The organism is Actinoplanes sp. NPDC051513, assembly GCF_044454685.1.
In the GTDB taxonomy this organism is placed as follows: domain Bacteria; phylum Actinomycetota; class Actinomycetes; order Mycobacteriales; family Micromonosporaceae; genus Actinoplanes.
Genome location: NZ_JBITDW010000001.1, coordinates 520,456 through 577,569, shown reverse-complemented (window position 1 = coordinate 577,569; position 57,114 = coordinate 520,456). Strand labels below are relative to the sequence as shown.

The window sequence follows — 57,114 nt, the reverse complement described above, 5'->3', positions numbered from 1 at the left end:
CGAGTCCGCGTACGGACATGGCGAAGAGGAACCCGACGACCAGCGCAAGCGCGCCCACCAGCGGAAGCAGCGCCGATGCCGATGGCCACCCGCCGGCCGTGCCGGAATCGCCGGAGGTCGAGTCGGCGATCAGGCCCGCGAGGCCGGCCGCCAGCAGCAGCGAGACGAGCGCGTCGAGCCGGTCGCCCCAGCGGCCGCCCGCCTGCGCGGCCAGCGCGACCAGCAGCAACGCGATGCCGATCAAGCCGGCGCCGGCGGCCAGCAACGCCACGGCGGAACCGGCCTCGGTGCGCGGCGCGGCGTGACCGACGATCGCGATGCCGGCCAGCGCGCCCACGATGGCCGCGCCGATCGCGGTGAGTCGCAACGACGGCAGCAACAGGCGGCGACGGCTCACCGGCGCGGGCAGCAGCCAGGAAGCGGCCGGACGGCTCAGCGCCAGCGGGCCGAAACGGCGCAGGGCCAGGTAGAGCAGGCCGAACAGGATCGGCACCAGCGACGCCGCGGCCAGGCGGGAGGCGTTCGGTGCGGTCGGCCAGAAGACGACGGCGAGTTGCTTGTGCACCATGCCGCCGACCACGGCCACGAAGAGCAACGCGAAGTAGATGTTGCCGGCGGTGGCGCCGCGCTCGCGGTGAGCCGACTGGCGGCGGCTGATCCAGCGGCGGACGGGGGCGAGCGGGACGGCGGCCGAGGTCATGCGCTCAGCGACTCCATCGTGGTGACTTCCGCGCCCGAGTCGGCCGCGAACGCCTCGTCGTGGCTGGCCATCAGCAGGGAGCCGCCGTCGGCCACGTACTCGGCCAGCAGCGCCGCCACCTCCTTGCGGCCGTCGGGATCGAGGCGCTGCTCGGGCTCGTCGAGAATCAGCAGCGAGCTGGGGCGGATCAGCGCGATCGCCAGCGTGAGCCGCTGCTTCTGGCCCGAGGAGAGCGAGGGCGGGATGGCGTCGGCATGACCGGCCAGGCCGAAGCGCTCGAGCGCCTCGTCGATGCCGGCCTCCTCGGGGTCCTGCCCGTTGGCGCGGCAGACCAGCTCGGCGTGCTCGCGCACGGTGAGCCCGGGATACCAGGTCGGGGGCTCGACGGTGGTGACCACCGCCCGCCAGAACTCGGGGGTCGCGCCGGGCGATGCGCCGAAGACCCGGATCTCGCCGGAGTCGGGCAGCTGGAGGCTGCTCACGCAGCGCAGCAGCGTGGACTTGCCGATGCCGTTCTCGCCGGTGACGCAGACACCGGCGGCGGCCGGCACGGTCAGCGAGACGCCGACGAGGACCGGCGTGGAGCCGTAGCTGACGTGCAGGTCTTCGACCTCGACGGCGGGGTGATCTACTACCACCCCGCCAGCTTACGAGCGGCGTCCGTAGAGCAACCGCACGGCCTTCACGATCTGGCGGACCTGGGCCGGCGTGCGCTCGAAGGTCGTCGACGGCAGCAGCGACCTGGCCCGCCGGACGGTGATGGACTTGGCACGGGCGAACTCGCGCAGGCCGTCCTCGCCGTGGATGCGGCCGAAGCCGGAGTCGCCGACGCCGCCGAAGGGCAGGTTGCCCATGCCGACGAAGGTGAGCGTCGAGTTGACCGAGACCATGCCCGAGCGCAGCCGGCGGGCGATGCGGACCGCGTTGCGCTTGCCGAAGACGGCGCCGCCGAGGCCGTACGGGGTGTCGTTGGCCAGCCGGATCGCCTCGTCGGCGTCGGCGACCTTGGTGATGGTCAGCGTCGGGCCGAACGTCTCGTCGCGGATCTCGGAGGAGTCGGCCGGCACGTCGACCAGCACGGTCGGCGCCACGAACGGGGGCTGCACGGCGTCGGCGCCGCCGAGCACCGCTTTGCCGCCCTTGGCCAGGGCGTCGTCGATGTGCTCGCGGATGATGTCGATCTGCCGCGGCATGGTGATCGGGCCGATCTCCTCGCCGGTGCGCAGCTTGCCGGCCTTGGCGACGATCTCCTTGACCAGGCGGTCGTAGACCGGCGCGACCGCGTACACCCGCTCGATGCCGATGCAGGTCTGCCCGGCGTTCGTCATGCCGCCCCAGACGGCCGCCTCGGCGGCCGCGGAGATGTCGGCGTCGGCGTCGACGATGAGCGCGTCCTTGCCGCCGGCCTCGATCAACACCGGGACCAGGTTTTCCGCGCACGCGGCCATGACCTTCTTGGCGGTGGGGGTGGAGCCGGTGAACGCCACCTTGGCGACCCCGGAGCGGCACAGCGCGGCGCCCACGTCGCCCAGGCCGTGCACCGCCTGCAGCACCGGCTGCTCGGGCACCACCTCGGCGAACGTGTCGACCAGCCACTGGCCGACGATCGGGGTGTACTCGCTCGGCTTGAAGACGACCGCGTTGCCGGCGGCGAGCGCGCCGCTGATCGGGCCGATCGGGGTGACGATGGGGTAGTTCCATGGTCCGATCACGCCGACCACGCCGTACGGCTGGTATTCCAGGTGGCCGGTGTGCTCGGCGAGCAGCACCCGGGTGCGGGTGCGGCGGGGGCCGAGCACCTTCTTGGCGTGGCGGGCCGCCCAGTCGAGGTGCTCGACCGCCGTGACCGTTTCCATGATCGCGTCGGCGTTCGGCTTGCCGGTCTCGAGGCTGGTGAGCTGGGCCAGCTCGTCGATCCGCTGGACGATCAGCGAACGCCAGCGCAGCAGGCGGTCCTTGCGTCCGTCGTACCCGAGGGCCTGCCACCAGGCGGCGGCCTCGCGGGCCTTCGCGACGGCGGCGACGGTGGCCTCCGGTGAGGCGACCGGCACGCGGCCGGCTTCCTCGCCGGTGGCGGGGTTCGTGGAGATGAGCACGCCGTCTTCGATCGCCGGCACGCCGGGAACGCGAGTAGCCGTCATGTCCGGAGTCTACGGCGGTTGTTACTGCCCAGTCACTACGTACTCTTGACTGCGTGCCGCGCCGAAACCATCCCCGCCGCCGAGACCTGCCGACGCCTGTTGAGGAGGAGAACGTCCGCAGGGGCGTCGGCGGCATCCAGCAATGGCAGGACGGCGAGTGGATGGTGCGGTCGATCTTCGGCGCGGCAGCCGTCAAGACGTACCGATGCCCGGGTTGCATGCAGGAGATTCGTCCGGGCGTGGCGCACGTGGTGGCCTGGCCGGTCGACGGCAGCGGCGACCTGACCGACCGGCGGCACTGGCACACCGGCTGCTGGAAGGCGCGCGACCGGCGCAGCCCGGCGGTGGAACGCTCGCGCAACGCCCCGCGCTATGGGTGATGGGTGATGCCATCCGACCACCCCGCCCACCGCCCAAAGAAGGACTGAAGACCCTGATGCCGAGTAGTCAGATCCGTGCCAACTCGATCCTCCCCGCGCGTCGCGAAGACATCGAGCTGCACACCGCCGACGGCCTCACCCTGGTCGGTGAGCTGGCCCGCCCGCTCGACCACGACCCGGTCGCCACGCTGGTGTGCCTGCATCCGCTGCCCACCCACGGCGGCATGATGGACAGCCATGTCTTCCGCAAGGCGGCGTGGCGGCTGCCGGCGCTCGCGGGGATAGCGGTGCTGCGCTTCAACACGCGCGGCACGAGCAGCGTCCGGGGGAAGTCGGAGGGCGTTTTCGACGGCGCGATCGGCGAGAAGTACGACGTGGCCGCCGCCATCGAGTTTGCCGAGTTTTCGGAATTGCCGAATATCTGGTTGCTCGGCTGGTCGTTCGGGACCGATTTGACCCTGATGCACGGCCTGGACCCGGCGGTGGTCGGCGCGATCCTGCTGTCGCCGCCGCTGCGGTTCTCGCAGCCGTCGCACCTCGAGGCTTGGCAGGCGAGCGGCAAACCGCTGACCGCCATCATCCCCGAGTTCGACGACTACCTGCGCCCCGCCGCGGCGGCCGAAAAGTTCACCTATGGCGAAGTTGTTCCGATTGCCGGGGGCAAGCATCTCTGGGTCGGTGACGCCGAGACCGTGCTCGACGAGGTGGTGCGCCGGGTCGCGCCGGGCGTCCCGGTTCCGCTGCCGCGGACCTGGGACGGCCCGATCGAGAGCGGAGACATGAACGCGTACGCCGACCGCACGGTCGCCGCGTTCGCCGACGTCCCTGTTCCCGGCCCGCTCAGCGGTTCTCCTGACTCGGCACCACGACCTCGCGAATGATCAGCTGAATGCCGGCCACCATCGGGATCGCCACCAGCGCCCCGATCACGCCGAACAGCGCCACCCCGAGCAGGGCCGCCACCACGGCCGCCACGTCGCTCACCTTGACCGACCGGCGCATCACGTTCGGGTAGATCAGATAGTTCTCCGCCTGCTGGTAGATGATGAAGAAGATCACGCAGACGATGCCGGCGGTCAGCGACGACGCGAAGCCCACGAGGCTCACGATGATCGCGCCGAGGGTGGCGCCGATCTGCGGGATCAGGTCGAAGACGGCGACCACCACGGCCAGCGCGAACGGGTACGCCAGGCCGAGGACCATCGCCAGCACGAACGAGCTGAAACCGGCCAGCACCGCGATCGCCAGAGCGCCCACCATGTAGGCGCCGACCTTGGTGAGGATCTCGTCGGTGAGCAGCCGCACCCGGGCCCGCCGCGAGGCCGGCACGAGCGAGAACGCCGACTCGCGCATCCGGTCGAAGGCCGCCATGAAGTAGATCGTCAGCACCAGCACGGTGAGCGTGTTGAAGATCGTGCCGAACAACAGCTTGGCCCCGCCCACGACGCCGCCGACCGCGTTGCCGACCGTGCCCGCGTTGACCGCGCTGGTGACCTTCTCCATGATGTCGTAGCGCTCGACCAGGTCGTTGACGGTCTCGTTGCGCTGCAGCTGCTGGAGGTAGTCGGGCGCGTTCCGGATCAGCTCGTTGGTCTGGGTGACCAGCGGCGGTATCAGCGCGATGAGGCCACCGACCAGCAGGCCCAGCACGGCCAGCGCCACGATCGCGACGGCGCCGGCGCGCGGGATGCCCCGCCCCCGCAGCCAGCTCACGGCCGGGTTGAGCCCGATGGCGAGGAACGCGGCAATGAAGATCAGCACGAGGATCGACGCGGCGTTGCGGACACCCAGGAAGATCGCGTACGCGACGATGATGCCGAGCCCGCCCAGCAAACCGATCATGAAGGGGTTGCGGCGGTCGATCGGCGGCCCGGGACGCCCGAAGCGGCCTTCGAGCTCGGCTTCCGTGGTGGCGTCCTCAGCCGGCTCGGTCTCTTCTTCTGCGGTCACCCGAGTAATTCCTCCCCACCGATCTGTTCGGCGGGAGGTTATCGCCGTAGGGGCCGCAAACGCTAGTCGGCGTCCGCGCCCACCCGGGACGCGGGCGGCACGGTGACCTTTGCCGATGCGGTGACCTTGGCCGCGTGTTGTCCGGTGGGCTCGGCCGCGGCGTGCGCGCCGACCGGGCCGCCGGCCGCCGGCTTCTCGTCGGCCGGCTCGTCACTGTCGTCGTTCTCGTCGTCGGGGGAGGCGGCGGCCGCGAGCACCGCGGCGGCGGCCAGCTCGGCCACCCGCTTCGCCTCTTTCTGCACCTGGCGGCGCACGTCGGTGGCGTGCCGCTCGGCGGCCTCGCCGGCCCGCTTGGCCTCGGTGACCCGCTCGAGCTCGGACTCCAGCTCCTTGCGCACCTCGGCGAGGCGCTTGTCGATCTGGCCGGCCTCTTCTTCGCCGGCGCGTGCGCGTTCCTGCGCCGTCGCGAGCTGCCGCTCGGCGTCGGCGACCTTGGCCTGGGCGGCCTCGAGGTCGGTGGCGGCCTGAGCGATCTTCTCCTGCTGGGAGGCGATCTCCTTGCGTACGGCGGTGGCCTGCTCGTCGGAGCGGCGCAGCACATCCTCGGCGTACTTGTCGGCCTCGCTGCGCAGGTCGGCGCACTGCTTCTCGACGGCCGCGCGCTGCTGGGCCAGCTCCTGCGCGACGGCCTGGCGTCGCTGCGCGAGCTCCTGCTCGACGCCGGCCCGCAGCTCGGTGTGCTCACGGTCGGCCGCGGCGCGGTGGCCGTTGATCTCCTGCTGGTTCTTCTCCCGGAGCGCCTTGATCTCCTGATCGGCCTGCATCCGGGTGGACTGGGCGTAGCCGTCCGCCTCGGCGCGCACCCGCTGCGCGGCGCGGGCGGTCTGCTCGGTGTGCTGCTGGGCCTCGGCCCGTGCCCGGCCCAGCGTGTTCTCGGCCTCGGCGCGCATCTGCTCGGCCGACTGGCGGGCGGCGGCCAGCGCTTTCTCGGCGGCGGCGCGCTTGGCGGTGTCGGCGCGCTCCTCGTCGGCGCGGCGGGCGGCCAGGGCGATCTCGAAGTCGCGGATGCCCTCGTGGGCGTGCTTCTCGGCCTCGGCGCGGATGCGCTCGGCCTCGGCCAGGCGGGCGGCGATGTCGTCGGTGGCCGACGACTTGATCGCCTCGGCCTGCTCCTCGGCCAGCACCAGGATCTGCTCGACCCGCGAGCCCAGGTGGCGGAAGGACACCTCGGGACCGATGCCGCCGTTGCGGCGGGCCTGGGTGATCTCTTGCTGGAGGCGCTCGATCTGCGCGGCCATGCCCTGGATCTGCGCGTAGGCCTGTTCCCGCTCGGCGGCCAGCGCGGCTATCTCGTTCTCGGCCCGCGCGACGTACCGCTCGACCTGCTTCCTCTCGTAACCCCGCAGGGCGGTCTCGAAGCTGGGCTCGGTGGCCGCGTCCCCGCCGAGACCGAAGATTTCACCGCCGTGCGACATGCTGTCCATCCTCACATACGCATCGTCCCGTCACCGACCGATACACACCGTCCTGGGCGGAGTATGCGTCTAGTTGTGATTTGTCTGAGCCGGCCCGCCGGCGCAAAGGGCTACGCGCGCAAAACGACCCAGGCCGCACCGGAGAAACTCGGATACGGCCCGTATCGATGCGTAGCGGCCGACCAATCAACCGTGGCGTACCCGCGACAAGTACGCAACCGCAGAGGTCAGTGGCGAACGACTCAGGAGTTCGTCTTGGCCGCTACCGGCTTGTCTGCTGCGCCGTTCTTGTCGGCGTCGGGGGTGCGCTGGGCAGGCGCCTCGGCGGCCTTGGCTGCCTCGGCCGGCTTCGCGGGCGCGCCGGGCACCAGACCCGACAGGCCGGACAGCATCTGCCCGAGCTGGTTGGTGACGGCGTCCTTCTGCCGGGTGAGGTCTTCCACCTCGCGGCGGGCGGCCTGGGTGGTGAGCTCGGCCTCGGTGCGGGCCTCGCTCATCAGGCGCTGCGCCTCGGAGCGGGCCTCGGAAACCGTCTTCTCGGCGAGCGCCCGGGACTTCTCGGTGGTCTCGATCGCGTTGCGCTCGGACTCGACGCGGCGCTGCTCGGCGCGCTGCTCGATCTCCTTGGACCGGTCTTCCGCGGCACTGGCCCGCTGCTCGGCTTCGGCCACCATCTTCTGCGTGGCGTTGACCTGGGCGGCGTGCCGCTGCGATTCCTCGCGCTCGGCCTTCTCGCGCCGCTCGGCGATCTCGAGAGCGAGCGCCTGGAGGTCTTTGTCGCGCTTGTCCCGCGCGTCGGTCAGCAGCTTGGTCGCCTCGGCGCGCTTCTCCTCGGCCTCGCGGGAGGCCTTGGCCCGCAGCTGGGTGATCTCGCGCTCGGCGGTGGCGCGCAGCGACGCGACCTCACGCTCCACGGTCGACTTGAGCTCGGCGACCTCGTGCGAGGTGACCGTGCGCAGCTGCTTGGTCTCGCGGTCGGCGTCCGACCGCAGCGTGTCGGCCTCGCGCCGGGCCTGGACGCGGGCCTCGGCCGCTTCCCGCTCGGCGTGCGTGCGCACCTGGCCGGCCTCGCGCTCGGCGGTCGCCTTCATGGCGGCGGCCTCGGCGCGCGCCTTGTCGGTGATCTCGCGTGCCTCGAGCCGGGCCGCCGAGAGGATGCCCTCGGATTCCCGCTTCGCCTCGCTGCGGTGATCGTTCGCCTGTTCCTCGGCCAGCCGCAGGATCTGCTCGACCCGGGTGCCCAGCCCGGAGAGCGTCGGCCGGTTGTTCTCCTCCAGCAGCTTGTTGCTGTCGGCGAGCTTCTGTTCCACGGCGTTGAGCCGCTGCTCGGCCTGACGCAGACGGCGCTGCGCGTCGTTCATCCGCTGCTCGGCCTCGCCCTGGGCCTGCTGGGCCTGGTTGAGCGCCGCGATGATCCGGCCCAGGTGCGCGTCTACCTGCCCCCGGTCGTAACCACGGAGGACAACGGTGAAGTCGGTCTGGGAGTTTGCACCGTCGAAAAATGCCAAGTTCTGATCCTGCTGCTGAGGCATTGGGCCATCCTGGCGAAGACGCACCAGCCACGCAAGAGCGGACCGGCATCAGAAAAGACACGTAGATCAGCTTTGAGCTGCCCCTCAACGACGACGTCCGCCGTTCGGGCAGCGTAGGCAAGCCGCCTGTCACCTGCTGTATCCGGGGTTCGGGCGATCAGTTCAGCGGTCGCGCCGCTCGATGTCCCCGATCCTGCCAGGCCAGGTGCCTGTCCGTAAGGATGATTCACCCGGAAGGCGGACCAACTACGCGGGCTCCACCAATTCCACCAGAACCCCGCCCGCGTCCTTCGGGTGCACGAAGTTGATCCGCGAGCCGGCCGTGCCCCGCCGCGGGGTGTCGTAGAGCAGCCGGAGCCCGCGGGCCCGCAGCGCCGCCGAGGCCGCCTCGACATCGGCCACCGTATAGGCCAGTTGCTGGAGCCCGGGCCCGCTGCGGTCGAGGAACTTCGCGATCGCCGAATCGGGCCGGGCCGGGGCGAGCAGCTGGATCCGCGGGCCGGCGCCGTCGCCGACCGCGAGCATCGCCTCCCGGACGCCTTGCTCCGCGTTCGTCTCTTCGTGCACCACTCGCATGCCGAAGGTCTCGGCGTAGAACCTCTTCGCCTCGTCGAGATCGGCGACGGCGATCCCGACGTGATCGACGCGCAACAGCTCGACGTCGGCCAATTGAGGGTGGCTCGGTGTGACATTCTTGGGGGCGCTGGTTGAGGCCTCGGTCATCCCACTAGTCTTACTTGAACCACCGTTCAGGACGAAAGCGATCAGCCGTGACCACGTCGGTAATCGTCAGCGGCGCCCGCACGCCCATGGGCCGCCTGCTCGGCAACCTGAAGTCCCTTCCGGCCACCGCGCTCGGCGGCCACGCGATCCAGGCCGCCCTCGAGCGCGGCGGCGTCCGCCCCGACCAGGTCGAGTACGTGATCATGGGTCAGGTGCTGCAGGCCGGCGCCGGCCAGATCACCGCCCGCCAGGCCGCGGTCGCCGCCGGCATCCCGATGACCACGCCGGCCGTCACGGTCAACAAGGTGTGCCTCTCGGGGCTCGACGCGATCGCCCTGGCCGACCAGCTGATCCGGGCCGGCGAGTTCGAGATCGTCGTGGCCGGCGGCATGGAGTCGATGACCAACGCGCCGCACCTGATCAACCAGCGCCAGGGCGCCAAGTTCGGCGACGTGACGGTGCACGACCACATGGCGTTCGACGGGCTCACCGACCCGTGGGACGGCATCGCGATGGGTGAGGCCACCGAGCGCAGCGGCGCCAAGCTCGGCATCACCCGCGAGCGGCAGGACGAGTTCGCGGCGCTGAGTCACCAGCGTGCCGCCGCCGCGCAGAAGAACGGCCACTTCGCCGAGGAGATCGCGCCGATCACCATCGCGCAGCGCGGCGGCGACGTCGTCGTCGACACCGACGAGGGCGTCCGCCCCGACGCGACCGCCGCATCGCTGGCCAAGCTGCGCCCCGCGTTCGCCAAGGACGGCACCATCACCGCCGCCAGCGCGTCGCCGATCTCCGACGGCGCCGCCGCGGTCGTGGTGATGAGCCGCGCCAAGGCCGAAGAGCTGGGCCTCACCTGGCTCGTCGAGATCGTCGCGCACGGCAACGTGGCCGGCCCCGACTCGTCGGTGCAGTCCCAGCCGGCCAACGCGATCAAGCACGCGCTGGCGAAGGCGAAGCTCGAGGTGGCCGATCTCGACCTCATCGAGATCAACGAGGCGTTCGCCCAGGTGGTCATCCAGTCGGCGGGCGAGCTCGGCGTCACCGACGAGATCGTCAACGTGAACGGTGGCGCGATCGCTCTCGGCCACCCGATCGGCATGTCCGGCGCCCGTCTGGCCCTGACCCTGGCGCTCGAGCTGCGGCGCCGCGGCGGCGGGCTCGGCGCGGCGGGCCTCTGCGGCGGTGGCGGCCAGGGGGACGCCCTCATCGTCAAGGCACCCGCCGCGTGAGTCGTCGCCACGACGTACCCACCCTTGTCGCACGAGCCCGGGAGGGCGACGCCCGCTCGGTCGCCCGGTTGATCAGCCTGGTCGAGAACGGCGATCCGGCCCTGCTCGAGGTCGCCGCGGCCCTTGCGCCGTACGCCGGGCACGCCCAGGTGGTCGGTCTGACCGGCTCGCCCGGCGTGGGCAAGTCCACGACGACCAACGAGCTGGTGCGGGCCCTGCGCGCCGAAGGCAACCGGGTCGGAGTGCTCGCCGTCGACCCGTCCAGCCCGTTCACCGGCGGCGCCATCCTCGGCGACCGGGTGCGGATGCAGGAGCACACCGTCGACCGCGGCGTCTACATCCGGTCGATGTCCAGCCGGGGCCAGCTCGGCGGCCTCTCCGCCGCCACGCCTCAGGCGGTCCGCGTGCTCGAGGGTGCGGGCTGCGAGGTGATCCTGGTCGAGACGGTCGGCGTCGGCCAGGCCGAGGTCGAGATCGCCTCGCTCGCCGACACGACGCTGGTCCTGCTCGCGCCCGGGATGGGCGACGCGATCCAGGCGGTCAAGGCCGGCGTGCTCGAGATCGCCGACGTCTTCGTGATCAACAAGGCCGACCGTCCCGGGGCCGACGCGACCTACCGCGACATCCAGGGCATGCTCGGCCTGGCCGAGCGCGCGGCCGGCGAGTGGCGGCCCCAGGTGGTGCGGGCGACGGCGGTGCGCGGCGAGGGCATCGACGACGTGGTGGCGGCGATCGGCAAACACCGGGCCTGGCTGGAGTCGAGCGGCAATCTCACGCTCCGTCGCGAGCGGCGGGCGTCCGTCGAGGTCGAGGCCATCGCCTTGGGCACGCTGCGTGCTCGCATCAGCGACCTTCGCGAGGGTACGGCGCTGAGCACGCTCGCCGCGGCGGTGGCCGCCGGAGAGCTCGACCCGTACGCCGCGGCCGACGAGCTGATCAAGGGCCTCTAGGAGAACTCGGCGAGGGTCTTCCGGATCAGCGCCAGATCCCAGGTGAAGGCGCCGCTCGCCAGGTCGGCCACGATCGAGCGCAGCCAGGCCACCTCGGCGCCCAGCATCGCCGCCCGGTACTCGTCCTCGATCAGGAACAGCCGGGGCATGCCCGGTGGCGCCTGCTCCCGGATCGCCGCCAGCCGCGCCTGCTGGGCCTCGATCCGCCGCTCCAACAGCTCTTTCACCTCGGCCGGCGCCATCACGGCGAGGAACGCCAGCGCGGCCGGGAACTCGGGGAACTCCCGCGCCGGCGCCGGCAGCATCTCGGCGAGCCAGCGCCGGAAGGTCGCCGCTCCCGCCTCGGTGATCTCGTAGACCGTGCGCTCGGGCCGTCCGGCCTCGCGCGCGGTCGTCGCCGGCCGGGCCATCCCGTCCCGCACCAGCCGCTCCAGCGCCTGGTAGACGCTGTTGCGCTGGGCCACGTTGACCAGCTGGTCCTGCCCGCGCTCCTTGATCACCTGTTGCATCCGGTACGGGTGCATCGGCGCCTCGGTGAGCAGCGCCAGCAACACCACCGCCAGCGTCGAGCGGCGCGGTTCTCCCTGCATTTGATCAGCTTACGGGCCTTGACGATTCATAGTCATAGTATGCATAGTCAGAGTATGACTAACGTTGCTCTCGTGGCCGGCGGCGGCATCGCCGGCGCCGTCGCCGCCATCGCCCTGCAGCGCGCCGGCTGGCAGCCGCGCCTGCTCGAGTCCCGCCCCGAGGGCGTCGCCGACGAGCGCGGCGCCTTCCTGACCGTGGCCGTCAACGGCCTGACCGCCCTGCGCGCCCTCGACCTCGATCCCGCGCGTCTGCTCGCCGCCGGCTTCGCCACCCCGACGCTGGCCATGGCCAACGGCGCGGGCCGCCGCCTGGCCCTGCTCCCGCTCGGTGGCCCCACCCCCGACGGCACGGTCACCACGACCATCCGCCGTGCCGACCTCTACGCGGCCATGCGCGCTGTCGTGGCCGAGCGCGGCATTCCGATTGAGTACGACCGCAGGCTGACGGACTACACCGAACGCGCCGACGGCGTCACCGCGACCTTCGCCGACGGCTCGACCGCGTCGGGCGATCTGCTCGTCGGCGCCGACGGCCTGCGATCCCGTACCCGTGAGATCTTGAACCCGGACGGCCCGGCGCCGACCTACCTGGGCCTGCTCAACACCGGCGGCTTCACCGACCGTCCGGTCGAGGCGGACCTCGACCGCACCCCCGGCCTCATGCACATGGCCTTCGGCCGCCGCGCCTTCTTCGGCTGGGCGCCGGCGCCCGACGGATCGGTGTGGTGGTTCGCCAACCCGCCCAGCAAGCAGCCGGTCCGCCCGGCCGATTTCACCCCGGCGTCATGGCGCGCCCACCTGATCGACCTCTTCGCCGACGACGACCTGCCCGCGGCCGCCATCATCCGCGCCACCGACGTGGCGATCGGCCCGTGGAACACCGACGACCTGCGCCGCGTCCCGACCTGGCGCTCCACCCGGGTGGTTCTGGCCGGCGATGCGGCCCACGCGGTCGCGCCGTCCTCGGGCCAGGGCGCTTCGATGGCCATCGAGGACGCTGTGGTCCTGGGCCGCTGCGTCACCGAACGCCCCGGCGACCTGCCCGGCGCGCTGGCCGCCTACGAGCAGACCCGCCGTGCCCGCGTGGAAAAGGTCGTAGCCGTGGGCCGTCGCAACGGGAGCGGCAAGACGGCCGGCCCGATCGGCGCCGCCATCCGCGACGCGATGCTCCCGCTGGTCATGAAGATGGCTTTCCGCAAGGGGAACCCCCAAGCGTGGATTCTCGACCACCGGGTGTGAGGTCGCACGGTGATTCGCGACGGCCGGCGTTCTTCGGCAAGGTGGGTGCGTGACCACAGACATCATCCGGGTCGGCGTCCTCGGTGCGGCACGGATCGCGCCGATGGCGCTCCTGCGGCCGGCTCGGCACTCGGCGGCAGTCGAGGTGGCGGCCGAGGCCCGCATGGCCGTGCCGATACCCAGGCCCTCCGACATCCGCTACCGCCTCGATCTGGCCGGCGGGGCGATGATGGACATCGGCGCGTACGCGGTGCACATGGTCCGCGCCCTGACCGGCGCCGAGCCCGAGGTCGTCGGCGCCCGGGCCAAGCTGCGGGGCGCCGGGATCGACCGGGCGATGACCGCGGATCTGCGCTTCCCCGACGAGGTCACCGGGACGATTTTCGCCTCGCTGTGGTCGTCGCGGGTGCTGCGCCTGAGTGTCCGGGCGATCGGGGGCTTACCGACCGTCCCACAAGCGGCCGGGACAGCTCAGGGCGAAGACTGATCGTCCGATTCAGCGGTTGTGCCGGCTGCCCCGCAATACCTCGAGGGCCACGGCCAGCGCGGCCTCGAGCACCTCGTTCTCATCGGCGTCCTCCCAATCGGCGGACACCGCGGCAGTCTGGACGGCCACGAAGGCGGTGCGCGCACGAATCCGGTCCACCAGGGTGGCATCGGGACCGGCGAGGGCCTCGAACAGCCGCCGCTGGCTCCGTTTGATTTCGGCCCCGAACGGCAGGTTGCTGATCTCGGTGAAGTTCTCCCGGATCAGCCGGACCAGATAGACGCTCCGGCCGGCCTGGTATTCGGCGATCCGGCGCAGCAACTCCTCACGGCCCGCCAGTGTCGAGACGTGCGGCGCGGCCTCCTCGATCATCGTGTTGATGGCGTCGAGATGGCCGAGCAGGATGCCGTTGAGGATCTCTTCCTTGGTCTTGAAGTGGAAGTACAGCGCGGCCTTGGTGACCCCGAGCTCGTCGGCGATCTCCCGCAGCGACGTGTTGGCGTACCCCTGGGTCGCGAACAACCGCAGGCCGACCGACAGGATCCGGCCCCGGGTGTCGGTCCGCCGGTGATCGACGCCGTCCGTGCGCTGTGTCATGGGTTACCTCCCACCCACTATTAAAAAGCTTGACGCCCGGCTAGTCAAATACCTAACGTTGGATACCTAACCGGCCGACTAGCAACGTGAGAGTTGACCAGCCCGCGTGAAAGAGGTCCCGTGATGTCACAGCCCGCTGCGCCGCAAACGGCGGCGCCCACCACGGCGGGGCTGGGGTTCAGCCACCGCCAGATTCTGGTGACCATGAGCGGCCTGGTGATCGCCATGCTGCTCGCCCAGCTCGACAACATGATCGTCGCGCCCGCGCTGCCGACGATCGTCGGCGACCTCGGCGGCCTCGCACACCTGGCCTGGGTCACCACCGCATACATCCTGGCCACCACCATCGCCACCCCGATCTGGGGCAAGCTCGGCGACCTGTACGGGCGGCGGATCACCTTCGTCTCCGCCGTCGGGCTGTTCCTGATCGGCTCCGCGCTGTGCGGCATGGCCCAGAACATGGGCGAACTGGTCGCCTTCCGGGCCGTCCAGGGCCTCGGCGCCGGCGGCCTGATCGTCGGCGTGCTCTCGATCATCGGCGAGATGATCCCGCCTCGCGACCGCAGCAAGTACCAGGGCATCATGATGGCCGTCATGCCGGTTGCGCTGATCGGCGGCCCGCTGATCGGCGGCTTCATCACCGACCACGTGTCCTGGCGCTGGGCCTTCTACGTGAACCTGCCTTTGGGCGCGATCGCCCTCGTCGTCGCCTGGATCACTCTCGCGAAGCTGCCCCGCGGCACCGGCCACGCGCGCATCGACTGGCTCGGCACCGGCCTGCTGGCCATCTGGATCACCTCGCTGGTGCTGATCACCACCTGGGGCGGCAGCCAGTACGACTGGACCTCGCCGCAGATCCTCGGCCTGATCGCCCTCACCATCGCCGGCCTGGCCGCCTTCATCGTGGTCGAGCGCCGTCAGGCGGAGCCGATCATGCCGCTGCGGGTGTTCAAGAACCGCAACTTCGTCCTGGCCGGCGGCATCGCCTTCATCTCCGGCTTCGCGCTGTTCGGCGCGATCGGCTACCTGCCGCAGTACCAGCAGTTCGTCCAGGGCGCGTCGGCGACCAACAGCGGCCTGCTGCTCATGCCCATGATGATCGCGATCATGGTGGTCAGCCTCACCATCGGCCAGGTCATCGGCCGGACCGGCCGCTACCGCATCTTCCCGATCGTCGGGGCGGTCCTGGTCGCTGCGGGCATGCTGCTGTTCACCACGGTCGGCACCGGCACCTCTCAGGTGACCACCGCGCTCTTCATGGTGGTCCTCGGCGCCGGCATGGGCGGCATCATGCAGACCAGCACCCTGATCGCCCAGAACAGTCTGGAGCCGCGGGACATGGGCGCGGGCACCGGCGCGTCGACCTTCCTGCGCAACATGGGCAGCTCGCTCGGCGTCTCCATCCTCGGCGCCCTCTACGCCCACCACCTCACCGACACGCTCGCCCAGACCGGGGCATCCGGCGAGGTGGCCTCGATGACCCCGGCGGCGTTGCGCGCGCTGCCCGAGGCCGCCCGGCACCTCTTCCAGCAGGCCGTCACCGACGGCATCACCAGCCTGTTCCTTTGGGGCAGCGCCGTCGCCGCGCTCGGCATCGTCATCGCCCTGTTCGTCCAGCACGTGCCGCTGCGCGGCAGCAAGCCCGCCACCGAGGCGCGCGAGTCGCTGGCCGCCACGGCCCCGGTCGAGGTAGCCGTCTGAGCCGCCGGGCGCCCGGCTGGATTCCCCTGATCCGGCCGGGCGCCGACACGCCTTAATTATCGTTCAGGTTTGCCTCTACGATGGCTGCATGGATGCTGCCGACATCGCCGCCGGCCGGGAGCGCTGGCAACGGCGCTACGACGCCTCACGCAAGCGCGACGCGGATTTCACCACGCTTTCGGGCTCGTCCGTCGAGCCGGTCTACGGGCCGCCCGAGGGTGCGGGCTACCCGGGCTTCGCGCGCATCGGGTGGCCGGGCGAGTTCCCGTACACCCGGGGTCTTTATCCGACCGGATATCGCGGACGCACCTGGACCATCCGCCAGTTCGCGGGCTTCGGCAACGCGCAGCAGACCAACGAGCGGTACAAGATGATCCTCGCGGCCGGCGGCGGCGGGCTCAGCGTCGCGTTCGACATGCCCACGCTGATGGGCCGCGACTCCGACGACCCGCAGTCGCTCGGCGAGGTGGGGCACTGCGGCGTCGCGATCGACTCGGCCGCCGACATGGACGTGCTCTTCGACGGGATCAACCTGCAGGACGTGACCACCAGCATGACGATCTCGGGGCCGGCCGTCCCGATCTTCGTGATGTACCTGGTGGCGGCCGAGCGGCAGGGCGCCGACCTTTCGCGCCTCGACGGGACGCTGCAGACCGACATCTTCAAGGAGTACATCGCGCAGAAGGAGTGGCTGTTCGAGCCCGAGCCGCACCTGCGCCTGATCGGCGATCTCATGGAGTACTGCGCCCGTGAGATCCCCAAGTACAAGCCGCTGTCGGTGAGCGGCTATCACATCCGCGAGGCCGGGTCGACCGCCGCGCAGGAGCTGGCGTACACGCTGGCCGACGGCTTCGGCTACGTCGAGCTCGGCCTGTCCCGCGGCCTCGACGTCAACCAGTTCGCGCCGGGCCTGAGCTTCTTCTTCGACGCACACATCGACTTCTTCGAGGAGATCGCCAAGTTCCGCGCGGCCCGCCGTATCTGGGCCCGCCGCCTGCGCGACGACTACGGCGCCACCAGCGAGAAGGCGCTGTGGCTCAAGTTCCACACGCAGACCGCGGGGGTCAGCCTCACCGCGCAGCAGCCGGTCAACAACGTGGTGCGCACCGCCGTCGAGGCGCTGGCCGCGGTGCTCGGCGGGACGAACTCGCTGCACACCAACGCCCTCGACGAGACGCTCGCGCTGCCCACCGACGAGTCGGCCGAGATCGCCCTGCGCACCCAGCAGGTGCTGATGGAGGAGACCGGCGTGGTCAACGTGGCCGACCCGCTCGGCGGCTCGTGGTATCTGGAGTCGCTGACCGACCGCATCGAGGCCGAGGCCGAGGAGATCTTCGCCCGCATCCGCGAGCTGGGCGCCGACGGCAGCCTCACCGAGGGCATCCTGCGCGGCATCGAGGACGGCTGGTTCACCGCCAACATCGCCGAAGCGGCGTTCGTCTACCAGCAGGCGCTGGAGAAGAACGAGAAGCGCATCGTCGGCGTCAACGCGCACACCGGCACGGTGGCGAAAGATCTGGAGATCCTTCGCGTCTCCCACGAGGTCGAGGTGGTGCAGCGGCGCGAGCTGGGCGAGCGCCGGGCTTCCCGCGACTCCGTACGGGTGAAGGCCGCGCTCGACCGGCTCGTGGCCGTCGCGCGCACCTCGGAGAACATGATCCCCGCCATGCTCGAGGCGGCGCGGGCCGAGGCGACCCTCGGGGAGATCTGCGGCGTGCTGAAGGCCGAGTGGGGCATCTACCGCGAGCCGGCCCGCTTCTGAAAGCTCATATATCGGACGCCGGGGCGCACTTTGCCGCGCCTCGGCGAACTGGTGCTCGTGCGCTCGTCGTGGGATCTTGCGCAAGCGCCCGGCGGCGTTGAGTATCTGGGTGACGTGGGGTTGTGACGTCCGATATCCGGCCGCCCCGCGGCACGGCGAACCGCCTTGTCAGCGTGCGAGACTAGGTAACCATGAGCGACCCAAGGACCACTCCGTCGATCTTCACCCGCGGCGCGGTCGATCTCAGCGCGCTGCGCACCCCGGCCCCCACCCCGGCGGCGGCCCCGAGCCGCCCGGCCACGACCGGCCCCTCAACCGGCTCCTCAGCCGGCAGCGCACCCAGCAGCGGCGCTCCGGCCGCGGGCTTCCCCGGCGGCGGGCCCGAGACGATCATCGAAGTCACCGAGGCCAACTTCCAGTCGGCCGTCCTCGAGCGTTCCCTGAACACCCCGGTCATCCTCGACTTCTGGGCCGACTGGTGCGAGCCGTGCAAGCAGCTCTCGCCGGTGCTCGAGCGCCTCGCCCAGGCCGGCGGCGGCTCCTGGGTGCTCGGCAAGGTCGATGTGGACGCCAATCCGCGGCTCGCCCAGGCGCTGCGCGTGCAGGGCATCCCGATGGTGGTCGCGGTCGTGGGCGGCCAGCTCGTCGAGGGCTTCACCGGCGTCCTGCCGGAACATCAGGTCAAGCAGTACGTCGACGCCGTGCTCAAGGCCGGCGGCGTGTCGGTCGAGCCCGCCGAGGACCCGCGGCTCGACGCGGCCGACGACGCGCTGATGGTGGGCGACCTCGAGGCGGCCGAGGCGGCGTACAAGAAGATCCTCGCCGAGTCGCCCGCCGACGCGGCGGCCGAGTCCGGCCTTGCCCAGGTCGCCCTCTATCGGCGGGTGGGCGGCAACGACCCGGCGGCCGCACTGGCCGCCGCCCAGGCCAACGCCGACGACATCGACGCCCAGCTGCTCGCGGCCGACGTCGAGGTGCTCTCGGGCCAGGCCGACAAGGCGTACGAGCGGCTGGTCGCGCTGGTCAAGCGCACCTCCGGGGACGACCGGGACGCCGTACGCAAGCACTTGCTCTCGCTGTTCAGCGTGGCCGGACCGGACGACCCCGCGGTCGCCGGCGCCCGGCGAGCGTTGGCCAGCGCGCTCTTCTAGGCGGGAGGCTCCGTGCGCCGGATCGCAGTCCTCGACGCACCGTCCAATCTCGGTCTGCGCCCGCCGACCGCGACCTCGGTGCCGGGCTGCGCCAAGGCGCCCGGAGCCCTCCGCGACAACGGCCTGCTCACCAGGCTCGGCGCCCGCGACGCCGGCTGCCTGACCCCGCCGCGGTACGACCCCGGCGACTGGCGCCCCGGCGACGGCGTGGCGCAGGCCGCGCAGATCGCGGAATACTCCCGCCGCCTCGCCGACCGGATCGGCGGCATCCTCGACGCCGGCGAGTTCCCGGTGATCCTCGGCGGCGACTGCTCGATCCTGCTCGGCTCGGGCCTGGCCATGCACCGCCTGGGCGAGGCGGTCGGCGGCCGCATCGGCCTGGTCTTCGTCGACGGCCACTCCGACTTCCGCCACCCCGGCAACGCGTCCTATGTGGGCGCGGCGGCCGGGGAAGACCTGGCCCTGGTCACCGGCCGCGGCCAGCCCGACCTGGCGTCGATCGAGGGCCGCCGGCCGTACTTCCGCGACGTCGACGTGGTGGTCATGGGCCTGCGAGCCCAAGACGAGTACCGCCTCGACCTGCAGGCCGCCGGCATCGTGACCCGCCCGGTTCCGGCCCTGCGCGCCGAGGGCGCCGCCCGCAGCGCCCAGTGGGCCCGGGAGCAGCTGGTCGACTGCGCCGGCTACTGGCTGCACGTCGACGTCGACGTCCTCGACCCCGCCGTGATGCCGGCGGTCGACGCGCCCTCGCCCGGCGGCATCGCCTTCCCCGAGCTCGAGATCCTGCTGGCCGGGCTGGTGGAGTCCCCGCACTGCCTGGGCGTCGAGATCACCGTCTTCGACCCCGACTACGACCCCGACGGCCTCTACGCCGCCGAGATCGCCGGCACGGTCGCGGCGGGCCTGGCGGCCGCCCGCACGGTCACCCCGCGCCCCGACCTGATCGCGGCCCGAGCCGACCTGGCCGCCCCCAGAGGCGCAGCCGCAGCCGCGCCCACAGCGGCAACGGCGCCGTCGGACGAACCCGCTTCCACAACCGGGTTGCCGGTCGCGCCCACGGCCGCCGCAGCGCCGTTGGCCGCACCCGCCGCGCCCTCGATGGCGCCCACAAAGGCGCCGTTGGCCGGGCCTGGCACCGCACCCGCAGCTGTGCCGTCGATCGCAGCCGTGCCGTCGGCCGCACCCGCAGCCGTGCCGTCGGCCGCACCCGCAGCCGTGCCGTCGGCCGCACCCGCAGCCGTGCCGTCGGCCGCACCCGTAGCCGTGCCGTCGTCCAAGCCGCCGACGGACGACGAGCCGCCGGAGACGCCCGCCGAGCAGGAGCCCGAGGCCGAGGCCGAAGCGACCCCCGAGGCCGAAGCGACGCCTGAGGTTGACGCGACGCCTGAGGTTGACGCAACGCCCGAGGTTGACGCGACGCCTGAGGTTGACGCGACGCCCGAGGTTGACGCGACGCCTGAGGTTGACGCGACGCCCGAGGCAGAGACAACGCCGGGACCGGAAGCCGAAATTGCCGTTTTGCCAGGATCTGGCGGCGTGGTCGAGGACGAAGCAGGCGCCGATGTCGAGGCGGCCGATGAGGTGGAGCCGGCCGTTGAGGTGGAAGCGACAGCGGACAAGCCCGAGATGGAGGCGCCCAAGGCGGCCGCCGAGCCGATCTCGTTCGTGACCCGCCCGCTCGGCCAGGCCCCGCTGCTCGACTCCAGGCCCCTGCCGGCCACCCGACCCGGCATGCTCCGCCCCCGCGCTGCGGAGGTTCGCCCGGCGGAGGCGCGCACCGCGGAGGTCCGCGCGGGGGAGGTCCGCGCGGCGGAGGCCCGCGCGGCGGAGGAACTCCCCGCCGAGGACCTCCCGGCCGCTGACGGCTTCTCGCTGCCGGCTCAGCGCCCGGCGTTCGACCTGGGCTCCGGCTCTCCGGCGGACATCGCCTGACCCGGGCCGCTCGAGGCGGCCCGGGCGCTGGCAACGACTTTGTTCCCGGCGGCTACTTGTTCAGGGCGTTCAGGAAGTTCTCGACGATCGGGACGGCCGCCTCGGAGCCCGCCCCACCCTTCTGCACCATCACCGCGAACGCCACATCCCCCTGGTACCCGATGAACCACGAGTGCGTGTCCTTCGACTTGTCGTCGAACTCCGCGGTGCCCGTCTTGCCGAAGACCGGCTTGCCTTTCACGTCCTTCAGCGCGGTGCCCGTACCCCCGGTGACGACCTCGCGCATCATCGACCGCAACGCGCTCACCGCGCCGTCGTCCAACGGCAGCCCGTAGGCCGCCGGCTTCGCCGGGGCCGGATCGAGCAGCAGTGTGGGCTGCTTGAACTGGCCGCGCGCCACCGACGACGCCACCGAGGCCATCGCGATCGGGCTGACCGCGGTCGCCCCCTGCCCGAACGTCGCCGCCGCCAGCTCGGTCGGGCTGCCCGCGGCCGAGACCTTGCCGCTGAACGCCTCGACACCCAGATCCCACTGCTGGCCCAGGCCCAGCTGGGAGGAGGCATCTTGCAGGCCTTCGGCGCCCAGCTTCGGCGCGAGACCGACGAACGCCGTGTTGCACGACTTCGCGTAGTCGACATGGAACTGGACCTTGCCGAGCACCTCGCCGTCCGAGTTCTTGAACTCGCGGCCGTCGACCGTCGCGTTCTTGGGGCAGTCGACGATCGAGGTGGCCGTGACCGCCTTCCTCGCCAGCAGGCCGTACGCCGAGACGGTCTTGAACGTCGAGCCGGGCGGGACCTGGCCGGTGAGCGCGGTGTCGACGGTGCCGCCGTCGGGGCCGTTGGCGACCGCCAGCACCGAGCCGTCGCTGATCTTGATGGCGACCAGGGAGCTGGGCTGTTTCTGGGTGGCCAGCGCCGCGTCGGCCGCCGTCTGGGTCTTCTCGTCGATCGTGATCTTGACGGGTTTGCCGTCGACCGGCTTCGTGCTGAACAGCTGGGTGTCGCTGACCGTGCCGTCCGCCGCCTCGCGGGCGATCACGACGGACACCCCGGCCGTGCCGCGCAGCGTCGTGTCGTACCGCTGCTGAAGCCCGCCGTGTCCTACCACGTCGCCTTGGGCGATCACCTGAGGATTGGCGTCGATGTCCTCGCGGGTCGCCTGGTCGGCGGTGCCGAGCAGCGCCCGGGCGAAGGCCCGGGTCGGCGCGAGGTCGCGCGTCTCCGCGCGGAACACCGTCCCGGCCAGTGGCCGCACGTCATTCCGGATCTTGTTGTAATCGGGCCGTCGCAGCGTGACCAGCTCGATGAACGCGCCCGGATCGGAGTTTTTCACCCGGTCGGCGAGGTTGGACATGTCGACCGAAATTTTGATCTTCTTGAACGCTGCGGCCAGGTCCTTCTGCAACTGTGCCAAGTTTGTGATCTTCTCGGGACTGACCCCGATGGTGACCACTTCCCGTGGCGTCACGATCGGCTTGCCGGACGCGTCCTGAATGGCCGCCCGCTTCGACGCCACCCGGCGTACGCCCAGCTTGTCGCCGCTCTGCAGCTCGCTCTGCACGATCGCCGGCTCCCAGACCACCTGCCAGCCGTCGCTGTTCTGCTTGGTCAGCCGCACCGTGCTGTTGTACGACCACGGGGCGCCGCCCGGCAGCGTCCAGTCCAGTTTGATCGTGCTGGAGGCGATGTCGCCGGTGGTTTTGGGCTCGCCGACCGGGGTCAGCACCAGCGACTGCTTGACCAGGTCGCCGGCGAGCGCGTGCAGCTGGTTGACCACCTCGTTCGCGCCGATCTTGCTGCCGTCGGCGGCCACGAAGCCCACCGAGCTCAGGTTGCCGCTGCGCCAACCCTCGAGGAAGGCCCTGACCGTGTTGTCGGGGCCGTCCTTGGAGCAGGCCGCTAAACCGCCTGCGACCAGGGTCAACGAGGCCGCGAGGGCGGCCGCGCGGCGGCGGCTCGGGTCACGGCGGTCAAGCATGAGGTCCCCTCTCCTGGGTACGCCGGAGGCGATGCTACGGAACGGTAATAAAGATGCGCTCGTCCCGCCGACCCGGAAAACGTGACCTACGGCAAATTTGGGAGATCCCCCCACGCGTGTGATCCGGCCGTGGCGCGCCGTTCTAGGCTGTTGTGGGACACGTTCGAACCCACAGTGTCGTGGGTGAGGGGAGCACCAAGTCATGGCTGTCGCCGATGAGGCAGCGCCGGAATCCGACCCGACAACCGACCCTGAGCTGGACCTTTCCCAGGGCCCTGGGCTCGCCCTCACGGGCCGCCTCGGCGCCTCCGCGGATGACGGTGAGCTCGACGAGCCGCTGCCCAACGGTGAGCGCCTGGTGGCGCAGGCGGTCGAACTGGCCGGCGCCGATCATGCGACGGCGTCGCTGGTCGGCCGGTACTGGCGATTCGCGCCGGACGAGGAATTGGTCGGTTTCACCGCGCAGGAGATGTACGACGCGGCGGTCGCGCACCGCGAGCTGGCGGCGGTCCGGCTCCCGGGCGAGCTGAAGCTCGCGATCACGGCGCCGAGCGGCTCCCAGTGCCACACCGTCCTGCAGATCGTCACCGACGACATGCCGTTCCTGGTCGACTCGGTGATCGCCCTGCTCACCGCGCACCAGCTCCAGGTCCACCTGCTGGTCCACCCGCTGATCGTGGTGCGCCGCGAGCCGCTGGGCGCGATGGGCGAGCTCGCCGCCGACGTCGAGCCCGACGACGCGATCGACGGCGACCTGGTGGAGAGCTGGATCCGGATCGAGATCGACCCGATCCGCCGCGAGGAGGCCCGCGACCAGCTGCACAACGAGGTGCGCCGGGTGCTCACCGACGTGCGCGACGCGGTGGAAGACTGGCCGCGCATGCGTCAGCGGGCATTGGTGATCGCCGACGAGCTGGCCGCCGCGCGCGGGTCCGACGCCAAGCTGCCGGTGCCCGACAAGGACGTCACCGACTCGATCGAGCTGCTCAAGTGGCTGGCCCACGACCACTTCACGTTCCTCGGCTACCGCGAGTACCGCCTCGACGGCGACGTCCTCAACGTGCTTCCCGGCACCGGCCTGGGTATCCTGCGCGGCGATTCGAGCCCGCGCCGGATCTCCTCGATGACCCCCGAGGCCTACCAGCGCGCGCTCGAGAAGCGCCTGCTGGTGATCACCAAGGCGAACTCGCGGGCCACCGTGCACAGGTCGGCATATCTCGACTACATCGGCGTCAAGGTCTTCGACGACCGCGGCGAGGTGATCGGCGAGCGCCGCTTCCTGGGCCTGTTCTCCTCGTCGGCCTATCGCACGAGCGTGCGCGAGCTGCCGGTGGTCAAGCGCAAGGTCATGGAGGTGCTCGACCGCTCGGGCCTGTCCCCGCGCGGTCACTCGGGCAAAGACCTGCTCCAGATCCTCGAGACCTACCCGCGTGACGAGCTCTTCCAGATCAAGACCGATGATCTGTACGAGGCGGTGGTCGGTGTTCTCCGCATGGCGGGCCGCCGGCAGCTCCGCCTGTTCCTGCGCCGCGACGGGTACGGCCGTTTCATCTCGTGCCTCATCTACATGCCGCGCGACCGCTTCACCACCGGCAACCGGCTGCGCATGCAGGAGATCCTGCTCCGCGAGCTGAACGGCATCGGCGTCGATTACACGACCCGGGTCACCGAGCGGATGCTGGCGCGCATCCACTTCATCGTGCGCACCGACCCGACCGACCCACCCGGCGTGGTCGATCCGAACGCGCTGGCCGAGCTGCTGGCCGACGCGACCCGCATGTGGGACGACGACTTCTCGCTGGTGCTCGATCGCAAGCTGGGCGAAGAGCCGGCCCGTGAGCTGTTCAACCGCTACGCGAACGCGTACCCCGACAGCTACAAGGACGGCCATACGCCGTACGAGGGGATGCAGGACCTGGCGAAACTCGAGCTCCTCGAGGAAGAGGGCCAGCTCGAGATGCACCTGTACCGCAAGCGGCGGCCGGGCAAGGGCGGCGAGCCCGAGCCGGACGACCACGACGTGCGGTTCAAGGTCTACCGGTACGGCGAGCCGATGATGCTCTCCGCGGTGCTGCCCGTGCTGCATTCGCTCGGCGTGCAGGTCGTCGACGAGCGGCCGTACGAGATCCGCCGCGACGACGGCACGATCTACCTGTACGACTTCGGGCTGCGCCCACCGACCGAGCACCGCGACCTGTCCGAGGTCCGGCCGCAGGTCGAGAACGCGTTCGCGGCCGCCTGGCGGGGCGAGGCCGAGGTCGACGGGTTCAACGAGCTGGTGCTGCGAGCGGGGCTGACCTGGCGTCAGGTGGTGGTGCTCCGGGCGTACGCGAAATATCAGCGACAAGCCGGAAGCGTCTTCTCCCAGCGTTACATCGAATCGACCTTCATCGCCTACCCCGAGATCGCCCGCCTGCTGGTCACCCTCTTCGAGACCCGCTTCTCGCCCGGCCTCCAGGCCGGGGGCGACGAACGCTCGCGGATGGCCGACGACGTCGTCGAACGGGTGACCGAGCTGCTGGACGGCGTCGAGAGCCTGGATCAGGACAGGATCCTGCGGGCCTACCTGACGCTCGTGCGGGCCACGCTGCGCACCAGCTTCTTCCAGCGTGGCCCCGACGGCCGCCCGAAGTCCTACGTCGCGTTCAAGCTCGACCCCAAGGCGATCCCCGACCTGCCCGAGCCCCGCCCGAAGTACGAGATCTTCGTGTACTCGCCGCGGTTCGAGGGCGTGCACCTGCGCTTCGGCGCGGTCGCCCGGGGCGGCCTGCGCTGGTCCGACCGCCGCGAAGACTTCCGCACCGAGGTCCTCGGCCTGGTCAAGGCGCAGATGGTGAAGAACGCGGTGATCGTGCCGGTGGGCGCCAAGGGCGGGTTCGTCCTCAAGCAGAAGCCGGGCGACCGTGACGAGGCCGTCGAGTGCTACAAGCTCTTCATCACGGCGATGCTCGACGTCACCGACAACATCCACGCCGGCAAGATCATCCCGCCGCGCGACGTGGTCCGGCACGACAGCGACGACCCCTACCTCGTCGTCGCGGCCGACAAGGGCACCGCGACGTTCTCCGACATCGCCAACGAGATCTCGGTGCGCAAAGATTTCTGGCTCGGCGACGCGTTCGCCAGCGGCGGCTCCGCCGGCTACGACCACAAGAAGATGGGCATCACCGCCCGCGGCGCCTGGGAATCGGTCAAGAAGCACTTCCGCGACCTGGGCGTCGACACCCAGGCGGAAGACTTCACGGTGGTCGGTGTCGGCGACATGTCCGGTGACGTCTTCGGCAACGGGATGCTGCTCTCGGAGCACATCCGGCTGGTGGCCGCCTTCGACCACCGGCACATCTTCCTCGACCCCAATCCCGACGCGGCGTCGTCCTTCGCCGAGCGCCGGCGGTTGTTCGACCTGCCCCGCTCCTCATGGGCCGACTACTCGCGCGAGCTGATCAGCGAGGGCGGCGGAATCTACCCGCGGACGGCCAAGTCGATCCCGGTGACGGCCGAGGTGCGCGCGGCGCTCGACCTCGGCGACGTCACGGCGATCAGCCCGGTCGAGCTGATGCGGGCGATCCTGCGCGCGCCGGTCGACCTGCTGTTCAACGGCGGCATCGGCACGTACGTGAAGGCGGCGTCGGAGACCCACCTCGACGTCGGGGACAAGACCAACGACGGGATCCGGATCAACGGGTCGCAGCTGCGGGTCAAGGTCGTCGGCGAGGGCGGCAACCTCGGCCTCACCCAGCGCGGGCGGATAGAGTTCGCCCGCACCGGCGGCCGGATCTACACCGACTTCATCGACAACACGGCCGGCGTCGACTGCTCCGACCACGAGGTCAACATCAAGATCCTGCTGGGCGGGGCGGTCAACGAGGGGGAGCTCAGCGTCCCCGACCGCGACGCGTTGCTGGCCCAGATGACCGACGAGGTCGCGGCGCTCGTCCTGCGCGACAACTACGAGCAGGCGTTCGCGCTCGGCAACGCCCGGGCGCAGGCGCACTCGCTGCTCCCGGTGCACCGGCGCATGCTGACCTCGCTGGAGGAGAGCGGGCAGCTCAACCGCGAGCTCGAGGCGCTGCCCACCGACGCCGAGCTGGCCGCGCGCTCCGAGGCGGGCGACGGCCTGACCGCGCCCGAGTTCGCGGTGCTCCTCGCGTACGTGAAGATCTCGCTGGAGCGTGAGGTGCTCGCCGACGAGTTGGTCGACGAGGCCTGGACCACCGACGTGCTGGCGCGTTATTTCCCGACGCCGCTGCGTGAGCGTTTCGCCGGCCGGATGGCCGGCCACCGCCTTCGCCGCGAGATCATCTCGACCGCGCTGGTCAACGAGGTGGTCAACCGAGGGGGCACGTCGTTCGTCTACCGCGCCATGGAGGAGAGCGGCGCGTCGGCGGCGGACGTGATGCGGGCCTGCGTGGTGGTCAGCCACGCCTACGGGCTCGCGGAGATCTGGAAGGCCGCCGAGGCGCTCGACAACAAGGTGCCCACGTCGGCGCAGACGCTGGTCTTCCTGGAGTCGCGGCGGCTGCTCGACCGGGCGGTGCGCTGGCTGGTCAGCACCCGGCGCTCGCCGATCGACGTGACCGGCGAGATCACCAAGCTCGGCGACGGCATCCGTGACCTGCTGCCGCAGCTGCCCTCGGTGCTGGTCGGCATCGAGCGACGGTCGATGGACGAGCACGTGGCCACGCTGGTCGACAGGGGCGTGCCGATCGACCTCGCCGAGCGGGTGACCTGGGCCAACTATGGGTTCGGCCTGCTCGACGTGCTGACCGCGAGCGCGGCCACCGGGCGCGACGCGATCGAAGTGGCGCGGGTCTACTTCGTGCTGTCGGAGCGGTTCCAGATCGACCAGCTGCTGTCGCACATCTCGAAGCTCCCGCGCGGCGACCGCTGGCAGACTCTGGCCCGCATGGCGCTTCGCTACGACCTGTACGCGGCGCTCGCCGCCCTCACGGTCGAGGTGCTCGAGTCGACGCCGGCCGATGCGGCTCCCGAGGAACGGGTGTCGCAGTGGGAACGGGTCAACGCGGCCTCGATCGCCCGGGCGTCCAACGCGATGGGCAAGGTCGACGACACGCCCGCCGAGCTGGCCGCCCTGTCGGTCCTGCTGCGGCAGATCCGCACCCTGGTCAAGACCTCGTCGGCCAATTCCTGATATTTCGGCGGGCCGGGCTTCTTCGCCCGGCCCGCCGCTTGTTCGGTAGGCCGCCGCTTGTTCGGCAGGTACCCCCAAGGGGTATAGGGTAGAAGGCATGGATCGCGTCATCGAGCTGGAGATCGGCGGCATGACCTGTGCGTCGTGCGCCGGCCGCATCGAGAAGAAGCTGAACCGGCTCGATGGCGTCACCGCGACCGTCAACTACGCCACCGAGAAGGCCCGCGCCACGGTTCCCGCGTCCTTGAGCGCACATGATCTGATCGCCGTGGTCGAGAAGACGGGCTACACCGCCGCCGAGCCTTCCCCGATCACGCAGCGGGACGAGCCGAGGGATCCGCTCCGTGACCGACTGCTGATCTCCACCACGCTCAGTGTTCCCATCATCGTGCTCGCGATGGTGGCCGCCCTTCAGTTCGACTACTGGCAGTGGCTGTCGCTCGCGCTGGCCGCGCCGGTGGTCGTCTACGGCGGCTGGCCGTTCCACCGGGCCGCCTTCGTCAACCTGCGGCACGGCGCGGCCACCATGGACACGCTGGTCTCGGTCGGCACCCTCGCCGCCTTCGGCTGGTCGGTGTGGGCGTTGTTCCTCGGCGACGCCGGCATGCCCGGCATGACGCACCCGTTCTCGCTCACCGCCCGCGACGGCGACGCCATCTACCTCGAGGCCGCCGCCGGCGTGACCACTTTCCTGCTCGCGGGCCGCTACCTGGAGGCCCGCGCGAAGCGGCGGGCCGGTGACGCGCTGCGCTCACTGCTCGAGCTGGGCGCCAAGTCGGTCACCGTGCTGCGGGAGGGCCACGAGCAGCAGATCTCCGCGTCCGACCTGCGGGTCGGTGATCTTTTTCTGGTACGGCCCGGGGAGAAGGTCGCCACGGACGGCGTGGTGGTCGACGGCGTCTCGGCGCTCGACCAGAGCCTGCTGACCGGCGAGTCCGTCCCCACCGAGGTGCGGCCGGGCGATCCCGTGACCGGCGCGACCGTGAACGCCGGCGGCCGCCTCACCGTCCGTGCCACCCGGGTCGGCGCCGACACCCAGCTCGCCCAGATGGCGAAGCTGGTCGAGGAGGCCCAGACCGGCAAGGCCGCCGTCCAGCGCCTGGCCGACCGCATCTCCGCCGTCTTCGTCCCCGTCGTGATCACCCTGGCGATCGGCACGCTCGGCTTCTGGCTGGGTACCGGCGGCGGCGCGACCGAGGCGTTCACGGCCGCCGTAGCCGTACTGATCATCGCCTGTCCCTGCGCCCTGGGTCTCGCCACACCCACGGCGCTCCTGGTCGGCACCGGCCGCGGGGCCCAACTCGGCATCCTGATCCGCGGCGTCGAGGCCCTCGAGTCCACCCGCCGGGCCGACACGATCGTCCTCGACAAGACCGGCACCGTGACCACCGGCCGCATGTCCGTGATCGCCGCCGTGGCCCACGACCCCGACGCCGTGCTCCGCCTGGCCGGCGCGGTCGAGGCCGCCTCCGAGCACCCGCTGGGTCGCGCGATCGCCGCGGCCGCCCGTTCCAACGGCGCCGTGCCCCCGGTCACCGACTTCCACGCGACGGCCGGCGTCGGGGTCCGCGGCCGGGTCGAGGGCGTCCTCGTCGAGATCGCTGCCGGTGCTCCCGCCGAGTTGTCGCCCCTCTTCTACGTCGGCGACAACGAGGCGTCGGTCGAAGGCCCGACGTTGGTAGAAGGAGCGGCGTCGGTTGAGGGCGCGGCGTGGGTCGAGGCCGCGACGTGGGTCGAGGTCCGTGCCGACGGCACGGTGCTGGGTTGGCTTGCGCTGGCCGATGCGGTACGCCCGACGAGCGCGGCCGCGATAGCTGCGCTGCGGCGTCTGGGCCTCGAGCCGATGCTGGTGACCGGGGACGCCCCCGCCGTGGCGTCGGCCGTCGCATCCGAGGTGGGCATCTCCTCGGTCTTCGCCGGCGTCCTGCCCTCCGGAAAGGTCGACGTCGTCAAGCGCCTCCAGTCCGAGGGGCGTTCCGTGGCCATGGTCGGCGACGGCGTGAACGACGCCGCGGCCCTGGCCCAGTCCGACCTGGGGTTGGCGATGGGCGCCGGCACGGACGTGGCGATCCAGGCCTCGGACCTGACTCTGATTCGCAACGACCTGACCGCCGCGGTCGACGCCGTGCGATTGTCCCGCCGCACCCTCGCGATCATCAGGGGCAACCTGTTCTGGGCCTTCGCCTACAACCTGGCGGCCCTGCCGTTGGCCGCGGCCGGCCTGCTCAACCCGATGATCGCCGGCGCCGCGATGGCGCTGAGCTCCATCTTCGTGGTCCTCAACAGCCTCCGGCTGCGCAACTTCCGGCCAGAAATGGTGTGAGCCGGGTGGCGGGGGAATGCTCCCGTAAACCCGCGCTACCCGGCTCACTGACCCTTGTTGCGGAGGCTCGGACCGGTCCCGAAGTCCGAGTCCCCGCAACGTCCCCAGACCCACCTGCGGGGATAACGCTACGTGCCGGCTTGGTCGACTCGGAAGCTCTGCGTGGGCAAAATGACCGTTCGGCTAGGACGATTTAGGCGACAGATCCGGAAATTCCTGGGCACTGCTGCATTTAGGGCGCTACAAAGCTACGCAGAGTGATGAAGTGGGAATCTCACTGTGGGTGATCAGTCGTCCCGGCGGACGTTGTCGATCAGCGCGAGAATCTGGCGCAGCGCGGGCCGCAGCACCCGCAGCCGCGAGAGCGCCACCAGCCGGTCGATCAGCGGCACGGCGCCGTCGATCAAGCGCCGGGTGCGCCGCTGATCGGCCGACTTGTCGTACACCCAGAACAGGATCACGCCCATCCAGCCGAGCCACAGCAGCTCGGGCAGCTCCTTGCGCAGCTCCGGGTCGATTTTTGCGGACGATCCCTCGACGACGTCCCGGAAGATCCCGATGGCCGCGTCGCGGGCCGGGGACGACTCCCGCGAGAACGGGCTCAGGGGTGACGACGGCTCGGCCGCGGTCTTGAAGAACGTCGCCGCGAACGAGTGGTACGGCGCGTTCACGTCGATCCCCGCGTGCAGCACGCCGCGCAGCCGATCGGCGAGATCCGGCGACGAGGCCAGCACCGATTCCGACGCGGCCCGGTGGGCGGCCTGGTTCCGGTCGTAGAACCCCTGGATCAGGTGTTCCTTGGAGTCGAAGTAGTAGTACGCGTTCCCGACCGCGACGCCCGCCTCCTTGGCGATCGCCCGCATGGTCGTCTCGGCGTACCCCCGTTCCCGGAACAGCCGCAGCGCCGTCTCGAGGATCAGCTGCCGCGTCTGTTCCCCGCGAGCCCGCCGCGCCGGCGGCGTCGGCTTGTCGCCGGATTCAGTGGCAGCGGTCGTCACATTGGTCACCGTAGCCCGCTTCCCCGGCCCCCGTCGGTTCGGGCAAGCGGACTGCCTCCCGCACCGCGGACGCCGCTGCGATGAATCGCCGCGCGGCCGGCAGCATCCGCGGCGACGACAACCGCTCGGCCGCCGCCCGATAGTCCGCGAGCGCCCACAGGCAGGCCAGCCAGGCTCCGTCGCCCATGTAGTAGGCCCCGTCGTCCGCGATCACCGTGAGGTCCCGCAGCGTGGCCGCGTGGTCGAGCCCCGGGAACAGCGCCCGCGCCTGCGCCGACCCGGCCGGCACGAACATCAGCGGCACGAGCTGCGCCCGCCCGGCCAGCCATCGCCGCGCCGCCCGGCACAGCGGACACCGCGCATCGAAGAGAACCGTGAAGGAAGCCACCGCGCCGGCCCGGGAGGAACCAGCCGCGGAGGAACCAGCCGCGGAGGAACCAGCCGCGGAGGAATCAGCCGCGGAGGAACCAGCCGCGGAGAGGCCGGCACCGGAGAGGCCGTCCGCACGAACAGCCACCGCCGATGGCCCGGCCCGGCCGCCCCCGTGTGCGGCCGGGCCGGCGTAGCCGCTCATGCCTGCGCCGGCGGCGGCATCTGCGGGTGGACCGGCCGCTGCGGGTGCATCGGCAGTCGTCCGGACGGCGGGAGCGGCGGCTGGCCGTGCTGCTGGCGGAGCCGGCTGCGTCGGTAACGGCCGAGGAAGTAGACGTTGCAGAAATGCAGGACGCCCAGCACCAGCAGGACGAGCCCGATCTTCATGGAGAAGACCTCGAGCGCCTCGCCGGCGTCGTCGACGGTCGCGCTCGATCGCATCGCGAACGCCACATAGCCGAAGTTCAGCAGGTAGAAGCCCATCACGAGCAGCTGGTTGACCGCGCGGGCGAGCCGCTCGTCCTCGAAGACGTCGGCGAGGAACACCAGCCCGTTGCGGGCGAGCGTGGTCGCGACCCACACGGTCAGCCCGACGCTGACCGACAGGTAGAGCAGGTACATCCAGACCTTCGGGTCCATCGGACCGCCCCTCTCGAACGTGTTCAACTTATGTGCTCAGGTTAGACCACAAGTTTGAACACGTTCAAGTAAGAGTGAGTCAGGACGCAGCCAGGCCGAGAGCCTCGGCTGCCGCCCTCCCGTTGGCCAGGCTCGCGCCGTGCGTGGTGACGAAGGCCCGGCACCCGGCCGGCCGCCACGACGACGGCCAGCCCATCTCGACGACACCGACCGTGTGTGCCGCGGCCAGCCTCTCGACGAGCGCGCGGCTGTCGTTCGAGCGATGCAGATGCCGCCCCACCACCACGATCGGCCGTCCCGACGCCTGCTCGATCAGCGCCGAGGGCGAGACCGTGGCCGCGGCGACCTCCACCTGCTCCGTGCCGTTGAGGTGCGGCCGCAATCCCCACGGCACCCGCCCCTCGGCAATCGAGTAGCCCGAGCTCACCTGCACCACGAGCGGCGATTCCAGCGCGGCGAGCGACCCTTCCACCCGCACGGCCCGCCGGGCGGCCGCGACTCCCAAGCCGGCGTCGTGGTCACCCCGGGCGGGGGGCGTCCTGCTCCACCGAGCCATTTCCGCCGTACGGGACACAGCGGCCTCCACCCGGCTCGGGGCGAGCCGCCCGTCCCCGATCGCGGAGACGATCTCGTCGACGATCGCCGACACCAGCGCGGCGTCGACCTGAGCCCCGATGCACAGCAGGTCGGCCCCCGCCGCGAGCGCCCGCACCGCGGCCCGCGGAATCCCGCCGGCCGACAGGGCCGCGCCCTTCATCTCCAGCGCGTCGGTGACGATCACGCCCTGGAACCCGTACTCGCCGCGCAGCACGTCGGTCAGCGCGAACCGGCTGAAGGTCGCCGGATCGTCCCCGGTCAGCGCCGGCACCCGGATGTGGGCCGTCATGATCGCCCGCGCCGACAGCGACGCCGCGAACGGGGGCAGGTCCCGCTCCCGCAGCACCGCCAACGGCGCGTCCACGGTCGGCAGCTCCAGGTGCGAGTCCGCGAGCGTCGCCCCGTGCCCCGGGAAGTGCTTCGCGCAGGCGGCCACCCCGGCCGACTGCAACCCCTCGACCGCCGCCCGCGCGTGCCGCGCCACCAGCAGCGGCGACGCCCCGAACGACCGCGTCCCGATGATCGGGTTGTCGTCGGCCGTGTTCACGTCGACGGTCGGCGCCAGATCGAGGTTGACGCCCGCGTCGGCGAGGTCGGCCCCGATCGCCGCGTACACCCGGGCGGTCAGCTCGACGTCGTCCACCACGCCGAGTGCCGCGTTCCCCGGGTACGGGCTGCCGGTGCGGTGCCCCAGCCGGGTGACGTCGCCGCCCTCCTCGTCGATGGCGATCAGCGCATCGGGGCGCGCCGACCGCAGCGCGGCGGTGAGCGAAGCAACCTGCGTACGCGAATCGATGTTGTAGCCGAAGAGGGTGTGTCCGGCGAGCCCGTCGCTCAGCAGCTCGAGTGCCCAGTCGGGCGCCTCGAGGCCGGGAAACGCGGCGAGCAGGGTGCCGAGGGCGAGGCGGCGCAGTTCGTGGTCGATCGCCATGGTTGTCCTTCCGATGACGCAACTCTGGCTCAGCGGCCCTGCGAGCTGCCATGATCGCTCCGAGTCGATGGCGCGTGCGGCGGACGGCGACGATGCCGACCGTTACGCTGCGGTCACGACTTCGAGGGCACGGTAACCTAACTGGAAACAATCTTAAATACTAGGGGTAGTAGACATGGCCGCCACCCGCCTTCCGGGCACACCTCGGCTGCTGCGTGCACTCAACGACCGCGCGGCCCTGGAGCTGCTGCTCGCCCGGGGTCCGCTGACCCGTGCGCAGCTCGGCGAGATGACCGGCCTCAGCAAGGTCACCGCCTCCCAGCTCGTCGAGCGCCTCGAGCAGCGCGGCCTGGTGCGCCGCGTCGGCGAGCAGGCCGGCGGTCGCGGGCCCAACGCGCAGCTCTACGCCGTCACTCCCGGTAGCGCCCACGTGATCGGCGTCGACGTCGGCCCCGAGCGCGTCGTCGCCGCCTGCGCCGACATCACCGGCGCGATCGTGAGCCGCGTCGAGCAGTCCACCAAGGACACTGACGACCCGGTCGGCGTCGTGCACAACGCGGTGGTCCAGGCCGCCACCGAGGCCGGCACCGATATGTCTTCCGTCCGGCGGGTCGTGCTCGGCACCCCGGGCCTGGTCGACCCGGAGAGCGGCGAGATCTCCTTCGCCTGGGACCTGCCCCGCTGGCACCGCGGCCTGCTCGACGACCTGCGCCGCGACCTGAGCACCCCGGTCGTCTTCGGCAATGACGTGAACATGGCCGCGCTCGCCGAGCAGAGCACCGGCGCGGCCAAGGGCGCCACCGACTTCGTCCTGATCTGGATCGGCCGCGGCGTCGGCCTCGCCAGCGTCATCGACGGCAAGCTCCACCAGGGCGCGACCGGCGCGGCCGGCGAGATCGGCTATTTGCCGGTGGCCGGCGCCGAGGTGCCCCGCCACCAGGGCAAGCGCTCGCAGAAGGGCGGCGTGCGCGGCGGCTTCCAGACGGTCGCCGGCGCCGACGCGGTCAAGGCGATCGGCAAGAAGTACGGCTTCCGCGGCAACGAGGCGTCCGACGTGATCCGCTCGGCGGTCGCCGCGGGCGAGGCCGGCGACCAGGTGCTCGACGAGCTCGCCGAGCGGCTGGCCCTCGGCGTGGCCGCGACCTGCGTGGTGCTCGACCCGCCACTGGTGGTGCTGGCCGGCGAGGTCAGCCAGGCCGGCGGCCCCGGGCTCGCCGAACGGGTGGAGCGCGAGGTGGCGGCGATCACTCTCGTTACCCCCAAGGTGGTGATCACCGGCGTGGAGTCGGAGCCGGTGCTGCACGGCGCCCTGCACACGGCCCTCGACGCCGTGCGCGACGAGGTGTTCGGGTCGACCACGGGGTAACCGAAGCGCGCGTGATTTGATGGTCCCGTGCTCGAACCCGCCGTGCGAATTCCGCCCCACGACGACACCGTCATCGCCTTCGACCGCGTCAGCGTGATCCGGAGTGGCAACTTCCTGGTCCGCAGCCTCTCCTGGCAGGTGGAGCTGGACGAGCGGTGGGTGGTCCTCGGGCCCAACGGCGCCGGCAAGACGACCCTGCTCAACCTGGCCGCGGGCCGGCTGCACCCGTCCCGCGGCACGGCCTACGTGCTGGGCGAGCGCCTCGGCCGCACCGACGTCAACGAGCTGCGCACCCGCATCGGCCTGTCCACCGGCCAGTTCGGTGAGCGGGTGCCACCCACCGAGCGGGTGATCGACGTCGTGGTCACGGCCGCCTGGTCGGTGGTGGGCCGCTGGCGGGAGTCGTACGACCCGATGGACGAGGCCCGCGCCCGCCAACTGCTCGGCCAGCTCGGCATGGGCGCCCTGCTCGAACGCGAGTTCGGCACCCTCTCCGAGGGCGAGCGCAAGCGCACGCTGATCGCCCGCGCGCTGATGACCGACCCCGAGCTGATGCTGCTCGACGAGCCCAGCGCCGGCCTCGACCTCGGCGGCCGGGAAGACCTGATCGCCCGCCTCACCGACCTGGCGCTCGACCCCGACTCGCCGGCCATGGTGCTGGTCACCCACCACGTCGAGGAGATCCCGCCCGGCTTCACCCACGGCATGCTGCTGCGCGAGGGCACGATCGTCGCCGCCGGCCCGCTCGGCGAGGTGATGACCGCCGACAACCTCACCAAGACCTTCGGCATGCCGCTGGTCGTCGACCGCTTCGGCGACCGCTTCACCGCAAGGGCAGCTTGAGCATGGCTCCTCGCATCGTGGTCGCCGGCAGCGCCAACATGGACCTGGTCGGCATCGCCGAGCGGCTGCCGCTGCCCGGCGAGACCGTGCTCGGCGACGACTTCGTGATGATGCCCGGCGGCAAGGGCGCCAACCAGGCGATCGCCGCGGCCCGGGCCGGCGGCCACGCGGTGTTCCTCGGCGCGATCGGCTCCGACTCGTTCGGCGTGACGCTGAACGCCCGGCTCAACGCGGCCGGAGTCGATACCGCGCACATCCGCACCGCCTACGGCGTCTCCGGCGTCGCCGTGATCATGGTCGATCGCGCCGCGGAGAACTCGATCCTGGTCGCCCCCGGCGCCAACAGCACCTTCAACGACCTGACCGCCGACGAGGAGCGGGTCATCGCCGGCGGCGACGTGCTGCTCTGCCAGCTCGAGATCCCGATCGAGACGGTGGCCGCCGCCTGCAAGGCCGCCCGCGCCGGCGGCACCCGCACGATCCTCAACGCGGCCCCGGCCCGCGAGCTGCCGGCCGACCTGCTGGCCGACGTCGACCTGCTGGTGGTCAACGAGGTCGAGGCCCGAACCATCGCTGGTCAGTCCATCGCCGGCTCGGAAAGCCCCGACATGGCCGCCCTGCTGGCGCTCGTGCCGCGGGTCGTGCTCACCCTGGGTGGCGCCGGCTCCCGCTACGCCGAACGCGACGGCCGCGACGAGACCGTGCCCGCGTTCCCGGTCGAGGCGACCGACACCACCGCGGCCGGCGACGCCTTCACCGCCGCGCTCGCCGTGGCCTGGGGCGAGGGTCGCGACCTGATGGAGGCGGTGCGCTGGGCGAACGCGGCCGGCGCCGCCTGCGTACGCAAGCTCGGCGCCTCGAACGCCCTGCCCACCCGTGACGAGATCGACGAGCTCTACCAAAGTTAGGCCGTGCGGGCCGTCTCCACGAAGCGGCTCACCTCGCCGCGCAGCACCTCGGCCAACTGGGACAGGCCGTCCATCCCGTGCCCGCCGTCGACCGCCGCGGCGATGCCGTTGGTCAGCCCGCTCATCTCGCGGATGCTCTCGGTGACCCGCTCCAGCACCGCGATGGCGTCGGCGGCCACCTCCTGCACCTTGCTGACGTGCCCCATGATCTCGCCGCTCGAGCCGCTGGTCTCGTCGGCCAGCGACTTGACCTCGCCGGCCACCACGCTGAAGCCGAGCCCGGCCTCCCCGGCCCGCGCCGCCTCGATGGTCGCGTTCAGCGCGAGCAGCCGGGTCTGCTTGGCCACCTGGTTGATCAGGTCGACCGCGCTGAGGATCTGGTCGGCCGCCGTGCGCAGCGAGGTCACCGTCTCGAGCCCGTGCTCGGCCTCGGTGACCGCCGCCCGGGCGAAGTCGGCGAGCCCGTTGGCCGAGGCGCCCATCTCGGTGGCGGCCGTGGCCACCTGCTCGGATACCCGCAGCACCGCGTTCTCGAGCTCGTCGGCGAGCCGCATCCGGGCGGCGTTGGCCTCGGCGAGCCGGTCGGCGCTGGCGCTCATCGCCGCGATCGAGGCGGAGATCTGCTCGGCCGCGCCGCGGTAGGCGCCGCGCAGGCCGCGGGTGAGGATGCGCCGGTGGAACCGGCCCTCGGCGGCCGCGGACGAGGCGGCGCCGGCCTCGCGGACGAACGCGTCGCCGATGTCGAGCACGCCGTTCAGCGCGTTGCGGCACTCGACGGCGGCGGCCGAGTCGCCCAGCGGCGGCAGCCGGGCCTCCAGGTCGCCGGCGGCCGCGCGCTTGCAGATGTCCACGATGACGTGCAGCGTCGGCTCATCCATTGGTAACCGCCCAGACGAACTCGTCGTACGTGCGCCCGTCCAGCTCGTCCTGCAGAGCCAGCCAGCCGGCCTCGACCGCGGCGGGCGTGGAGCTCTGCCGGCTCTCGACCGTCCGCACCCGGTCGTAGACCGGCTTGACCGCCGTGATCGACGCCGGCTCCGGCCGCCGCCGGTTCGAGTGGTAGCCGACGTGCCGGCCGACCGCGTCGTACGAGGGGGTGACGTGCGCGAACACCCAGTAGTGCGCGCCATCGGCGGCGAGGTTCAGCACGTACGCGAAGATCTCCTGCCCCTGGCCGATGGTGTCCCAGAGCAGCATGAACACGGCGCGTGGCATCTCAGGGTGCCGGATGAGGTTGTGCGGCTGCCCGAGCGCCTGCTCCTCCGCGAGGGCCGAGATGCGCAGAAAGACCTCATTCGCGTACGTGAGGACGCCGCGCGGATCGGTCTTGGTCACGATGATCTCGTCCACGCCGAACGTGCGCTCTACCCCGGTCGGCCGGATGTGGGTCGCTCGCATGATGCCTAGATCGTCCCGAACGGGCGGGACCAGCGCGGCCGGAACGCCAGAACCGGAGCGGCGGAAATCAGCGGGCGACGCGGCGTGCCCAGAGCACGAGCGGCACCTGCAGCGGCAGCCGCCCGAAGGCGATGGCGAGGAAATGCAGAGTCCCCATGGTGGCCAGCAGCCCCGCGGCGTCCTTTTGCATGAACCGGATGCTACTAGCGAGTAACCCGCGACGGCTCCAGGGCGCGCTGCAGGGCCCGGTAGATCCGGCCGAACCGGGCCGCGTCGGCCGTGCTCAGCAGCAGGACATCGCCGTGCCGGGTGCGACCCCAGATCTCCCGCCGCCGGCTGCCCCGGTCGTAGGACCGGTCCACGCGCTCGAGCAGCACGTCGGCCAGCGGCGCGGCGGCCAGCCCGACCAGGATCCCGCCGCCGACCAGCCCGGCCGTCACCGCGACCGACGCGTGCGCCACCAGCGCTATCCCCACGCCGAGCGCGCCGACCAGGATCGGCAGCAGCATCGCCAGGCCGAGCACGCCTCGTCCGGCGATCGTTCCCCATGACCTGCGCCCGCTGCGATGCCACACCTGGCGCAGTTCCGCCAGGGCGTACTCGCGGCCGTGCATCCGGATCCCGGTCGACGTGATCACGACGTCGCCGTCCCGGTAGTAGGTGGTCATTTACTCTCCGTACCCGTCGTAGGCTTCCGCTTAACCAATGAGGGTTATTCAGGGCGGTGGAGACCGAGGCTTTGACCTGCGGCTTGGTGCAGCTCAAGATAGGCCCTGAATAACCCTCAACACTCAGGGAGGCGTGTTTCGTGGGCGAGTTCGTGACGCTGGAGACCACCGACGGTATCGGCACCATCCGGATCGACCGCCCCCCGATGAATCCTCTCAACACCCAGGTACAGGAAGAGCTCAGAGAGGCCGCGCATTCCGCCGCCGGGTCGACCGAGGTCAAGGCGGTCATCGTGTACGGCGGGGAGAAGGTCTTCGCGGCCGGCGCCGACATCACCGAGTTCACCGAGCTCAGCTACCAGGACATGGCCCTTCGCGCCGGCGCGCTCTCGGGCGCCTTCGACTCCATCGCCCGGATTCCCCAGCCGGTTGTGGCCGCCATCACCGGCTACGCCCTCGGCGGCGGCTGCGAGCTCGCGCTGGCCTGCGACTGGCGAGTGGTGGCCGACGACGCGAAGCTCGGCCAGCCCGAGATCCGGCTGGGCCTCATCCCCGGCGCCGGCGGCACCCAGCGCCTGGCCCGGCTGGTCGGCCCGGCCCGCGCCAAGGATCTGATCTTCTCGGGCCGCATGGTCGACGCCGAGGAGGCGCTGCGCATCGGCCTGGCCGATCGGGTCGCCCCCGCCGCCGAGGTCTACGCCACCGCTCAGGCGCTGGTCCGCCCGTTCGTGACCGGCCCGTCGCTGGCCCTGCGTGCCGCCAAACAGGCGATCGACGCCGGCCTGAGCATGGATCTCGCCTCCGGCCTGGCCCTGGAATCGCAGTTGTTCGCGTCGCTGTTCGCCACCGACGACCGCATCGAGGGCACCACCGCCTTCGTGGCCAAGCGTAAACCCACGTTTACGGGCCGCTGATCTCGCTTCCATCGATCACGTGCCATAAAGTCCGTCGTTGTGGAGTCGTTACCCGCCGCGGGCACGGTGCGCCGCACCGTGCGCGTGGCGGTCGCTCTCGTCGTCGGCCAGGCGCTGCTCTGCGCGCTGATCGGCTGGCTCACCCTCGGCCGCGGCCACGGCTCGGCCGCGACGGTCGACCAGATGGCCGCGCCGCCGGTCCCGGCGCCCACCGCCACCAGCCGGTACGCCACACCGGCCCCGACGGCGGCCACGTCCGCGACCCCGCCGGCGACGGCCGGCCGCAAGACCGCCGACCGCAAGGTCGCCGCGACGCCCTCCCGGGCGAACCCGCCCGCCCTTGATCCGCCCGACCCGCCGGCCCCGGCCCCACCGCCGCCGGCCCCCGCGACCGCCGTTCCTGAGCTGCCTGATCCCACGATCGTGGTCACTACGACCACCGTTCCCGGCCGCGCGCTCGTCCCGCCGATGCCCTCGCCGACCCTCTCCGAGGCGCCCGGCCCGGTCACCGTGGGCGACCGCTGCCTGCCCGAGGGCGCGTTCGCCCGCACCGCCGACGGTGACCTTGTTCGCTGTGTGCGCACGTGGCGTCACCGCTCGCGCTGGAAGATCGTCTAGCGGACGGGACCCCCTAGACTCTCCGTCATGGCCACTGACCCTGGGGGCCCGAAGCGGCACGCCCTCGGCGTGGACTTCGGCACGTCCAACACCGTCGCGGTGGCGCGCTGGCCCGACGGCCGGGCGCGCCCGATCCTGGTCGACGGCTCGCCGTTGCTGCCCTCGGCCGTCTTCGCCGAGACCGGCGGCACCCTGGCCGTGGGCCGCGACGCCGTGCACAGCGCCCGTCTCGATCCGGCCCGCTTCGAGCCCAACCCCAAGCGGCGCATCGACGACGGCCTGGTGCTGCTCGGCGAGCAGGAGTTCCCGGTCGTCGACCTGATCGCGGCCGTGCTGGCCCGGGTCGCCGAGGAATGGCACCGCGCGGTCGGCCCGGTGCGCCCCGACGTGACCCTCACCTGCCCCGCCACCTGGGGCGCGGCCCGCCGCACCCTGCTCGCCGAGGCCGCTGCACGGGCCGGGCTCGAGGACGCCCGCCTGGTCGCCGAGCCGGTCGCGGCCGCCACCTACTTCGCCGAGATCCTCGGCCGCGACGTGCCGATCGGCTCGGTGGTGGTCGTGCACGACTTCGGCGCCGGCACCTTCGACGCCAGCGTGGTCGCCCGCAACTCCGGCGGCTTCGAGGTGATGGCCGTCGACGGGCGCGATGACATCGGCGGCCTCGACGTGGACGCCGCGATCGTCGAGCACCTGCGAACCGACGAGTGGCAGCGCATCCTCGAGCCCACCACGGTCGAGGAACGGCGCGCCCGCCGTCAGCTGTGGGACGACGTGCGGATCGCCAAGGAACGGCTGTCGCGCGCCCAGTCCGCCGACTTCATGGTGCCGCTGCTCGACACCGAGGTCCACCTGACCCGCGACGAGCTGGAACAACTCGCCCGCCCGGTGCTCGACCAGACCGTGCGGGTCACCAAGAACCTGATCGAGTGGGCCGACCTGCCCGAGGGCCGGCTGGCCGGGGTGTTCCTGGTCGGCGGCGCGAGCCGGATCCCGCTGGTGGCCACGCTGCTGCACCGCGAGCTCGGCGAGGCCCCGGTGGCGATCGAGCAGCCCGAGCTGGTGGTGGCCGAGGGCAGCATCCTGGCCGACGCCGCCCTGCTGACCGCGGGTCCGGCCGCGCCCGGCCCCACCGGCGAGCTGAGGCTGGTGTCGCGCGGCCGGCCCGAGACCGAGACCGTACGGGTGGCGGCGGTGACGGCCCGGGTGCCGGGCACGACCGGGTTGCAGCCGGCCGTCGATCCGTGGCCGGATGCCGATCCGGGGCACTGGGTTCCCGACCCCCAGGCCACGGTCGCGACCGCAAAACCGCGTTTCGACGGTGCTCCGCCCGTACGGAAAATGCCGCCGATACCGCCGCCGAGCGATACCCGGGCGATGTCGCCGGTGAAGGCAGTCAGCCGGCCCGTCTCTCCGCCGCCGCAGGCGACGCGGCCCCCGCGCACCCGGCAGGTCACGCAGCGGCCGCCGGCGCCGCCGAAGCGCAAGCCACGACGGCGTCGCGGACGGTTCCTGCGCTTTCTGCAGATCATGCTGGCCACCATCGTGATGATCGTGGTGCCGCTGATCGCGCTGGTGGTGGCCTATGGGTACGGCAACGCGGAGCCGCTGACGGTCGACGCCGAGAACCTCGTGAAGGATCTCGCCCACCTGCTCGGTATCCGAGATTGATTCACCTTTCTGGTACTGGCCGGTAACGTGCACGCGACGGCACGGCGACGGAGGCGGGCATGGCAGAAGTGATCGAGGGCGCCACCATTGAAGGGCATGGCGGCGACCTGGCACTGGCCGCGCTGCGGTCATTCGGGGTGCGCGAGATGTTCACGCTGTCCGGGGGCCACGTGTTCCCGCTCTACGACGCCGCCCACAAGGAAAACTTCCCGATCTTCGACGTACGCCACGAGCAGAGCGCCGTGTTCGCGGCCGAGGCGGTCGCCAAGCTCCAGCGCCGGCCGGGACTCGCGGTGTTGACCGCGGGCCCCGGCGTCACCAACGGCATCTCCGGCCTGACCAGCGCGTTCTTCAACGCCTCGCCGGTGCTCGTGCTCGGCGGCCGGGCGCCGCAGTTCCGCTGGGGCTCGGGCAGCCTCCAGGAATTCGACCACGTGCCGCTGGTCGCCCCGATCACGAAGTACGCCGGCACGGTCGCCGACACCGACGCGATCGCCGGCGAGATCCGCGCCGCGCTCACCTCCGCGCTCACGCCGCACCGCGGGCCGGCCTTCCTCGACCTGCCGCTCGAGGTCGTCTTCTCCAGCGGCGAGGCGGCGGCGCCCGGCGTTCCCGAGGTGCCGGTGCTCGAGGCCGACCCCGATGAGGTCGCACGGGCCGCCGCCCTGCTGGCCGGCGCCGCCCGGCCGGTGATCATCGCGGGCTCCGACGTCTGGGGCGGGGACGCGATCTCTTCGTTGCGGGATGCGGCCGAGGCGCTGCAGATTCCGGTCTTCACCAACGGGATGGGCCGGGGCGCGCTGCCGCCGTCGCATCCGCTCGCCTTCGCCAAGGCACGACGGCCGGCGCTCAACGAGGCCGACGTGGTCTGTGTGATCGGCACGCCACTCGACTTCCGGCTGGGCTTCGGGGATTTCGGCGCGGCTTCCGTGGTGCACATTGTGGACGCGCCTTCGCAGCGGGCCTCGCATGTGACGCCGTCCGCGTCACCGGCCGGCGACCTGCGCCGGATTTTGTCAGATATCGCAGGATTTAACCGAGAAGTCGCTTCGCATGCTGAGTGGATCTCGGGGCTGCGGTCGGCCGAAGACGCCGGGAAGGCCCGCGACGCCGAGGCCATGGCCGCCGAGACCGACCCGATCAAGCCGGCCCGCATCTACGGCGAGCTGCGCAAAGTCCTCGCCTCCGACGCGGTGACCATCGGCGACGGCGGTGACTTCGTCTCGTACGCGGGCCGCTACCTCGAGCCCGCCCAGCCCGGCACCTGGCTCGACCCCGGCCCGTACGGCTGCCTCGGCACCGGCATGGGCTACGCGATGGGCGCCCGGGTCACCTACCCCGACCGGCAGATCTGCGTGCTGCTCGGCGACGGCGCGGCCGGCTTCTCGCTGATGGACGCGGAGTCGCTGGCCCGGCAGAACCTCCCGGTCGTCATGGTGGTCGGCAACAACGGCATCTGGGGCCTCGAGAAGCACCCGATGAACGCCATGTATGGCTACGACGTGGCCGCCGACCTTCAGCCCGGCCTGCGCTACGACGAGGTGGTGCGCGCGCTCGGCGGCGCGGGGGAGACGGTCGAGAAGGCGTCCCAGATCGGTCCGGCTCTGACGCGCGCCTTCGACTCGGGCGTCCCCTACCTGGTCAACGTGCTCACCGACCCGGCCGACGCCTACCCCCGCAGCTCGAACCTCGCGTGACTAGCTTTCCTCTTCTCTCTTCTTGAAGTCTTTCTCCCACTGCGCGAGCGTCTCGCGGTCCTTGCGGGACTGCTCGGTGTCCATCGAACGCAGGAACTCGGGATCGTCGTCCGGTGAGGACGGGCGCGCCTTGGTCCGTCGGATCGGCGTGCCTTCCCGCGGCGCGGCCGTTTGTCTGCCCCACAGGAAGTAGGAGATCGGCCCCAGCAGCGGGACCAGCAGGATCAGCAGCACCCAGAGGAGGCGCGGCGCATTGCGGACCCGCTCGGCCGACAAAACGCTGATCAACGCCAGCACGAAGAGGACCAGCTGCACGGCAGCCAGAAAGATGAACAACCGGACCATAGAGCAATGATGACTCGGCCGGAGCATTCCGGCGACGATCAGAGCATGACAACCAGCCCGCCGAGGACCGCAAACGCCGTCACGAGCAGCGCATAGGCGGGAATCACCCGCCGGCCGGGTCTTGGCGGGAGGCTGCGCAGGCCGTGCGCCCGGCGGTAGGCGAGGGTGATCATCGCTACCCAGGCGGCCATGGCGGCCGAGGCGGCCAGCCAGGCGACGATGCCGGCGTCGGGGTGGACGGCCGGGCGGGCGGCGAGCAGGCCGACGGCGGTCGCCGACAATCCGGTACGCCGCCAGGCCATCCTCGTGCGCTCGGCGGACGCTCCCGGATCCACGCTCATTGCGCGGCCTTGATGATCACCGCGGCGGCGAGCAGCAGCGCTCCCGCGGCCACCGCCAGCGCGAGGATCGCCGGGAACTTGGAGCCCGGCAGCTCCTGCCCCAGCCGCATGGCCCGCTCGGTGCGCGCCCAGTGGTCGACGGCGCGCAACGCCACCATGCCGCCGAGCACGATCAGGGCGATCGCGATGATCTCGCGCAGATGCGCGACGCCCAGCACGGGCAGGAACTGCGCGCAGGCCAGGCCGCCGGCGATCAGCGCGAGGCCGGTGCGGATCCAGGCCAGGAAGGTGCGCTCGTTGGCGAGGGAGAAGCGATAGTCGGGCGTACGGCCGACGGTCGGCTGCTTCTCGGGGTCGAACCACTGCCGCAGCGCACCGAACACCGGTTGATTATCGACCTGATGGGTCAAGAAGGCGTGCCCAGATCATGCGGACTTCGTCACTGACGCGGGCCTCGCGCAGGTGACCGCATGTGCACCACCGCGACTCCGTACCGCGGCGGCGATGGGACTCCGGCGCGGGCGCGAACATCCGTGGTGGAGTATGGGTGGCGGGCGGCTTGAGCCCGTCGAGCAGCGTCGTGATTTGGCCGGACATATGCGACACCTCCGGTGCCCATCATGGTGAGGTGTGTCACTCTCAGTGGCTGTCACGCACAAGCTACTGACGGGTAACCTTCGGGGTGGCGGTCCGACCGCAACGGTGCGTTCACAACAGGAGGGTCGACGTAGCGCGATGAACATCGTCGTTTTGGTGAAGCAGGTGCCCGACTCCGGTGCTTCGCGTGAATTGGACGCGGGCGATTACACCGTCGAGCGGGCCTCGGCGAACAACGTCATCAACGAGATGGACGAGTACGCCATCGAGGAGGCGTTGAAGATCAAAGAGGCGCACGGCGGCGAGGTCACGGTGCTGACCATGGGTCCCGCCACCGCGACCGAGTCGATCCGCAAGGCGCTGTCGATGGGCCCCGACAAGGCGGTCCACGTGACCGACGACGCGCTGCACGGCTCGTGTGCGGTGTCCACCTCCAAGGTCCTCGCCGCGGCCCTGAGCACGTTGAACGCCGACCTGATCCTCTGCGGCTCCGAGTCCACCGACGGACGCGTGCAGGTGATGCCGCACATGCTCGCCGAGCGCCTCGGCATCGCGGCCCTGACGGGCGCGCGGAAGCTCACGGTGGACGGCTCGCAGCTGACCGCCGAGCGGCAGACCGATGAGGGCTACGAGGTCGTCACCGCGGCCACCCCGGCCGTCGTGAGCGTCTGGGACACCATCAACGAGCCGCGCTACCCGTCCTTCAAGGGCATCATGGCCGCCAAGAAGAAGCCGGTGCAGACCCTTTCGCTGGCCGACCTCGGCGTCTCCGCGGACGAGGTCGGCGCGGCCGGCGCGAGCAGCCAGGTGCTGTCGTTCGCTCCGCGTCCGCCGCGGTCCGGCGGCACCAAGGTCACCGACGAAGGCGACGGCGGCACCCAGCTGGTCGCGTACCTGGCCACCGAGAAGTTTGTCTGAGAGGGGATTCGCCATGGCTGAGGTTCTGGTCGTCGTCGAGGCCTCCCAGGCCGCCGGCGTCAAGAAGGTCACGCTCGAGATGCTGACGATCGCCCGCACGCTGGGCGAGCCATCCGCGGTCGTCCTGGGCGGCGAGGGCGCGGCCGCCGCATTCGCCGAAAAACTTGGCGAGTACGGCGCCGCGAAGGTCTACGCCGGCGAGGGCGGCGAGGTCGACGGCTACCTGGTCGCCCCCAAGGCCACGGTGCTGGCCGAGCTGGTCAAGCGCGTGCAGCCGGCCGCGGTGCTGCTGGCCTCCACCCAGGAGGGCAAGGAGATCGCCGGCCGTCTGGCCGTCAAACTGGACAACGGACTGCTGACCGACGCCGTGGCGGTCGACGCGGACGGCACCGCGACCCAGGCGATCTTCGCCGGTTCCGCCACGGTGAAATCCAAGGTCACCCGCGGCCTGCCGATCATCACGATCCGCCCCAACTCCACCACCCCGACTCCGGCGCCGGCGTCCGCGTCGGTCGAGCAGCTCACCGTTGCGGTCTCGGATGCCGACAAGCTCACCAAGGTGGTCGAGCGGGTGGCCGAGAAGAAGGGTTCCCGCCCCGAGCTGACCGAGGCCTCGGTCGTGGTCGCCGGCGGCCGCGGCGTCGGCAACGCCGACAACTTCAAGCTCGTGGAGGAACTGGCCGACCTGTTGGGCGGCGCCGTGGGCGCTTCCCGCGCCGCGGTCGACTCCGGCTTCTACCCCCACCAGTTCCAGGTGGGCCAGACCGGTAAGACCGTCTCCCCGCAGCTGTATGTCGCCCTGGGCATCTCCGGCGCGATCCAGCACCGCGCCGGCATGCAGACCTCGAAGACCATCGTGGCCGTCAACAAGGACGCCGAGGCCCCCATCTTCGAGCTGGCCGACTACGGCGTCGTGGGCGACCTGTTCAAGGTCGTGCCGCAGGCCGCCGACGAGATCCGCAAGCGGAAGTAACCACTACTCGAGGCTGGTGGGCCGGGGTGGTCTCCTCGCGCGGAGACCACCCCGGCCCATAGGCATAAGCTTGGCGACTGATGGCCTACCTGGATCACGCGGCGACCACGCCGATGCTTGCGGAAGCGCTGGACGCCTACATCTCCGCCGCCCGCGACGTCGGCAACCCTTCCTCCCTGCATGCCGCCGGCCGCTGCGCCCGCCGCATCGTCGAGGAATCCCGCGAGCGCATCGCCGCCGCCCTGAATGCCCGCCCTTCCGAGATCATCTTCACCAGCGGCGGAACCGAAAGCGACAACCTGGCCACGAAGGGCATCTTCTGGGCGCAGCGCTCGCTTTCCCTGAACCGCACCCGCGTCATCGCCTCGTCGGTCGAGCACCACGCTGTCCTGGACGCCGTGGACTGGCTGGCCACCCACGAGGGCGCGACGGTCGACCTCCTGCCGGTCGACGAGCGCGGATGCGTGACCCCCGAGACCCTCGGTGCTCTCCTCGATCGCTACCGGGACGAGATCGCCGTGGTCAGCGTGCAGTGGGCCAACAACGAGGTGGGCACCATCCAGCCGATCTACGAGCTGGCGAAGATGGCCGCCGAGGCGGGCATCCCCTTCCACACCGACGCGGTCCAGGCCGTCGGCGCCATCCCCGTCGACTTCGCCGCCAGCGGCGCCGCGGCGATGACCGTCACCGGCCACAAGCTGGGCGGCCCGGTGGGGGTGGGCGCTCTTCTTCTGGGCCGGGACGTCCCCTGCACCCCGCTTCTCCACGGCGGCGGCCAGGAACGGGACGTCCGCTCCGGCACCCTCGACACCCCCGGCGTGGCGGCCTTCGCGGTAGCCGTCGAGATGTCCGTCAAGGCCCAGCAGGACAACGCGACCCGCGTCGGCGCCCTCCGGGACGACCTGATCGCCCGAATCCTCGAGGTGGTCCCCGACGCCGTTTACAACGGCGCAACCGACGACCGGCTCCCCGGGAACGCGCACTTCAGCTTCCCCGGCTGCGAGGGCGACGCCCTCCTGCTGCTCCTCGACGCCCAGGGAATTGCCTGTTCCACCGGCTCCGCCTGCTCGGCGGGAGTGGCCCAGCCCAGCCACGTCCTGCTGGCCATGGGCGCCGACGACGACCGGGCCCGCTCGTCGCTGCGCTTCACGCTCGGCCACACCAGCACGGCCGAAGACGTCGACGCTCTGCTCGCCGCGCTGCCCGGCGCGGTCGAGCGGGCGCGGCGGGCAACCACCTGGAAGACCAAGCGCTAGCTGGCACCGCCGCGCTCACCGAGTGCTCCGCGGCGGCGGATACGATTGCCGCATGCGAGTACTAGCGGCCATGTCAGGCGGGGTCGATTCCGCCGTTGCCGCCGCGCGCGCCCACGACGCCGGCCACGACGTCACCGGGGTGCATCTGGCGCTGGCGCGTAACCCCCAGACGTATCGGACGGGTGCGCGAGGCTGCTGCACGCTGGAAGACTCCCGCGACGCGCGGCGCGCCGCCGACGTGATCGGCATCCCCTTCTACGTGTGGGACATGGCCGACCAGTTCCACGAGAGCGTCGTCGACGACTTCGTGGCCGAATACGCGGCCGGCCGTACGCCGAACCCCTGCCTGCGCTGCAACGAAAAGATCAAGTTCACGGCCGTGCTCGATCGGGCAGTGGCCCTGGGCTTCGACGCGGTCGTCACCGGCCACCACGCCCGCCTCGGCGACGACGGCATGCTGCGCCGCAGCGTCGACGACGGCAAAGACCAGTCCTATGTGCTGGCCGTGCTGACCCGCGCCCAGCTCGACCGGGCCGTCTTCCCGCTGGGCGACTCGACGAAGGCGCAGGTGCGCTCCGAGGCCGCCGAGCGGGGCCTGGCCGTGGCCGACAAGCCCGACTCGCACGACATCTGCTTCATCGCCGACGGCGACACCCGGGGCTTCCTCGAGCGCCGGCTGGGCTCGGCGCCCGGCGACATCGTCGATGCGCGTACGGGCGAGGCGATCGGCACCCACAACGGGGCGTACGCGTACACGATCGGCCAGCGCAAGGGCCTCGACCTGCGCGTGCCGGCCCCCGACGGCCGCCCGCGGTACGTCCTGTCCATCACGCCGAAGACCAACACCGTCACGGTCGGCCCGCGCGAGGCCCTCGCCGTCGACGTGGTGACCGCGAACAAGGTGATCTGGCACGGCGCCCCGACACCGGTCGAGTGCGACGTGCAGCTGCGCGCACACGGCGAGGTGGTCCCCGCCGAGGTGACCATCGAGGGCGACACGCTGACGGCCCGGCTGCGCGAGCCGGCCCGGGGCGTGGCGGCCGGCCAGGCGATCGTGGCCTACCGGCGCGACGAGGCCGGCGACGTCGTCCTCGGTTCGGCCACCATCACCGCCGGCGTGTCCTCAGCCGAGCTCGAGCCCGCCGGCGTGTTCTCCGCCGAGCCCGAGCCCGCCGGCGTGTTCTCCGCCGAGCCCGAGCCCGCCGGCGTGTTCTCCGCCGAGCCCGAGCCCGTGGGCGGGGTGGCCCGTGCCTGAGTTCCCATGGCCGGCCGGCGCGGCCACCGGCATCGGGTCGCTGCCCGGCACCGACGCGGCCGAGGCCCAGCGCATCGTGTTCGGCGAGCTGCCCGGGCTGCCGCACCTGCCCGAGCTGCCCGCCCGCGGTCCCGGCGCCGACGTCATCGGCCGCAGCGCGGGCTTCCTCGTGGAGCTGCCTGTGCAGCTTTACGCCGGCCGCTGGCAGATGTCGCCGCGCCCCGGCAAAGACATGCGCCGCACGGCCGACCTGCTCGAGCGCGACCTCGACGAGATGACCGCGCAGGGCGACGATTTCGCCGGCACGTTCAAGGTGCAGTCGGCCGGCCCGTGGACCCTGGCCGCCTCGATCGAGCTGCAGCTCGGCGGCCGGGTGCTGCGCGACCCCGGCGCCGTGCGCGACCTCACCGACTCGCTGGCCGAGGGCCTGCGCCGGCACGTCGACGACGTCCGCAAGCGGCTGCCGCGGGCGACCATCCTGCTCCAGCTCGACGAGCCGTCCCTGCCGTCCGTGCTCGCCGGCGAGGTGCCGACCGAGAGCGGCCTGGGCGCATACCGCGCCGTCAACGCCCCCGACGCCGCCACCGCGCTACGCACCGTGGTAGAGCTCGCCGGGGCACCCGTTGTCGCGCATTGCTGTGCTGCGGCCGTACCCCTGCAGGTCTTTCGTGACTCGCAGGCCGCGGCCATCGCTCTCGACCTTGCGCTGCTGAAAGATCTCGACCCGCTGGGCGAGGCGATCGAGGCCGGCCTCGGCCTCTTCGCCGGCGCCGCACCCACCCACCCGCCCGCCGACGGGCGACCACTCACCGGCAAGCAGGTGGCCGAGTGCGTGACCAAGCTGTGGACGCGACTGGGCTTCGCCACCGCACGCTTGCCCGAGCAGGTCGTCGTGACGCCCGCGTGCGGCCTGGCGGGGGCGAGCGAGCCCTACGCCCGCGCGGTGCTGGCCGCCTGCCACGAAGCCGGTCGGCGCCTGGCCGAAGCCTGATCCACCGCGGTCTTTCGACGGAACCCGCCGCTGCCTTTCCGGCAGATCTGATGCGGCCCGATGCGCTGGTGGCGGGCCGAAAATGTCGGTGGTGGCGACTACCGTGCCTCTTAGCTCAAGCGAGACGGAGGTTCCGGTGGCCGAGAAGGCGGATGCGATGCGTGACGGTGAGTCCCTGGTCGAGGTCGAGGTGGCCGAGGGCATCGCCGAGGGCCGGCCGACCGCCGAGCAGGAGGCGGCCGCCGGCAAAGATCCGACGTCCGAGGTGAGCGCGCGGCACGCCGAGCTGAGCGACGAGATTCGCGGCCACCAGTACCGGTATTACGTTCTCGACGCGCCGACCGTCTCCGACGCCGACTTCGACCGCCTGCTGCGCGAGCTCGAGGCGATCGAGGAGGAATATCCCGCGCTCCGCACGCCCGACTCGCCCACGCAAAATGTCGGCGGCACGTTTTCCACGACGTTCACGCCGGTCGAACACGCCGAGCGCATGCTCTCGCTCGACAACGTCTTTGACGAGGACGAGTTGGCCGCCTGGTCCGAGCGCACGATCCGCGACGCCGGCGGGCCGACGCAGTTCATCTGCGAGCTCAAGGTCGACGGCCTCGCCATCAACCTGACGTATGAGAAGGGCCGCCTGGTCCGGGGCGCCACCCGCGGCGACGGGCGCACTGGCGAAGACGTCACGTCCAACGTGCGCACGATTCGCGAGATCCCCGAGCGGCTGACCGACGACAACCCGCCCGACCTGCTCGAGGTGCGCGGCGAGATCTACTTCCCGGTCTCGGCCTTCGCCGACCTCAACGCGTCCCTGGTCGAGCAGGGCAAGGCGCCGTTCGCGAATCCGCGCAATGCCGCGGCCGGCAGCCTCCGGCAGAAAGACCCGCGCATCACCGCCTCACGCGGCCTGCGCATGGTGGTGCACGGCATCGGCGCCCGGGTCGGCTTCACCCCGGCCTCGCAGTCGCATGCGTACGAGGCGTTGAAGTCGTGGGGCCTGCCGACCAGCGAGCGGTGGAAGCTGGTCGACGACCTGGCCGGCGTCCGGGACTACATCGCGTACTACGGCGAGCACCGGCACGACGTCGAGCACGAGATCGACGGCGTCGTGGTCAAGGTCGACTCCGTGTCGATCCAGGGCCGGCTCGGCTCGACCAGCCGGGCGCCGCGCTGGGCGATCGCGTACAAATACCCGCCCGAGGAGGTCACCACCAAGCTGCTCGACATCGCGGTGAACGTGGGGCGCACCGGTCGCGTGACGCCGTACGCGATTCTCGAGCCGGTCAAGGTGGCGGGCTCCACGGTCGCGCAGGCGACGCTGCACAACGCGCGCGAGGTCGAGCGCAAGGGCGTGCTGATCGGCGACACGATCGTGCTGCGCAAGGCGGGCGACGTCATCCCCGAGGTGCTCGGCCCCGTCATCGACCTCCGGCCCGCCGACGCGCGCGCCTTCGTGATGCCGACGGAATGCCCGGCCTGCGGCACCACGCTGGCGCCGGCCAAGGAAAGCGACATCGACATCCGCTGCCCCAACACCCGGTCCTGCCCGGCCCAGCTGCGCGAGCGGGTGTTCCACCTGGCCGGGCGGGGCGCGTTCGACATCGAGGTGCTGGGCTACAAGGCGGGTCAGGCCCTTCTCGACTCCGGCGTGATCTCCGACGAGGGTGAGTTGTTCGCGCTCACCGCCGACCAGTTGCGGGAATCGCCGTTCTTCGTGAATCAAGACGGCAGCCTCGGCAGCAACGCGGTGCGCCTGCTCGACAACCTCGAGAAGGCGAAACAGCAGCCGCTGTGGCGGGTGCTGGTGGCGCTGTCGATCCGGCACGTGGGCCCGACCGCCGCGCAGGCGCTGGCCCGCGAGTTCGGCTCGATGGAGGCGATCGAGGAGGTCGTGGCCACGTCGCCGCCCGCCCCCGAGCCGGTCGACGAGGGTGAAGGCGCCGCCAAGCGCAAGGCCAAGGCCGAGCCCGACCCGCTGTCGTCGGTGGAGGGCGTCGGCCCGACGATCGCCGAGAGCCTGCGCGAGTGGTTCACGGTCGACTGGCACCGCGAGATCGTGCGCAGGTGGCGCGAGGCCGGCGTCCGCATGGCCGACGAGCGGGTCGACGAGGGCCCGCGTCCGCTGGAGGGCATGACCGTGGTGGTCACCGGCACTCTGTCCACGCATTCGCGCGACCAGGCCACCGAGGCGGTCACGAGCCGGGGCGGCAAGGTCAGCGGCTCGGTCTCCAAGAAGACGGCCTTCGTGGTGGTCGGCGACAATCCGGGCAGCAAGTACGACAAGGCGCTCTCGCTGAAGGTCCCGGTCCTCGACGAGGCGGGCTTCGCGGTCCTGCTCGCCGACGGTCCCGACGCGGCGCGAGCGGTTGCCGAGATGGCGCCGGAGGCCCCGGCCGAAAGCTGAGGCCCCGTCCCACGTCACCCGAATGGAGTAATTTGCGGATAATGAGCGTTTGAGGGCTTATGCCGATTTGATAACGCCGAAGCTGTTTCGCGACCAACGGACAATGCGGATCTATGGTGAAAACCATCGGTAGATCGCCGCCATTGTGGAGGTCGCATGGAAGCCGCACGCCTTCGCAACCGCGTGGCGAATACGCACGCGACGAGCGACGGCGCGGCCTCGGGCCACGCGGGTGCGAAGCGGCGGCGGGCGCTGGTGGTCACGGCGGGGGTGGCGGTTCTTGTTGACGGGCTGCTGTGGGCGTTGGGGTGGCGGACATTCGCGGGGCTGCCGGGGGCCTACTGGCTGATGGCCGTCCTTGCCGTCGTGGTCGACGCGCGGCCCTATGTGCTCGCCGATCGGCGGGCCAGCTCGGTGATCCTGCCGTCCATCTGCTTCACGTTCGCGATCGCACTGGCGTGGGGGGTGGTGCCGGCGCTTGCCGTGCAGGTCGCGGCCGTGGCGGTTGCCGGGGTGCGGATGCGGCAGGCGGTGCGGCGGACATTCCACCTCGCGGTCCAGCATGCGGTGGCCCTGGGGGCCGCCGCGGGCGTCGCGGCGCTGGTGTCGCTGCGGATCGGGCCGCGGCCCGACTGGGATGACGCGGTGCTGACCGTTGCGGCGGCCGCGGGGTGGATTCTTGCCCGCTACGGGCTGGCCGCGGGCGTTGCCCGGCTGGGCTCGCATCGGCGGCGCCGGCCGCGGGGGCGCCGCCGCGGGGTGGAAGTGCTGGCGGCCGGGGCGCTGTTGTTGCTCGGGCCGGTGGTGCTGGCCACGGCGCAGGTGGGGCTGGCGTTCGTGCCGTTGGTGCTGCTCGCGCTGCACGCGGTGCATCGGATGGTGCGGTCGGCGGGGGAATCCGAGCGGGCGGCGCGGGTGGACGAGCTGACGGGCTTGCCCAATCGGCGGGCGCTGCAGGCCTCGGTGGGTGACAAAGGCGGGCGGCAGCGGGCATTGCTGCTGCTCGACCTCGACCGGTTCCGGACCGTGAACGACGCGCTCGGGCATCGGGTGGGGGATCGGCTGCTCGTGGAAGTCGCGCGGCGGCTCGCGGACGTGGTTCCGGCACACGATCTCGTGGTGCGGCTGGGCGGCGACGAGTTCGCGGTGCTCGCCAACCGGGTCGACGGGGCGCCCGAGGCCCGGCGGATCGCGTATCACCTGGCGGAGGCGTTGAACCGGCCGTTCGCGCTCGACGGGCTGCCGGTGGACGTCAGCGCGTCGATCGGGATCGCGTTGCAGGGGGACTCGGCGGACGACTGCGCGACGCTGCTGCGCGAGGCGGAGGCCGCCATGTACGACGCGAAGCAACGGGGGGACCAGGTCGCCGTCTATGGGCCGGACGCGGCGCACCACTCGCCGGATCGGCTGGCACTGCTCGCCGACCTGCGGCGGGCGCTGCGGGAGGACGCGCCCGACGACGGAATAGTGCTGTTCTACCAACCGCAGATCGCGATCGCCACCGGCGAGGTGGTGGGGGTCGAGGCGTTGCTGCGGTGGCAGCATCCGGAGCGAGGGCTGGTCGGGCCGGAGGAGCTGATCCGGGTGGCCGAGCCGACGCCGGTGATGCGGCTGCTCACGCAGCGGGTGCTGCACGACGTGGTGGCGCAGGTCGCGGCGTGGCGGGCCGCGGGGCGGCCGTTGCGGGCCGCGGTCAACGTGAGCGCGCGCGACCTGCACGCGGGGGGCATCGCCGACCGCATAGAAGAGCTGCTTCACGAGTACGAGGTGCCGGCCGACCTGATTCAGCTGGAGATCACCGAGAGCGCGCTGATGGCCGACCCGCACCGGGTGCTCAACACGATCACGCGGCTCGACCGGATGGGCGTGGCGATCTCGCTGGACGACTTCGGGACCGGCTACTCGTCGCTCCAGCACCTGCGACGCCTGCCGCTGGCCGAGGTGAAGATCGACCGCTCGTTCGTGCTCGGCATGGCCGCCGATCGGGGGGACTCCGCGATCGTCCGCTCGGTGATCGACCTGGCCGAGGCGCTGGGCCTGCGCGCGGTGGCCGAGGGCGTCGAGGACGAGCGCACCTGGCGCCTGCTCGCCGGCGCGGGCTGCCACGCGGCCCAGGGCTGGTTCCACGCCCGCCCCATGCCCCCGGACGAGCTCGACGCGTGGCTGGCCAAGTACCGCCCGATCCGGCCGGGCCCCTCTCCACTCGCCATCGCGAGACCGTCGAACTGACCCGTCGAACTGACCCGGCGAACGGGCGCGGTGAGTCATCGATATAGTTGGATATACGGGGCTTGGCATTATTCCCCACCTGCGGAAACGGCTGCCTCGGGCCGGTCCCGCCTGCGGTTGGTGACATCCGCGGGGGGCCTTGAGCGCAACCACTCACGCAGGTCGCCCGGGTGGGTCGAGTGGTTTGGGCGCGTCAGCGCCCTGCTCGACCCGCCCGGGTCCCGACGGGAGTGACGGTCTGTACGCACCACCCACGCACGACATCTTGATCTTGATCTTGAAGCTTTCGTGTCCCCGCGGAAAAGCTGTCGGGGGGTCGAAATAGACTCGTCCCATCAGCATAGGATTCGAGAAGGTAGGAACTATGGCCATCTCCCGCGAAGAGGTCGCGCATCTCGCGCGCCTGTCGCGGCTCGCCGTGACCGAGCAGGAACTGGATCAGTTCGCGGGGCAGCTCGACGTGATCCTCCAGTCGGTCGCGAGGGTCGGCGAGGTGGCCGCGGACGACATTCCGCCCACCTCGCATTCCGTGCCGCTGACGAATGTGTACCGCGACGACGTCCCGCAGCCGTGCCTCACGCAGGAAGAAGCGCTCTCGGGCGCCCCGGACGCGTTCGAGGGCCGCTTCCGGGTGCCGCGGATCCTCGACGAGGAGGCCTGAGATGACCGATCTGATCCGGATGTCGGCGGCCGAGCTCGCCAGCAAGATCAAGAGCAAGGAGGTCTCGGCCGTCGAGGTGGCGCAGGCGCATCTCGACCGCATCGAGGCCGTCGACGAGCGCGTGCACGCGTTCCTGCACGTCGACCGCGAGGGCGCGCTGAAGGCCGCCGAGAAGGTCGACAAGGGCGAGGTCAGCGGCCCGCTCGCGGGGGTGCCCGTCGCGGTCAAGGACGTGATCGCCACCAAGGGCGTGCCCACGACCGCGGCCTCGAAGATCCTCGAGGGGTGGCGGCCGCCCTACAACGCCACGATCGTCGAGCGCCTGCAGGCGGCCGGGACAGTGATGCTCGGCAAGACCAACATGGACGAGTTCGCGATGGGCTCCTCCACCGAGTACAGCGCTTATGGGCCGACCAACAACCCCTGGGATCTCGGGCGTATCCCCGGCGGCTCGGGTGGTGGCAGCGCCGCGGCGATCGCGGCCTACGAGGCGCCGCTGGCCATCGGCACCGACACGGGCGGCTCGATCCGGCAGCCGGGCGCGGTGACCGGAACGGTCGGGGCGAAGCCGACCTACGGCGGCACGTCCCGCTACGGCCTGATCGCCTTCTCCTCGTCGCTTGACACGCCGGGGCCGTGTGCCCGCAATGTCGAAGACGCGGCGCTGCTGCACGCGGTGATCGCGGGCCACGACGTGCGCGACTCGACGTCGATCCCGCAGCCCGTGCCCGACGTGGTCGGCGCGGCCCGGCTCGGCGCGAACGGCGATCTCAGCGGCGTGAAGCTCGGCCTGGTGAAAGAGTTCGCCGGTGACGGCTCCGAAGCGGGCGTGTCCGCGGCCTTCCGCGAGTCACTGGAGGCGCTGGTCAAGCTGGGCGCCGAGGTGGTCGAGGTGTCCTGCCCGCATTTCGAGTACGCGCTGCCGGCCTATTACCTGATCGCGCCGAGCGAGTGCTCCTCCAACCTGGCCCGCTTCGACGGCGTCCGCTACGGCCTGCGGGTCGGCGACGACGGCAACCGGTCGCTCGAGGAGGTCATGTCGCTGACCCGCGACGCCGGCTTCGGGCCCGAGGTCAAGCGCCGCATCATCCTGGGGACGTATGCGCTGTCCAGCGGCTACTACGACGCCTACTACGGGCAGGCGCAGAAGGTCCGCACGCTGATCGCACGAGACTTCCAGCAGGCGTTCGAGCGGGTCGACGTGCTGGTCTCGCCGACCACGCCGTTCGTGGCGTTCCCGTTCGGGTCGCGCACGTCCGACCCGTACCAGATGTACCTGGCCGACCTGTTCACGATCCCGACGAACCTGTACGGCGGTCCGGCCATCTCGGTGCCGTGCGGGCTCTCCGAGGGGCTGCCGGTCGGCTTCCAGATCATGGCGCCGACCATGGCCGACGACCGGATGTACCGGGTGGCGGCGGCGCTCGAGTCCGCGGTGGGAACTCTCACGCCGCCGGCGCTCTGACCGTCAGGGCTTGGGCGTCGTCTTCGAGTCGAGCCACGAGTTGATCAGCTTGGTGTAGTCCTTGCGG

General features: G+C 71.4%; 49 protein-coding genes and 2 pseudogenes (2 of these 51 cut by a window edge). 28 read left to right on the top strand and 23 right to left on the bottom strand.

Features of this window, described 5'->3' with window-relative positions; all coding sequences use genetic code 11:
* The 3 genes in view from ACIA5D_RS02695 to ACIA5D_RS02685 are tightly spaced (at most 9 nt apart) and all read right to left on the bottom strand, a layout consistent with a single transcriptional unit that may run on beyond the window.
* On the bottom strand, positions 1–700 hold the beginning of the coding sequence (locus tag ACIA5D_RS02695) for a DUF6297 family protein (RefSeq protein WP_396028068.1). It extends 806 nt beyond the left edge of the window; 700 of the gene's 1,506 nt are visible here — the first part of the coding sequence; it begins with the start codon at positions 698–700; the stop codon falls past the left edge of the window.
* Positions 697–1,338, bottom strand: coding sequence for an ATP-binding cassette domain-containing protein (locus tag ACIA5D_RS02690; RefSeq protein WP_396028067.1), 642 nt, complete (start codon positions 1,336–1,338; stop codon positions 697–699). The genes ACIA5D_RS02695 and ACIA5D_RS02690 overlap by 4 nt, the downstream gene beginning before the upstream one ends.
* Before the next feature lie 9 nt (positions 1,339–1,347).
* On the bottom strand, positions 1,348–2,841 hold the full coding sequence (locus ACIA5D_RS02685) for an aldehyde dehydrogenase family protein (protein ID WP_396028066.1): 1,494 nt from the start codon (positions 2,839–2,841) through the stop codon (positions 1,348–1,350).
* Between the two features lie 53 nt (positions 2,842–2,894).
* Between ACIA5D_RS02685 and ACIA5D_RS02680 the strand changes: the two genes are divergently transcribed.
* Together ACIA5D_RS02680 and ACIA5D_RS02675 are read left to right on the top strand one after the other, a co-directional pair.
* Positions 2,895–3,221, top strand: a complete 327-nt coding sequence (locus ACIA5D_RS02680; protein WP_396028065.1) for a hypothetical protein — start codon at positions 2,895–2,897, stop codon at positions 3,219–3,221.
* Positions 3,222–3,277: 56 nt separating this feature from the next.
* Complete coding sequence (locus ACIA5D_RS02675) at positions 3,278–4,102, top strand: alpha/beta hydrolase (RefSeq protein ID WP_396028064.1); 825 nt, start codon at positions 3,278–3,280, stop codon at positions 4,100–4,102.
* Here ACIA5D_RS02675 and ACIA5D_RS02670 read toward each other — a convergent pair.
* The 4 genes from ACIA5D_RS02670 to mce all read right to left on the bottom strand — a co-directional run bounded on the left by ACIA5D_RS02670 (position 4,062) and on the right by mce (position 8,901).
* Entirely contained in the window at positions 4,062–5,171 is a 1,110-nt protein-coding gene (locus ACIA5D_RS02670) for an AI-2E family transporter (RefSeq protein ID WP_396028063.1), read from the bottom strand. The genes ACIA5D_RS02675 and ACIA5D_RS02670 overlap by 41 nt on opposite strands.
* Before the next feature lie 62 nt (positions 5,172–5,233).
* Positions 5,234–6,646 (bottom strand): Laminin subunit beta-1, encoded by a 1,413-nt coding sequence (locus tag ACIA5D_RS02665; protein ID WP_396028062.1) that lies wholly within the window; start codon positions 6,644–6,646, stop codon positions 5,234–5,236.
* Positions 6,647–6,888: 242 nt separating this feature from the next.
* Positions 6,889–8,178 carry a DivIVA domain-containing protein gene (locus ACIA5D_RS02660; RefSeq protein WP_396028061.1) on the bottom strand — a complete coding sequence of 430 codons (1,290 nt, stop codon included), beginning with the start codon at positions 8,176–8,178 and terminating at the stop codon, positions 6,889–6,891.
* A 246-nt stretch (positions 8,179–8,424) separates the two neighbouring features.
* Positions 8,425–8,901 carry a methylmalonyl-CoA epimerase gene (gene mce / locus ACIA5D_RS02655; protein ID WP_396028060.1) on the bottom strand — a complete coding sequence of 159 codons (477 nt, stop codon included), beginning with the start codon at positions 8,899–8,901 and terminating at the stop codon, positions 8,425–8,427.
* Between the two features lie 47 nt (positions 8,902–8,948).
* Here mce and ACIA5D_RS02650 point away from each other — a divergent pair, with 47 nt between their 5' ends.
* Both ACIA5D_RS02650 and meaB read left to right on the top strand, forming a co-directional pair.
* Positions 8,949–10,130, top strand: a complete 1,182-nt coding sequence (locus ACIA5D_RS02650) for an acetyl-CoA C-acetyltransferase (RefSeq protein WP_396028059.1) — start codon at positions 8,949–8,951, stop codon at positions 10,128–10,130.
* Positions 10,127–11,080 (top strand): methylmalonyl Co-A mutase-associated GTPase MeaB, encoded by a 954-nt coding sequence (gene meaB / locus ACIA5D_RS02645; RefSeq protein ID WP_396028058.1) that lies wholly within the window; start codon positions 10,127–10,129, stop codon positions 11,078–11,080. The genes ACIA5D_RS02650 and meaB overlap by 4 nt, the downstream gene beginning before the upstream one ends.
* Here meaB and ACIA5D_RS02640 read toward each other — a convergent pair.
* The gene (locus tag ACIA5D_RS02640; RefSeq protein WP_396028057.1) at positions 11,077–11,670 is read right to left on the bottom strand and encodes a PadR family transcriptional regulator; all 594 of its coding nucleotides are present in this window, start codon (positions 11,668–11,670) and stop codon (positions 11,077–11,079) included. The genes meaB and ACIA5D_RS02640 overlap by 4 nt on opposite strands.
* Positions 11,671–11,724: 54 nt before the next feature.
* Between ACIA5D_RS02640 and ACIA5D_RS02635 the strand changes: the two genes are divergently transcribed.
* Positions 11,725–12,909, top strand: coding sequence for an FAD-dependent oxidoreductase (locus tag ACIA5D_RS02635; protein WP_396028056.1), 1,185 nt, complete (start codon positions 11,725–11,727; stop codon positions 12,907–12,909).
* A gap of 49 nt (positions 12,910–12,958) precedes the next feature.
* Positions 12,959–13,396, top strand: coding sequence for a hypothetical protein (locus tag ACIA5D_RS02630; RefSeq protein ID WP_396028055.1), 438 nt, complete (start codon positions 12,959–12,961; stop codon positions 13,394–13,396).
* A 9-nt stretch (positions 13,397–13,405) separates the two neighbouring features.
* Here ACIA5D_RS02630 and ACIA5D_RS02625 read toward each other — a convergent pair whose 3' ends face one another.
* A complete protein-coding gene (locus ACIA5D_RS02625; protein WP_396028054.1) occupies positions 13,406–13,993 on the bottom strand; it encodes a TetR/AcrR family transcriptional regulator in 588 nt (195 codons plus the stop codon).
* A gap of 123 nt (positions 13,994–14,116) precedes the next feature.
* Between ACIA5D_RS02625 and ACIA5D_RS02620 the strand changes: the two genes are divergently transcribed.
* The 4 genes and pseudogenes from ACIA5D_RS02620 to ACIA5D_RS02605 all read left to right on the top strand — a co-directional run.
* Entirely contained in the window at positions 14,117–15,694 is a 1,578-nt protein-coding gene (locus tag ACIA5D_RS02620; protein ID WP_396028053.1) for an MDR family MFS transporter, read from the top strand.
* An 88-nt stretch (positions 15,695–15,782) separates the two neighbouring features.
* Positions 15,783–17,456 (top strand): methylmalonyl-CoA mutase, encoded by a 1,674-nt coding sequence (locus tag ACIA5D_RS02615; RefSeq protein ID WP_396028052.1) that lies wholly within the window; start codon positions 15,783–15,785, stop codon positions 17,454–17,456.
* 191 nt (positions 17,457–17,647) lie between these two features.
* Positions 17,648–18,607, top strand: a complete 960-nt coding sequence (locus ACIA5D_RS02610; protein WP_396028051.1) for a tetratricopeptide repeat protein — start codon at positions 17,648–17,650, stop codon at positions 18,605–18,607.
* A gap of 12 nt (positions 18,608–18,619) precedes the next feature.
* Positions 18,620–19,616 (top strand): annotated as a pseudogene (locus ACIA5D_RS02605) (arginase family protein); the annotation flags it as partial.
* A 776-nt stretch (positions 19,617–20,392) separates the two neighbouring features.
* Here ACIA5D_RS02605 and ACIA5D_RS02600 read toward each other — a convergent pair.
* Positions 20,393–20,491 (bottom strand): annotated as a pseudogene (locus ACIA5D_RS02600) (hypothetical protein); the annotation flags it as partial.
* Between the two features lie 100 nt (positions 20,492–20,591).
* Positions 20,592–22,520 (bottom strand): penicillin-binding transpeptidase domain-containing protein, encoded by a 1,929-nt coding sequence (locus ACIA5D_RS02595; RefSeq protein WP_396028050.1) that lies wholly within the window; start codon positions 22,518–22,520, stop codon positions 20,592–20,594.
* A gap of 202 nt (positions 22,521–22,722) precedes the next feature.
* Between ACIA5D_RS02595 and ACIA5D_RS02590 the strand changes: the two genes are divergently transcribed.
* Both ACIA5D_RS02590 and ACIA5D_RS02585 read left to right on the top strand, forming a co-directional pair.
* Complete coding sequence (locus tag ACIA5D_RS02590) at positions 22,723–27,672, top strand: NAD-glutamate dehydrogenase (RefSeq protein ID WP_396028049.1); 4,950 nt, start codon at positions 22,723–22,725, stop codon at positions 27,670–27,672.
* A gap of 97 nt (positions 27,673–27,769) precedes the next feature.
* Positions 27,770–29,995 carry a heavy metal translocating P-type ATPase gene (locus ACIA5D_RS02585; protein WP_396028048.1) on the top strand — a complete coding sequence of 742 codons (2,226 nt, stop codon included), beginning with the start codon at positions 27,770–27,772 and terminating at the stop codon, positions 29,993–29,995.
* Positions 29,996–30,282: 287 nt separating this feature from the next.
* On the opposite strand, the gene ACIA5D_RS02580 is transcribed toward ACIA5D_RS02585, so the two are convergent.
* The 4 genes from ACIA5D_RS02580 to ACIA5D_RS02565 all read right to left on the bottom strand — a co-directional run bounded on the left by ACIA5D_RS02580 (position 30,283) and on the right by ACIA5D_RS02565 (position 33,532).
* On the bottom strand, positions 30,283–30,993 hold the full coding sequence (locus ACIA5D_RS02580) for a TetR family transcriptional regulator (RefSeq protein WP_396028047.1): 711 nt from the start codon (positions 30,991–30,993) through the stop codon (positions 30,283–30,285).
* Positions 30,974–31,381, bottom strand: a complete 408-nt coding sequence (locus ACIA5D_RS02575) for a thiol-disulfide oxidoreductase DCC family protein (protein WP_396028046.1) — start codon at positions 31,379–31,381, stop codon at positions 30,974–30,976. The genes ACIA5D_RS02580 and ACIA5D_RS02575 overlap by 20 nt, the downstream gene beginning before the upstream one ends.
* A gap of 182 nt (positions 31,382–31,563) precedes the next feature.
* A complete protein-coding gene (locus ACIA5D_RS02570; protein WP_396028045.1) occupies positions 31,564–32,004 on the bottom strand; it encodes a hypothetical protein in 441 nt (146 codons plus the stop codon).
* A 79-nt stretch (positions 32,005–32,083) separates the two neighbouring features.
* A complete protein-coding gene (locus tag ACIA5D_RS02565) occupies positions 32,084–33,532 on the bottom strand; it encodes a glycoside hydrolase family 3 N-terminal domain-containing protein (RefSeq protein WP_396028044.1) in 1,449 nt (482 codons plus the stop codon).
* Positions 33,533–33,707: 175 nt separating this feature from the next.
* On the opposite strand from ACIA5D_RS02565, the gene ACIA5D_RS02560 reads away from it, so the two are divergent.
* The 3 genes from ACIA5D_RS02560 to ACIA5D_RS02550 are packed head-to-tail and all read left to right on the top strand — an operon-like array spanning position 33,708 to position 36,649.
* On the top strand, positions 33,708–34,898 hold the full coding sequence (locus tag ACIA5D_RS02560; protein WP_396028043.1) for an ROK family protein: 1,191 nt from the start codon (positions 33,708–33,710) through the stop codon (positions 34,896–34,898).
* A 27-nt stretch (positions 34,899–34,925) separates the two neighbouring features.
* Positions 34,926–35,741 carry an ABC transporter ATP-binding protein gene (locus ACIA5D_RS02555; protein WP_396028042.1) on the top strand — a complete coding sequence of 272 codons (816 nt, stop codon included), beginning with the start codon at positions 34,926–34,928 and terminating at the stop codon, positions 35,739–35,741.
* A 2-nt stretch (positions 35,742–35,743) separates the two neighbouring features.
* Positions 35,744–36,649: a ribokinase gene (locus ACIA5D_RS02550; protein WP_396028041.1), complete on the top strand. Its 906-nt coding sequence runs from the start codon at positions 35,744–35,746 to the stop codon at positions 36,647–36,649.
* Here the strand turns inward: ACIA5D_RS02550 and ACIA5D_RS02545 are convergent.
* The 4 genes from ACIA5D_RS02545 to ACIA5D_RS02530 form a co-directional block, all read right to left on the bottom strand.
* Positions 36,646–37,527 (bottom strand): methyl-accepting chemotaxis protein, encoded by an 882-nt coding sequence (locus ACIA5D_RS02545; protein ID WP_396028040.1) that lies wholly within the window; start codon positions 37,525–37,527, stop codon positions 36,646–36,648. The two genes, ACIA5D_RS02550 and ACIA5D_RS02545, sit on opposite strands and share 4 nt — an antisense overlap.
* Positions 37,520–38,047: a PAS domain-containing protein gene (locus ACIA5D_RS02540; protein WP_396028039.1), complete on the bottom strand. Its 528-nt coding sequence runs from the start codon at positions 38,045–38,047 to the stop codon at positions 37,520–37,522. The genes ACIA5D_RS02545 and ACIA5D_RS02540 overlap by 8 nt, the downstream gene beginning before the upstream one ends.
* A 67-nt stretch (positions 38,048–38,114) precedes the next feature.
* On the bottom strand, positions 38,115–38,237 hold the full coding sequence (locus ACIA5D_RS02535; protein ID WP_396028038.1) for a hypothetical protein: 123 nt from the start codon (positions 38,235–38,237) through the stop codon (positions 38,115–38,117).
* A gap of 13 nt (positions 38,238–38,250) precedes the next feature.
* Entirely contained in the window at positions 38,251–38,715 is a 465-nt protein-coding gene (locus tag ACIA5D_RS02530; protein ID WP_396028037.1) for a DUF6232 family protein, read from the bottom strand.
* A gap of 140 nt (positions 38,716–38,855) precedes the next feature.
* Here ACIA5D_RS02530 and ACIA5D_RS02525 point away from each other — a divergent pair, with 140 nt between their 5' ends.
* The 4 genes from ACIA5D_RS02525 to ACIA5D_RS02510 are packed head-to-tail and all read left to right on the top strand — an operon-like array spanning position 38,856 to position 43,612.
* Positions 38,856–39,629 (top strand): enoyl-CoA hydratase/isomerase family protein, encoded by a 774-nt coding sequence (locus tag ACIA5D_RS02525; RefSeq protein ID WP_396028036.1) that lies wholly within the window; start codon positions 38,856–38,858, stop codon positions 39,627–39,629.
* 39 nt (positions 39,630–39,668) lie between these two features.
* A complete protein-coding gene (locus ACIA5D_RS02520) occupies positions 39,669–40,247 on the top strand; it encodes a hypothetical protein (RefSeq protein ID WP_396028035.1) in 579 nt (192 codons plus the stop codon).
* 27 nt (positions 40,248–40,274) lie between these two features.
* On the top strand, positions 40,275–41,915 hold the full coding sequence (locus ACIA5D_RS02515; protein WP_396028034.1) for an Hsp70 family protein: 1,641 nt from the start codon (positions 40,275–40,277) through the stop codon (positions 41,913–41,915).
* Between the two features lie 59 nt (positions 41,916–41,974).
* Complete coding sequence (locus ACIA5D_RS02510) at positions 41,975–43,612, top strand: acetolactate synthase (protein WP_396028033.1); 1,638 nt, start codon at positions 41,975–41,977, stop codon at positions 43,610–43,612.
* Here the strand turns inward: ACIA5D_RS02510 and ACIA5D_RS02505 are convergent, their stop codons facing one another.
* The 3 genes from ACIA5D_RS02505 to ACIA5D_RS02495 are packed head-to-tail and all read right to left on the bottom strand — an operon-like array spanning position 43,613 to position 44,681.
* Positions 43,613–43,957, bottom strand: coding sequence for a PLDc N-terminal domain-containing protein (locus ACIA5D_RS02505; protein WP_396028032.1), 345 nt, complete (start codon positions 43,955–43,957; stop codon positions 43,613–43,615).
* A gap of 38 nt (positions 43,958–43,995) precedes the next feature.
* A complete protein-coding gene (locus ACIA5D_RS02500) occupies positions 43,996–44,298 on the bottom strand; it encodes a DUF202 domain-containing protein (RefSeq protein ID WP_396028031.1) in 303 nt (100 codons plus the stop codon).
* Complete coding sequence (locus tag ACIA5D_RS02495; RefSeq protein WP_396028030.1) at positions 44,295–44,681, bottom strand: YidH family protein; 387 nt, start codon at positions 44,679–44,681, stop codon at positions 44,295–44,297. Before ACIA5D_RS02495 ends, ACIA5D_RS02500 begins: the two co-directional genes overlap by 4 nt.
* A 352-nt stretch (positions 44,682–45,033) precedes the next feature.
* Between ACIA5D_RS02495 and ACIA5D_RS02490 the strand changes: the two genes are divergently transcribed.
* From ACIA5D_RS02490 to gatA, 9 genes are all read left to right on the top strand, one after another.
* Positions 45,034–45,813: an electron transfer flavoprotein subunit beta/FixA family protein gene (locus ACIA5D_RS02490; protein ID WP_396028029.1), complete on the top strand. Its 780-nt coding sequence runs from the start codon at positions 45,034–45,036 to the stop codon at positions 45,811–45,813.
* Between the two features lie 13 nt (positions 45,814–45,826).
* A complete protein-coding gene (locus ACIA5D_RS02485; protein WP_396028028.1) occupies positions 45,827–46,786 on the top strand; it encodes an electron transfer flavoprotein subunit alpha/FixB family protein in 960 nt (319 codons plus the stop codon).
* Positions 46,787–46,866: 80 nt separating this feature from the next.
* Positions 46,867–48,042, top strand: coding sequence for a cysteine desulfurase family protein (locus ACIA5D_RS02480; RefSeq protein WP_396028027.1), 1,176 nt, complete (start codon positions 46,867–46,869; stop codon positions 48,040–48,042).
* A 52-nt stretch (positions 48,043–48,094) separates the two neighbouring features.
* Positions 48,095–49,297, top strand: coding sequence for a tRNA 2-thiouridine(34) synthase MnmA (gene mnmA, locus ACIA5D_RS02475; RefSeq protein ID WP_396028026.1), 1,203 nt, complete (start codon positions 48,095–48,097; stop codon positions 49,295–49,297).
* Entirely contained in the window at positions 49,290–50,288 is a 999-nt protein-coding gene (locus tag ACIA5D_RS02470) for a methionine synthase (RefSeq protein WP_396028025.1), read from the top strand. The genes mnmA and ACIA5D_RS02470 overlap by 8 nt, the downstream gene beginning before the upstream one ends.
* A gap of 157 nt (positions 50,289–50,445) precedes the next feature.
* On the top strand, positions 50,446–52,692 hold the full coding sequence (gene ligA / locus ACIA5D_RS02465) for an NAD-dependent DNA ligase LigA (RefSeq protein WP_396028024.1): 2,247 nt from the start codon (positions 50,446–50,448) through the stop codon (positions 52,690–52,692).
* 156 nt (positions 52,693–52,848) lie between these two features.
* Positions 52,849–54,921 (top strand): putative bifunctional diguanylate cyclase/phosphodiesterase, encoded by a 2,073-nt coding sequence (locus ACIA5D_RS02460; RefSeq protein ID WP_396028023.1) that lies wholly within the window; start codon positions 52,849–52,851, stop codon positions 54,919–54,921.
* Positions 54,922–55,285: 364 nt separating this feature from the next.
* Entirely contained in the window at positions 55,286–55,582 is a 297-nt protein-coding gene (gatC, locus tag ACIA5D_RS02455; RefSeq protein ID WP_020518092.1) for an Asp-tRNA(Asn)/Glu-tRNA(Gln) amidotransferase subunit GatC, read from the top strand.
* A 1-nt stretch (position 55,583) separates the two neighbouring features.
* Entirely contained in the window at positions 55,584–57,047 is a 1,464-nt protein-coding gene (gene gatA / locus ACIA5D_RS02450) for an Asp-tRNA(Asn)/Glu-tRNA(Gln) amidotransferase subunit GatA (RefSeq protein WP_396028022.1), read from the top strand.
* A gap of 3 nt (positions 57,048–57,050) precedes the next feature.
* Here the strand turns inward: gatA and ACIA5D_RS02445 are convergent, their stop codons facing one another.
* Positions 57,051–57,114 carry the 3' portion of a M1 family metallopeptidase gene (locus ACIA5D_RS02445; protein WP_396028021.1) on the bottom strand. It continues 1,379 nt past the right edge of the window, so the window shows 64 of its 1,443 coding nt (coding positions 1,380–1,443); its start codon lies off the right edge, out of view; its stop codon occupies positions 57,051–57,053.

Bases quoted from the DNA above. Each gene is read 5' to 3' on its own strand.
- mce (WP_396028060.1), bottom strand. From the start codon at position 8,901: ATGACCGAGGCCTCAACCAGCGCCCCCAAGAATGTCACACCGAGCCAC.
- ACIA5D_RS02505 (WP_396028032.1), bottom strand. From the start codon at position 43,957: ATGGTCCGGTTGTTCATCTTTCTGGCTGCCGTGCAGCTGGTCCTCTTC.
- ACIA5D_RS02665 (WP_396028062.1), bottom strand. From the start codon at position 6,646: ATGTCGCACGGCGGTGAAATCTTCGGTCTCGGCGGGGACGCGGCCACC.
- ACIA5D_RS02515 (WP_396028034.1), top strand. From the start codon at position 40,275: ATGGCCACTGACCCTGGGGGCCCGAAGCGGCACGCCCTCGGCGTGGAC.
- ACIA5D_RS02620 (WP_396028053.1), top strand. From the start codon at position 14,117: ATGTCACAGCCCGCTGCGCCGCAAACGGCGGCGCCCACCACGGCGGGG.
- gatA (WP_396028022.1), top strand. From the start codon at position 55,584: ATGACCGATCTGATCCGGATGTCGGCGGCCGAGCTCGCCAGCAAGATC.
- ACIA5D_RS02550 (WP_396028041.1), top strand. From the start codon at position 35,744: ATGGCTCCTCGCATCGTGGTCGCCGGCAGCGCCAACATGGACCTGGTC.
- gatC (WP_020518092.1), top strand. From the start codon at position 55,286: ATGGCCATCTCCCGCGAAGAGGTCGCGCATCTCGCGCGCCTGTCGCGG.
- ACIA5D_RS02540 (WP_396028039.1), bottom strand. From the start codon at position 38,047: ATGCGAGCGACCCACATCCGGCCGACCGGGGTAGAGCGCACGTTCGGC.
- ACIA5D_RS02625 (WP_396028054.1), bottom strand. From the start codon at position 13,993: ATGACACAGCGCACGGACGGCGTCGATCACCGGCGGACCGACACCCGG.
- ACIA5D_RS02660 (WP_396028061.1), bottom strand. From the start codon at position 8,178: ATGCCTCAGCAGCAGGATCAGAACTTGGCATTTTTCGACGGTGCAAAC.
- ACIA5D_RS02610 (WP_396028051.1), top strand. From the start codon at position 17,648: ATGAGCGACCCAAGGACCACTCCGTCGATCTTCACCCGCGGCGCGGTC.
- ACIA5D_RS02595 (WP_396028050.1), bottom strand. From the start codon at position 22,520: ATGCTTGACCGCCGTGACCCGAGCCGCCGCCGCGCGGCCGCCCTCGCG.
- ACIA5D_RS02500 (WP_396028031.1), bottom strand. From the start codon at position 44,298: ATGAGCGTGGATCCGGGAGCGTCCGCCGAGCGCACGAGGATGGCCTGG.
- ACIA5D_RS02685 (WP_396028066.1), bottom strand. From the start codon at position 2,841: ATGACGGCTACTCGCGTTCCCGGCGTGCCGGCGATCGAAGACGGCGTG.
- ACIA5D_RS02675 (WP_396028064.1), top strand. From the start codon at position 3,278: ATGCCGAGTAGTCAGATCCGTGCCAACTCGATCCTCCCCGCGCGTCGC.
- ACIA5D_RS02615 (WP_396028052.1), top strand. From the start codon at position 15,783: ATGGATGCTGCCGACATCGCCGCCGGCCGGGAGCGCTGGCAACGGCGC.
- ACIA5D_RS02585 (WP_396028048.1), top strand. From the start codon at position 27,770: ATGGATCGCGTCATCGAGCTGGAGATCGGCGGCATGACCTGTGCGTCG.
- ACIA5D_RS02535 (WP_396028038.1), bottom strand. From the start codon at position 38,237: ATGCAAAAGGACGCCGCGGGGCTGCTGGCCACCATGGGGACTCTGCAT.
- ACIA5D_RS02640 (WP_396028057.1), bottom strand. From the start codon at position 11,670: ATGCAGGGAGAACCGCGCCGCTCGACGCTGGCGGTGGTGTTGCTGGCG.
- ACIA5D_RS02635 (WP_396028056.1), top strand. From the start codon at position 11,725: ATGACTAACGTTGCTCTCGTGGCCGGCGGCGGCATCGCCGGCGCCGTC.
- ACIA5D_RS02560 (WP_396028043.1), top strand. From the start codon at position 33,708: ATGGCCGCCACCCGCCTTCCGGGCACACCTCGGCTGCTGCGTGCACTC.
- ACIA5D_RS02530 (WP_396028037.1), bottom strand. From the start codon at position 38,715: ATGACCACCTACTACCGGGACGGCGACGTCGTGATCACGTCGACCGGG.
- ACIA5D_RS02480 (WP_396028027.1), top strand. From the start codon at position 46,867: ATGGCCTACCTGGATCACGCGGCGACCACGCCGATGCTTGCGGAAGCG.
- mnmA (WP_396028026.1), top strand. From the start codon at position 48,095: ATGCGAGTACTAGCGGCCATGTCAGGCGGGGTCGATTCCGCCGTTGCC.
- ACIA5D_RS02490 (WP_396028029.1), top strand. From the start codon at position 45,034: ATGAACATCGTCGTTTTGGTGAAGCAGGTGCCCGACTCCGGTGCTTCG.
- ACIA5D_RS02590 (WP_396028049.1), top strand. From the start codon at position 22,723: ATGGCTGTCGCCGATGAGGCAGCGCCGGAATCCGACCCGACAACCGAC.
- ACIA5D_RS02570 (WP_396028045.1), bottom strand. From the start codon at position 32,004: ATGGACCCGAAGGTCTGGATGTACCTGCTCTACCTGTCGGTCAGCGTC.
- ACIA5D_RS02545 (WP_396028040.1), bottom strand. From the start codon at position 37,527: ATGGATGAGCCGACGCTGCACGTCATCGTGGACATCTGCAAGCGCGCG.
- ACIA5D_RS02510 (WP_396028033.1), top strand. From the start codon at position 41,975: ATGGCAGAAGTGATCGAGGGCGCCACCATTGAAGGGCATGGCGGCGAC.
- ACIA5D_RS02485 (WP_396028028.1), top strand. From the start codon at position 45,827: ATGGCTGAGGTTCTGGTCGTCGTCGAGGCCTCCCAGGCCGCCGGCGTC.
- ligA (WP_396028024.1), top strand. From the start codon at position 50,446: ATGCGTGACGGTGAGTCCCTGGTCGAGGTCGAGGTGGCCGAGGGCATC.
- ACIA5D_RS02565 (WP_396028044.1), bottom strand. From the start codon at position 33,532: ATGGCGATCGACCACGAACTGCGCCGCCTCGCCCTCGGCACCCTGCTC.
- ACIA5D_RS02460 (WP_396028023.1), top strand. From the start codon at position 52,849: ATGGAAGCCGCACGCCTTCGCAACCGCGTGGCGAATACGCACGCGACG.